Genomic DNA, 54,953 nt, shown 5'->3' with positions numbered 1-54,953 from the left:
TGCTGCGCGTCTTCGTGCGCCGCAGCCAGGCCTATGCCTCCAACACCCACATCTTCCTGATCTGGATGGTCGGCACCTCGCTGGTGCTCCTGATGATCGCCATTCCCTTCCTGCGCAACCAGATCCGGCCGATCCTGATGCTCGCCGAAGCCGCCGAAAGTTTCGGCAAGGGCCGGCCGATGCCGCGCGACTTCCGGCCGCGCGGCGCCGAGGAGGTTCGCCGCGCCGGCTTTGCCTTCATGCAGATGCGCGAGCGCATCGAGCGCCAGATCGAGCAGCGCACCGCCATGCTGACCGGCGTCAGCCATGACCTGCGAACCATCCTCACCCGCTTCAAGCTGCAGTTGGCGCTTTCCGGCGGCAAGGCCGAGACCAAGGCCGCGCTCGACCAGGACATCGACGACATGCAGTCGATGCTCGAAGGCTATCTCGCCTTTGCCCGTGGCGAGGCTTCGGAAGACGCCGGACGGTTCGATCTCGAGGCCTATTTCGAGAAGCTCGACGAGGAGGCCAGGCTGCGCAAGCGCAAGCTGTCGACGACGCTTGCCGGAGACCCCGATGTGCATGTGCGGCCGAACGCCTTTGCCCGGCTGATGTCCAACGTGATCGGCAACGCCTTCCGCTATGCCAAGACGGTGGAAGTCAACGCCACCCATGGCCGCGGCTCGCTGCTGGTCACCATCGACGACGATGGTCCGGGCATCCCCGCTGACCGGCGCGAGGACGTGTTCAAACCCTTCGTGCGGCTCGACGAGGCCCGCAACCTCGATGCCAGCGGCACCGGGCTCGGCCTGTCGATCGCCCGCGACATCGCCCGCTCTCATGGCGGCGACATCACTCTTGAAGACAGCCCGCTCGGCGGACTGCGCGCTGTCATCAAGGTTCCCGCATAACCGGGCACGATTCCGAAAAGTGGAAACCGGCTTCATCGGCCCGTCATGAAACCATGATCAAGAGCGTGCATGAAGCGCGCGACCTCAATTGATTCGGGCCTACCGTCTATCTTCGACCCCGTGCCCGTCCGGGTGCGCTGGAGCGAAGCGAGAGCAGCGGGCTGGTCGCCGTTCCGGCATCGTCTCAAGGCAACCGTCGACCTTTCCTGCAAAGGGCCGCCATGCGCATATTGATGGTCACCGATGCCTGGCGGCCGCAGGTTAACGGCGTTGTCCACACGCTGGAGCGGCTCACCGAGACGCTGAAATCCTTCGATGTCGCCGTGGATTTCCTGACGCCGAACATCTTTCGCACCCTGCCCTTGCCGACCTATCCCGACATCAGGCTGGCGCTGACCACGCCCGGCCATGTCGCGCGGCTGATTGACGCCGGCAGAGCCGACCACATCCACATCGTCACCGAAGGACCGCTCGGCATCATGGCGCGGCGCTATTGCCGCAATGCCGGCCGGCCGTTCACCACCAGCTATCACACGCGCTTCCCCGAATATCTCAGCGCACGGCTGCCGGTGCCGGAGAGCTGGGCCTATCGCTGGCTGCGCGATTTCCACAATTCCGGCCAAGGCACGCTGGTCGCCACCCAGTCGCTCGCAGACGACCTCTCAGCGCGCGGCTTCACCAAGCTGCGGCCGTGGACGCGCGGCGTCGACACCGACCATTTCCGGCCCGACAAGAAGAAGGATCTCGGCTTCCCCGGCCCTGTCTTCCTCTGCGTCGGCCGCGTCGCCATCGAAAAAAACCTCTCCGCCTTTCTCGACCTCGACCTGCCGGGCAGCAAGGTGATCGTCGGTGAAGGCCCCGAGCTTGCCAGGCTCAAGGCAAAATATCCGCAAGCGCATTTCCTCGGCCATCGCCCCAACGACGAACTGGCCGAGATCTATGCCTCGGCCGATGTCTTCGTCTTCCCGAGCCGCACCGACACGTTCGGCAACGTCATCATCGAGGCATTGGCCAGCGGCACGCCGGTTGCCGCCTATCCGGTGACAGGGCCGATCGACATCGTCGGCGACGGCTTTGGCGGCGCGGTCTCCAACGATCTGCGCGAGGCCTCGCTTGCGGCGCTCAATGTAGACCGTGCCGAAGCCCGCGAACGTGCCATGCGCTATAGCTGGAAAGCCTGTGCGGAGATGTTTCTCGATACGGTCGAGGAAGCACTGGGCACAACGCGCAAGCTGGCGGCCTGACCAAAGGCTGGCGGCACCGTACTGTTCGACATCAGCAACACGGAGGAAGCGCGAAGGAACGCGACGGTCGTTCCTCTAGCCTAAAACAACCGCCCGCCATCCTGCACCTTGCGCTCAATCGCGCCGAGCACCACAGCGCCCTCTTCGTCGGGAAAGCCGAGCGTCAGCACTTCCGACATGAATGGACCGATCTGGCGCGGCGGGAAATTGACCACCGCGAACACCTGCCGGCCGATCAGCGTCTCCGGTGTATAATATTTGGTGATCTGCGCCGACGATTTCTTGATGCCGATGCCGGGGCCGAAATCGATCTTCAGCTTGAATGCGGGCTTGCGCGCCTCGGGAAACGGTTCGGCCTCGACGATCGTGCCGGCGCGGATGTCGACACGATCGAAATCGGCAAAACTGATCTCGGGCTTGCGCTCGCTGTTCGAACTCATCTTGGTCTTGTCTGCCTTACGGGGACTCAGGCGTTGCCGTAGGTCTCGAACAGCACGCCGGCCAGGGCGTCCTTGGCCGAGGTTCCCGACCAGACGACGAACTGGAACGCCTGGAAATAGCATTCGCAGGCTTCCAGCGCCGACGACAGCAGCACTTCGACCTGCTGGCTCGACGGCTCGACCCCGCCGGCCAGCAGCAGCGACTGGCGGAACATAATCGCGCCCTCCTGCTCCCAAAGGTCGAAATGGCCAAACAGCATCTGCTCATTGATCAACGACAAGAGCCGCATCACTTCCAGCGCGCGGGTCTCCGGCACCTTGATGTCGAAGGCACAGGCCAGGTGCAGCGCTTCGAAATCCTCCATCCACGAAAAGGAGACGTGATAGTCGGTCCAGCTTCCGGCAACCGAGATCGAAATCTCGTCGTCGCCTGCCCGCTCAAAGGACCAGTCGTTGTTGTGGGCCACCTGCTCGATAACATCCACCGGATGGATTTCGCGGGAGAATTCGAGTTCGAGAAGTTCCATGGAATGCTTCCTGTCGTTCTGTACGAGCGCCGCCACACGCTCCGCGGGAGGGCACACACAACGAACAATCTTGTCTAGAACTCGGACGGCCAGGACTTTCCTGCGCAAAAGACTACTTCTCGACGCAAAGACCCCAGACCGGACCCCACCGCCCGGTCGCATGACCCTGCTCCGAATCATGCAACAAATTCAGTCTATTGATCGGGAGTCGCGTGAACAGCCCAATTTTTCGCACTGCGTCATTCGCATGTGGAAAGCCGCTGTCACAAAGATTCATGCAATGCCGTTAAGCGATTCACGGCAAAGCGCTTTTCAGGATCGGGCTATGTGGAAAAGTTTAACGATTATTTTTTTTTGCGCGGGGCTTGGCCGCCGCCGCCGGTGCGGCGTCACCGGCCAGTTCCGCAAGCTTCGCCTCGAGCACCTCGATACGGGCGGCAAGGCGGGTGTTTTCTTCTCGGGCCTTGGCGGCCATCTCGCGCGCGGCCTCGAACTCTTCGCGCTGCACCACGTCCATGGTGTTGAGGATGCGTTCGGCCTGGCCTTTGAAGGCGGTCTCCACCTCCCGGCGCACGCCCTGGGCAGCGCCGGCGGCATCGGTCATCAGCTTGGCGAATTCATCGAGAATGCGGTTCGGTCCGGTCGACATGGCAAATCCTCGCTTGCTCGAAATGAGGTAATGGCGCCGCGCGTCGAATGCAAGCATGTTGCGCCGCGCTGCGGCATCAAGTCGAGGGCGCCCACCTTGCCTTGACCCTGCCAAAACCCTGCCGCATGGTCCGCGCGCAAACGCGTTTCGCAATGAGAGTTCCCCGTTGAACGAATATTTCCTGCTGCCGCTGGCCTCCCTACCCTTCCCCAACATCAACCCGATCCTCATCCAGATCGGGCCGCTGGCGGTGCATTGGTATGGCGTCGGCTATATCGTCGGCATCCTGTTCGCCTGGTGGTATGCCAAGCGGCTCGCCTCTAATGCCAAGCTATGGCCGAACGGCGTCCTGCCGATGAAGCCGGAGGATCTCGACGACTTCATCGTCTGGGCGGCCATCGGCGTCGTGCTGGGCGGCCGCACCGGCTATGTGCTGTTCTATGATCTGCCACGCTACATCGCCCACCCGCTCGACATCTTGGCGGTCTGGCAAGGCGGTATGTCGTTCCATGGCGGCCTGCTTGGCGTCATCCTCGCCATGACGCTGTTTTCCATCAAGCGCGGCATCCGCATCTGGTCGCTGTTTGACGTCGTGGCGGCCGGCGTGCCGGTCGGCCTTGGCCTGGTGCGCGTCGCCAACTTCATCAACTCCGAGCTATGGGGGCGCCCGACCGACGTGCCCTGGGCTTTCGAATTCCCCAATGGCGGGCCGTTTGCCCGTCACCCGAGCCAGCTCTACGAGGCGCTTCTCGAAGGCGTGGTGCTGTTCCTCGTGCTGCGCATCCTCACCCATTCGCGCCTCAAGCTGAAGACGCCGCGCTTCGTCGGCGGCGCCTTCATCTGCGGCTACGGCCTGTCGCGCATTTTCGTCGAGTTCTTCCGCGAGCCCGACCAGCAGCTCGGCTACCTCCTCGGCACCAACTGGCTGACCATGGGCATGATCCTGTCGACGCCGATGGTGCTGGCCGGTATCTGGGCGATGCTGACCGCCAGGCCGGTGGCGCAGCCGCAGCCGGCATGACACGGCTGAAAACCCGCATCGTCGACCTGATCGAGGCATTGGGGCCACTTCCGATCAACGAATACATGGCGCTGTGCCTGTTCGACCCGGCGGACGGCTACTACACGACGCGCGAGCCTTTTGGTGCGGGCGGCGACTTCATCACCGCGCCGGAAATCAGCCAGATGTTCGGCGAACTGGTCGCCGTGTGGATGTACCAGGCGTGGCAGGCGAGCGGCCGGCCGCTGCCGGCCACCATCGCCGAGATCGGCCCCGGCCGCGGCACGCTGATGAAGGACATGTTGCGTACGCTGTCGCGGCTCGATCCTGATCTGGCCAGCGGCGCCACCTTCGCCATGATCGAGACCAGCCCGCGCCTGACCGAGGTGCAGAAGCAGACGCTTGGCGCCACACCCTTCGCGGTTGGCTGGCATGAAACCATCGAGACCTTGCCGCAGCAACCGCTGTTCATCGTCGGCAACGAACTGTTCGACGCCGTGCCCATCCGCCAGTTCGTCCGAGCCGGCACCGGCTGGCGCGAGCGCATGGTCGGCCTCGACGAGACCAACGACCTTTGCTTCTTCGCCGGCGCCGGTTCGGTCGACCCGACGCTGCTGCCCGCCGATGCCACTCAAGCGCCGCAAGGTGCGATTGCCGAAGTGGCGCCTGCCCGCACCGCGCTCATGGCAACGATCGCCGAGCGCATATCCAGGCATGGCGGCGTTGGCCTGTTTCTCGACTACGGCCATTTCCAGCCGGGTGTCGGGGACACGCTTCAGGCCTTGCGCAGCCACGATCACGAAGATGTGCTGGCCAATCCCGGTGAGGCCGACCTCACCTCCCATGTCGATTTCGCCGCCCTTGCCGCGATCGTGCGTGCACATGGCCTCGAAGCCCATCTGACGACACAGGGCGACTTCCTCCTCGGCATGGGTATCCTCGAGCGCGCCGGCCGGCTTGGCGCCGATGCCGGCCAGGCGGCGCGCGAAAGGATCGCCGGGGACGTCGAGCGCCTCGCAGGGCCGCAAGCCATGGGCGAGCTGTTCAAGGTGCTTGCGGTGCTACCCCGCGGCGTGGAGGTTCGGCCTTTCGCCGGGGCGGATTGACTTTTTACCGCCACCCCTCCCAATCTCCCGTCCGCGCTTTGCAGCGCCTGTTCTCGACCAAGCACCTTCTTCTTGACGAAACCGCCCACACGGACAACAACGCCCGCATGCTGAATCAGACCAAACCGGATCCCGTTCGGTCGCCGCTGCTGGACAAGGCGCGGGCACAAGGCATCCGCCACGGCTATTTCACCCGCGTCGGCGGTGTCTCCGGCGGCATCTACCAGGGCCTCAACATCGGCACCGGATCGAATGACGACCCGATGCTTGTGGCGCAGAACCGCGGCCGCGTCGCGGCATGGATGGGCGTGCCGGCGAGCCATCTGTTGACCGCCTGGCAGGTCCATTCGCCCGACGTCATCATCGCCAGGGAGCCCTTTGCCGGCGAGCGGCCCAAGGCAGACGCCATCGTCACCGACCGGCCGGGCATCGCCATCGGCGCTTCTACCGCCGATTGCGGTCCCGTGCTGTTCGCCGATGCGCAGGCGCGCATCATCGGCGCCGCGCACGCCGGCTGGAAAGGCGCGTTCACCGGCGTGCTCGAAAACACCATCCTGGCGATGGAAAGCCTCGGCGCCCGGCGCCAAAACATCGTCGCCGTGCTAGGCCCCTCCATCGGCCCGAAAAACTACGAGGTCGGCCCGGAATTCGTCGCCCGCTTTGTCGAAGTCGCCGCCGAAAACATCCTCTATTTCGCGCCGTCCGCCAATGCCGGCCATGCGATGTTCGATCTCAACCGCTACACGGTTGACCGGTTGGCCAAGGCCGGCGTGACGGCTGAGGGCCTTGACCGCTGCACTTACGCCGAGGAAGGCCTGTTCTACTCCTACCGGCGCACCACGCATCGCAAGGAGCCCGATTACGGCCGGCAGGTTTCGGCAATTGTCTTGGAGAGGGAATAATGGCGCTGCATTTTGAACGATCTGAATTTGACGCGCGGCGCGACCGGCTGATCATCGAGATGGCCGAAAAGAAGCTCGACGCCATCCTGCTGTTCGCGCAGGAAAGCATGTACTGGCTGACCGGCTACGACACGTTCGGCTTCTGCTTCTTCCAGTGCCTGGTAGTGAAGGCCGACGGTTCGATGGTGCTTCTGACCCGCTCGGCCGACCTGCGCCAGGCGCGTCAGACCTCGATTATCGACAATATCGTCTTGTGGACGGACCGCAACGGCGCCAATCCGGCGGTCGACCTGCGCAATCTGCTCAACGAACTCGACCTGCTCGGCGCCCGCATCGGTGTCGAATACGACACCCATGGCCTGACCGCGTTCAATGGCCGACGGCTCGACGAACAGTTGCAGACCTTCGGCCAGATCGCCGATGCGTCCGGCATTGTCGGCCGTCTGCGCCTGTTCAAGAGCCCGGCCGAGGTCGCCAAGGCCGAGAAGGCCGCCAATCTTTCCGATGATGCGCTCGACGCGGCGCTGCCGCTGATCAAGCAGGGCGGCGACGAAGCCCTGATCCTGGCCGCCATGCAGGGTGCGATCTTTGCCGGCGGCGGCGACTATCCGGCCAACGAATTCATCATCGGCTCCGGCGTCGATGCGCTGCTGTGCCGCTACAAGGCCGGCCGCCGCAAGCTCACCAAAAATGACCAGCTGACGCTCGAATGGGCCGGCGTCTTCAACCACTACCATGCGCCGATGATGCGCACGGTGCTGACCGGCAAGGTGTCGAAGCGCCATCAGGAACTGTTCGACGCCGCCCGCGCAGCACTCCTGGCTGTCGAGAAGGCGATGATGCCGGGCAACAGCTTCGGCGACGTCTTCGATGCTCATGCCCGCACCATGGAGGCGCACGGCCTGACCAAGCACCGGCTGAACGCCTGCGGCTATTCAGTCGGCGCCCGCTTCACCCCGTCCTGGATGGACATGCCGATGTTCTACCAGGGCAATCCCGAACCGATCGCGCCCAACATGACGCTGTTCGCCCATATGATCATCATGGACTCCGATACCGAGACGGCGATGACGCTTGGCCGCACCTACCTGACCACCGAATCCCAGCCCAAGCCGCTGTCCCGCCATGATCTCGACTTGATCGTACAGTGAATCCACAATGGGAGGCGTTCTTCGCCAAGGAGTTAGAAGGCAAATGAGACGATCGCATGTGACGACCGTGTCATTGCTTGTGGCATTGGCTCTTGCCGCCTGCACCAACGCAAAGGACGTGCTCGAACCGTCGGCGATCACGCCGCCGGCGACGTCGACCCAGACGCTGCCCGCAACGTCAGGCAGCACGGTTCCGGCCGGGCCCGCCACCAGCACGGCGGGCGCTTTCGCAACTACCGCCGCACCGGTCACATCAGCCCAAAGCGCTGCCATCCTGTCGAAGACCCGCCTGCAGATCGCGCCGATCGTCGGCGCTTCGGTAGAAGCCGCGACACCTCTGACGGCGGAGTTGCAGACCCGCGCCAGGCAGCGCGGTATCACGCTCGCCGGCAGCGCCGACCAGACCGTGACACATGTGCTGAAGGGCTATTTCTCGACGATGTCGGAAGGCGCCGACACCACCGTCATCTATGTCTGGGATGTCTATGACCCCGCCGGCAACCGGCTGCACCGCATCAATGGTCAGCAGAAGGCCCCGTCGGTCAATTCCGGCGCCAGCGTGGGCGGCGACAGCTGGAAGGGGGTCTCGCCGGCCACCATGCAGACGATCGCCGACCAGACCATCGACCAATTCGCGGCCTGGCTCGGCGGCAAGGCCGGCTAGAGGCATCGGACCCAAAAGTGGAGACAGTTTTGGGAAAATCCGATGCCCAACGAGAAGAAGGAGCAGCGCAAGTCCGCTGCTCCCTGTGGCAGCCCGGCGATGGCGCGGAGCTTTCTTGAGTTTAGCCGGCGGATTCCCGATCTCGGCGCTTGCAATACCGGCGCGGGCCGCTAAAAGCCCGGTTAAAGGGCGCAAGCGAGTCCGTCAGGTCTCATCATCCTCCACCAGGAACCGTGCATGAAACTCTTCGCGGGCAATTCCAACAGGGTGCTGGCCGAAGCGGTCGCCCGGTACCTCAACGTCCCGCTGGGCAAAGCCACGGTCAGGCGCTTCGCCGACCAGGAAATCTTCGTCGAAATCCAGGAAAACGTGCGCGGCGAGGATGTCTTCATCCTGCAATCGACCTCGTTCCCAACCAACGATCATTTGATGGAATTGCTCATCATGATCGATGCCTTCATGCGTTCCTCGGCCAAGCGCATCACGGCGGTCATCCCCTATTTCGGCTACGCCAGGCAGGACCGCCGCGCCTCCGGCCGCACGCCGATCTCGGCCAAGCTGGTCGCCAACATGATCACCCGCGCCGGTGTCGACCGCGTTCTGACGCTTGACCTGCATGCCGGCCAGATCCAGGGCTTCTTCGACATTCCGACCGACAATCTGTTTTCCGTGCCGGTGATGGCCCGCGACGTGAAGGCCAAATACAAGCAGCTCGGCAACGTCGTGGTGGTCTCGCCCGACATTGGCGGCGTGGTCCGCGCCCGTGCGCTGGCCAAGCGCTTCGATGCGCAACTGGCCATCGTCGACAAGCGCCGCGAGCGTCCCGGCGAATCGGAAGTCATGAACATCATCGGCGCGGTCGCCGGCAAGGATTGCCTGCTTATCGACGACATCGTCGATTCCGGCGGCACGCTGTGCAACGCCGCCGATGCGCTGCTGGCCAACGGCGCCACCAGCGTCACCGCCTATATCACGCACGGCGTGCTGTCGGGCGGCGCGGTTGCCCGCATCAGCGGTTCGAAGCTCCAGGAACTGGTGATCACCGATTCCATCCAGCCGACGCAGGGCGTGCTCGATGCTCCCAACATCCGCGTCATCTCGATCGCCGACCTGATGGGCGAAGCCATTTCGCGCACCGCGACCGAAGAATCGGTGTCGAGCCTGTTCGACTAGAGCAATTCCAGGAAAAGTGTGAAGCGGTTTTCCGTCTAGAACTGCGACAAAGAGTTAGAGCAGATCGCCGTTTCCGTGAAACGGTGAGATGCTTCTAGAACAGCACCTGCCGTTACGGCGCAGAGCTTTCCAACCGAACCGGCCCGATCAGGCGACGAGCGACCTCGACGCTCTCTCGTGCGCCGCGCATATAGCCGCGCGGCGAGGTCCCCAGCATGCGCTTGAACATGGTGATGAAGGCCGGCACGCTGTCATAGCCGAGATCGAGCGCCACCCTGGTGATCGGCTCGCCGTCCGCCAGCCTGGGCAGCGCCGCGAACAGGCAGGCCTGCTGGCGCCATGTTGACAGCGACAGGCCGGTCTGGCGCTGGAAGGCGCGCGTGAACGAACGCCGGCTCATGCCGGCTGCATCGGCCCACTCGTCGATCGTCGCGTGCGGCGACGGTGCCGCGACGAAGCGCCGGCACAGCGCCGACAGCCTTGGATCGGACGGGAATGGCAGCCCGAGAGGCCGTTCCGGCAAGGTCGGGATTTCGTGCAGCAAAAGGTTCATGATCAGCCCACCGCGTCCTTCCAGAACGCCGCCTTGCGGCAGCTTTTCCGATTCCACGATCAGGCTGTGCATCAGGTCGGTGACGCCGACGACGCGCAAGCCTTCAGGCAGCCCGGGGATCGCCTGAGGCATGACATAAACCGAACGCATCGAGACATCGCCCAGCATCTCGACGGAATGCTCGGTGCCGGCTGGAATCCACATCGCGTGGTCGGGCGGCACCATCCAGCGCCCGTACCGCGTCGTCACCAGCACCACGCCGACAAGCGCATGCAAGAGCTGGCTGCGGCTGTGGCGGTGCTGCGGCACGCGGTAGCCGTCCGGATATTCGGTCGGCAGTGCCACCGCCGGCCCGGCCACTTGCTCAAGCCATTGCCAACGGCTCTCGTGCAACTGGCCGAGATTGACATTGCCGACGTGAAAGACTTCTTTGCCGTGCGGCATCCGATATGGCCCACTTGCGAAACTATTGGACCAAACCACGAAAGAAGTCGTGTCGCAAGCGGCTTATAAGGCACCGTCCCCAGGCGCCCCACAGGAGCGTCCGACAAGGCGGCCGCAGGAGCGTCCGTCAACTGCCTGCGGGTGTGCCCGCCAAAAAGACCACGGAGCCTACCTTGACCGATACGACAGCCGCCAGCGTCGCCCCACCGGCGACCACCAGTCACGCTTCAGCCCAGGCGACGGCCTTCACCGTCATCCTGGCGGTGAGCTTCTGCCATTGCATCAACGATATCATGCAGTCGCTGCTGTCGGCCATTTACCCGCTCCTGAAAGAGAATTATGGCCTCGATTTCTGGCAGATCGGCTTGTTGACCTTCACCTTTCAGGTGACGGCATCGCTGCTGCAGCCTGTGATCGGCATGATCACCGACAAGCGGCCGATGCCCTATTCGCTGCCCTACGGCATGGCGGCATCGCTGATCGGCCTGATCGTGCTCGCCTATGCCGGGCATTATTCGCTGCTGCTGATCGGCGCCTCGCTGATCGGCATCGGCTCGGCGATCTTCCATCCGGAATCCTCGCGCATCGCCCGCTTCGCCTCCGGCGGCCGCTTCGGCTTGGCGCAGTCGCTGTTCCAGGTTGGCGGCAATTTCGGCCAGTCCATGGGGCCGCTGCTGGCGGCCTTCATCGTCGTGCCGTTCGGCCAGACCAGCATTTCCTGGTTCGCCGTCGGCTCGCTGATCGGCATCATCGTTTTGTGGCAGGTCGGCGGCTGGTACAGCCGGCTGCGTGCCGCGCAGGGCACCCGCAAGGCGGCGAGCTTCGTTTCGCCTTTCCCGCGCCGCAAGGTGACGAATGCATTGATCGTGCTGACATTGCTGGTGCTGAGCAAGAATGCCTACATCGCCAGCCTCGCCAGCTACTACACCTTCTATTCCATGCATAAGTTCGGCGTTTCGGTGCAGATGTCGCAGGTCATGCTGTTCCTGTTCCTCGGTGCCTCGGCGCTGGGCATCCTGCTCGGCGGCCCGTTCGGCGACCGCTATGGGCAAAAGGCGATGATCTGGTTCTCCATCGTCGGCGTGCTGCCTTTCACGCTCGCCCTGCCCTACGCCAATCTGGAATGGACAATGGTGCTGACGGTGCTGATCGGCCTGATCCTGTCCTCGGCCTTCTCGAACATCGTCGTCTTTGCGCAGGAGCTCGTGCCGGGCCGCGTCGGCATGATCGCCGGCATCTTCTTCGGCTTCGCCTTCGGCATGGGCGGCATCGCGGCGGCCGTGCTCGGTATCGTCGCCGATATGAAGGGCATCGATTTCGTCTTCCAGATCTGCTCGTATTTGCCGTTTCTTGGATTGCTCACCGTGTTCCTGCCGAACATGAAGGAAGCGCGCAAGGCGCAGGCGGCCGCCTAGATCAGGCGGATCTGAACCCACAAACTGCACCCGCCTGAGGGCGGGTGCTTTGTAGTCTCTTCGGAAGCGCCTTACGCCTTGAAGAAGGCCAGCAGGTCGGCGTTGATGACGTCCGCATGGGTCGTGGCCATGCCGTGCGGGAAGCCCTTGTAGACCTTGAGTTCGCCCTTCTTGAGCAGCTTGATCGTCAGCAGCGCCGAGTCGGCGATGGGAACGATCTGGTCGTCGTCGCCGTGCATGACCAGCACAGGCACGTCGATCGCCTTCAGATCCTCGGTGAAGTCGGTTTCCGAGAAGGCCTTGATGCAATCATAATGCGCCTTGGTGCCGCCCATCATGCCCTGGCGCCACCAATTGTCGATGACGCCCTGCGATACCTCCGCACCCGGACGATTGAAGCCGTAGAACGGACCTGATGGAATGTCGCGGAAGAACTGGGCGCGATTGGCTGCCTGGGCGGAGCGGAAGCCATCGAAAACCTCGATCGGCAAGCCGTCGGGATTGGCCGCGGTCTTGAGCATGATTGGCGGTACCGCGCCGATCAGCACTGCCTTGGCGACACGGCCGCCGGCGCCATATTGAGCGACATAACGTGCCACTTCGCCGCCGCCGGTCGAATGGCCGACATGAATGGCGTTCTTGAGACCCAGATGGGCGGCAAGTTCCGCCACATCGGCGGCATAGGTATCCATCTCGTTGCCGATATCCGTCTGGGTCGAGCGGCCGTGACCTCGGCGATCATAGGCAATGACACGGTAGCCCTGTGACAGGAAGAACAGCATCTGGGCGTCCCAATCGTCGCTGCTCAACGGCCAGCCGTGATGAAAGACGACAGGCTGCCCGGTCCCCCAGTCCTTGTAGTAAATCTGCGTTCCGTCCTTGGTGGTGATCGTGCCGCTACCGGAGCTGGGCTTGGTTTGCGAGGTCATCTCAATCTCCTTCTGGTTATTTCCGCGATAAACAATATCGCGATAACGATATAGCTAACGGAGCCCAAAACCCTTGTCTACAAAAATATGTATCGCGATATCATTTTTCGTGGTATCGAATTGATGCCCATATTGGCAAAAGGAATGCGCCGTGCCTCTCCCGTTGGACAATCAGCTCTGTTTCACGCTCTATGCCACCAGCATGGCGATCAACCGCACCTACAAGCCGATGCTGGACGAGATGGGCATCACCTATCCGCAGTACCTGGTGCTGAACGCACTTGGAGAGGCCTATGGGATGTCGGTCGGCACCATCGCCAACCGGTTGGCTTTGGAATCGAGCACCGTCACGCCGCTGGTGAAGCGAATGGAGCAAGCCGGGCTGGTGACCCGCCAGCGCAGCCAGACCGACGAACGCCAGGTGCAGGTCGACCTGACATCAGCCGGGCGCGCGCTGCTGGTCCAGTGCAACTGTCTGAACGAGACCTTGGTCGAACGCTCGGGCATGACGCTGGCCGAGCTCGATGCCTTGAACCGGCAGATCCAGGCGCTACGCGCCGCGTTGATCGGCGACCGGTAGCCGGCCCGGCCTTCTCGACGGTCGGACCTCACCCGCCGGCCTCTGCCCGCGAGATGCATCCTCGAAGACATTCGCGGATCGAACGCGACGACTGCGTCAGGGCGCGTCGCCCAGATAGATGCGGTGGAGATCGTCACGCGCTGCAAGGTCGGCCGCCGGCCCTTCGAGCGCCACGCGGCCGGTGTCAAGAACATAGCCGCGCTGTGCGTAGGCAAGCGAGAGAGCCGCATTCTGCTCCGCCAGCAGAAAGGCCGTCCCTTTCTCCCGGTTAAGGCGCGCGATGATCGCGAAGATTTCCTGAACGATGCGCGGTGCGAGCCCCATGGAGGGCTCGTCGAGCAGGACGAGCCTTGGTTGCGTCAACAACGCCCGGCCGATGGCCAGCATCTGCTGTTCGCCGCCGGACGCAAGCCCGGCATGCGTGCGCCGCTTGTCGCGCAGGCGTGGAAACCAGCCGTAGACGTCGTCGAGCTGACGCTGCAGCTCCTTGCGGCTTGGCCGGTGCAGAAATGCGCCGGTCAAGAGGTTCTCCTCGACCGTCAGATGCGAGAAGACATGGCGCCCTTCCATGACGTGGACGATGCCCCGCGTTGCCAGTCTGTTGGCCGCAAGCCCGAGAATATCCTCACCGTCGAGGCGAATATGCCCCCGGCCCACCTTGGCCCGATCGGCGCTGGCCAGGCCCGAAATCGCCTTGAGCACAGTACTCTTGCCGGCACCGTTCGCTCCAAGCAAAGCAACGATTTCGCCGTTGCCGATCGTCAGCGACACATCGGCGACGGCCAGAATGGCGCCCCCATAGACGACTTCGATGCCCGACACTTCGAGAAGGGTGTCCTGATCAGCCGCCGGGGCGACGGGCTTCGATGTCGTGGTCATGGCGTTTCTCCTTATCGTGGGAAACCGTCAAAGCGGCCGCCGCGTCCTGTCAGTTGCTGCCGATATCGCGGGGCGTAATTCCATGCTCCTTGGCATAGGCCTCGGATTTCGCGTCGATCAACGGACGCAGCGTTGTGCGATCGGCCTGCACCCAGTCGCTGACGAGAGACCATTTGGACCCGTTCCATTGCTGCACGCGCACCGCGCCGCCGCCCTCATGGTCCGCGGGCGTCAGTTGGAGGTTCTGCACCAGGCCTCGGAAACCTGCCCTTTCAAGGGCTGCGTCATCAAGCTTCAGGTGCTCCAGCGCCCACTGGCCTTCTTCTCCGGTGATCGGGCGGTTGCCGAACTTGGCCTGGGCCTGCCGAACGATCTCCACAGAGAGCAGGGCGCCGACGAGACCTGAATTGTAATAGACGCTGCCGAAGGCCTTGGTATCGCGCAGGTCGGACTTGCCGGCGTCGATGATGTCCTTCTTCAAACGCTCGTGGATCTTGAAGTCGGCGCCGGCCGGATAAGGCGTCAGCGCCAGATATCCCTTCGCCGCTTCGCCGGCCGGGATCACGTCTTCCTCGGACGAAGCCCAGACATCGCCGATGATGTGGTCGGCGGGAAAGCCGAAACGCACCGCGGTCTTGATGGCTACCGGCGTCGAAACCCCCCAGGTTCTCAGGAACACCCAGTCCGGCTTTGCTTCGCGGACCTGCCGCCACTGCGAGGATTGTTCGCTGCCCGGATCGGCAACGGGAATCTGGATATTCTCGAAACCGTATTTCTTTGCCAGAAGGGCGAGCGGATCAAGCGTCTCGCGGCCATAGGCGCTGTCATGGTAGACGGTGGCGATCTTCTTTCCCTTGAGCTTGTCGAAGCCGCCTTCGCGCTCGGCAACATAGTTCACGACCGCCGACGCCTCGCTGTAGAAGGTCACCATGACCGGAAAGATATAGGGGAACACACGCCCGTCGGTGGCCTCGGTGCGACCGTAGGCAAGTGTTACCAGCGGTATCTTGTCCGTGGCCGCGCGGTCGGAAAGCGCATAGGCGGCCGGCGCGCCGTTCGGGAAATAGGCGGCGACCGGAGCGCCGTTCAACCCGTGCTTGAAGCGCTCATAGCATTCGATGCCCTTTTCGGCCGTCCATTCGGTCTCGCATTCCTGCCAGACAATCTTGACGCCGTTTATGCCGCCTTCGACTTCGTTGATATAGCGGTAATAATCGATCTGCCCGGCCCAGATGGAAGCGCCCGACGCCGCATAGGGGCCGACGCGATAGCTGGCGATCGGGAAAAACTGTTTGTCGCTGTCGGGACCCGGCTGGGTTTCAACGGCCTTGGCTGCACTGGCAAGCAGCAGCAACGAAGTGGCAGCCGCCAGGGCAGCGCGCAAGAGCTTTTGGTGCATGGCGAGCTTTTGGTGCATGGTGAACTCCTGTTTCAGGCAAGGAGGGGCACGACGCCCCTCCCCCGGTGGGACTATCAAGTGGAATATCAATTGGTTTCGGTATCTGGCGTACGCGGTGCGATGCCGTGTTCCTTGGCATAGGCGGCGGCTTGCTGCTCGATCAGCGGCCGTAGCGCTTCGTGGTCGGCCTTGATCCAGTCGGTCTGGAGAACCCACTTCTTGCTATCCCAGCTCTGGATGCGGGCAGCGCCGCCGCCTTCATGGTCAAGCGGCGTGATCTGGATCGGCTGCAGCAGGCCGACAAAGCCGATCTCCTTGAGACGGTTTTCGTCGATGGTCAGATGCTCGAAGGCCCACCGGCCTTCATCGCCATTCAGGGGACGAGCGCCAAACTTCTTGTAGCCGGTGCGGAGCGCCTCCACGGCGAGCGCGGCATTGACCAGACCGACATTGTAATTGACGGCGCCGAAATACTTCTGATCGCGCAGGTCGGACTTGCCGGCGTCGAGAATGAATTTCTTGAGCCGCTGATGGATCTCGAAATCGGCCCCCGCCGGATAAGGCGCAAGGGCGGAATAGCCGATCGCCGCCTTCCCGGCCGGGATGACGTCGGATTCGGAGCCGGCCCAGACGTCGCCGATGATATGATCGGCCGGAAAGCCGAAGCGGGCTGCCGTCTTGATGCCCACCACGGTGGAGACACCCCAGGTGCGCAAGAACACCCAGTCCGGCTTCAGCTCATGGACCTGGCGCCATTGCGGCGACTGTTCATTGCCTGGATCGGCGACGGGGATCTGGATGTTCTCGAAGCCGTATTTCTTGGCGAGCAGGTCGACAGCGGGCTGGGTGGCACGCCCATAGGCGCTGTCGTGATAGACGGTTGCTATCTTCAAGCCCTTGAGCTTATCGAACCCACCGACCTTGGACGCGATATAGTTGATGCCGGTCGAGGCCTGGCTGTAATAGCTGAACAGCAGCGGGAAGGCATACGGGAACACCCTGCCGTCGATGGATTCGGTGCGCCCACCGGCCGGATCGATCAGCGGGATCTTGTCGGCGGCAGCCTTCTCGAGCAGCGCATAGGTCGCGGGCGTGCCGTGCGTGAAGAAGAAAGCGATCGGCGAACCATCCTTGCCGCCCTTGACCCGCTCGTAGACCTCGACAGTCCGGTCCGGGCTCCACTCGGTCTCGAACTCTTCGTAGTTGAGTTTTATCCCGTCGATGCCGCCCTCGACCTCATTGATATAGCGGAAATAGTCCCTTTCGCCTGCCCACCAGAGTTCGCCCGAAGAGGCGTAGGCACCGACACGATAGGTCGGCAGCGGGATATATTGCGACACGTCCGCGGCGTTGAGCGTGGCGGGGCTCGCCACGAAGGCGCCACCCGCCAAAAGCGCGGCAATGATCAGTTTCTTCACGTCTGTCTCCTGATTTTGAGCCGCGCAAGGCGGCGATTGCCTAAATCTCCACGCTGTCTTTGCAGCAAGCGGGCTAGTCCCTCCGGTTCCTTGATGAGAAACCAGAGGATGAGGACCCCGAAGATCACCTTCTGGATGTTTTGAAGCAGTCCGGCGTCGACATGGCCGCCGAGCAGCCGCTGGAACAGCCAGTCGAGCGCCAGCGGCAACAGGCTGACGAAGGCGGCTCCGAAATAAGCGCCGCGAATGGTGCCCATGCCGCCAATGATGATGATGCAGAGTATCTGGTAGGATCGCGTCAGGCCGAAGCTCTGCACGCTGGCCGATCCGAGATACGCAAATGCCCAGAGTGCGCCCGCAATGCCCAAGATGAAGCTCGATACGGCGAAGGCCTGGAGTTTCGCGCGCAGGATCGGCACGCCGATCACGGCCGCTGCCGTATCCATGTCGCGGATGGCCATCCAGTTGCGACCGGTCTGGCTGCGCACGAGATTGTAGGAAAGCCAGGTCAGCACGGCGACGCTGGCGAGCGTCAGGTAATAGCGTCCGTGCGGGCTGTTGAGATCGATGCCGAAGACGGACAGACCCGCTGGAAGCGAGATCGTGGCGGACGGATCACCGTTGTAGAACCACGGAAATTTGAGAAACAGCCATTCGAAGAAGAACTGCGCGGCAAGCGTGCTGACGATCAGATAGAAACCCTTGATGCGGGTCGAGGGAAAGCCGAAGGCGAACCCGACCGCGCCGGCGACGATGCCGGAAGCTATCAGCGCGAATGGCAGCGGCAGTTCGGGCAGCCGCAGCTGGAAGGCAAATGCCGCATAGGCGCCCACCATCATGAACGCACCGGCGCCGAGCGATATCTGGCCGGCATAACCCGTCAAAAGGTTAAGGCCGAGACCTGCCAGCGACAGAATAAGGAACGGCACGGCGATAGCATTGATCCAGTATTCCGTGGCGAGGAAAGGTAGGGCAACAATGAGGGCAGCTGCGGCTATGCCGGCCAGTGTCCGGGTGCTTGCGCCCTCGCCTATGCCGCCGGTAAGCCGGAGTTCAATATCGGACATGATTCAGACTCTTTCGATTTTCTGTTCGCCAAACAGACCGGCGGGGCGGATGAAGAGGAAGGCGAGCGCCAGCGCATAGGCAAACCAGGGCGTGATGCCGCCGCCGAGGAAGGGGCCGATATAGGTTTCGGCTAGGCTTTCCGTTGCACCGACAACGAGCCCGCCGACGATGGCGCCGGCAATAGAGGTGAAGCCGCCGATGATGAGCACCGGCAGGGCCTTCAGCACCACCAGCGACAATGAGAACTGCACGCCCTGGCGGGCGCCCCAGAGCAGACCGGCCACAAGCCCGACGAGCCCCGCAATGGTCCAGACGATCTGCCAGATGCGGTTGACATCGATGCCGATGGAGAGAGCGGCGCGAGTATCGTCGGCCACGCCCCTGAGCTCAACTCCGAGGCGGGTCTTGTTGAACAGCAGCGACAGGGCCACCACCAGGACGAGCGCGACTGCGGCGGCGGTGAGATCAAACTGGCTGATCATGATGTCACCGAGGAAGATCGGCAGATCCTCGATGCCGAGATCGAGCGCCCTGACCTGCGACCCCATGAGCCCTTGGGCTGTCCCTTCGACGATGTAGGCCAGCCCGAGCGTCGCCATGAACAGCGTCATCGGGCTGCGGTTGACGAGCGGGCGCAGGATCAGCCTCTCGATCCCGACTGCCATCAGCGCAAGCACGACCACCGTGATCGCCAGCGCCACCAGCACCGGCACACCCTGATCGGTCAGCGACACGAAGGTCAGGGCTGCAAACAGCAGGATGGACCCCTGCGCGTAGTTGAAGACGCCGGAGGCCTTGTAGATAAGCACGAAGCCGATGGCGACGAGCGAGTACATCGTGCCCGCCAGCAGGCCGCCGATGAGGGTTTCGAGAAACATGTTCATGCGGCGATCTCAACCTTGTCGTGGCCCAGATACGCGGCGATGACCTCGGGATTGTCGCGAATGGTATCCGGCGCGCCATCGGCCAGCTTGCGCCCGTAATCGAGCACGACGACATGGTGAGCGAGCTTCAGCACGATGCCGATATCGTGCTCGATCAGCACGATCGTCAGCTTCAGGTCGCGGTTCAGCCTGGCAATGATCTGCGCGATTTCCTGTTTCTCGGCGCTGTTCATGCCTGCCAGCGGTTCATCGAGAAGCAGCAGGCGGGGAGCCGCGACAATGGCGCGCGCTAGTTCGACCTTCTTCTGCACGCCGTAGGGCAGCAAGGCCACGGTGGTCTCGGCATGCCGCTCCAGATCGAAGAGGCGCAGGACTTCATGGGCGCGCTCGCGGAAACGGCGCGCCTCGGCGCGTGCGCGCGGCAAAAGCAGTGCTTCTTCCAGGAGCGTTGCGCGAGCATGCCTGGACAGGCCGGCAATGACATTGTCGGCGACACTCATTCCCGAAAACAGCGCGTTGTTCTGGAACCCGCGGCCGATGCCGCGGCGCGCGGCCTCCAGCGGCTGCATCCGATGGAAATGTTCGCCCTCGAAGATGATCTCGCCTGAATCGGGAACATAGACGCCGTTCAGTATGTTCAGCAGCGAGCTTTTTCCCGCCCCATTCGGGCCGATCAGGGCGCAGATTTCCTGAGGCGCCACCTCGAAACTTAGATCGGAGATCGCCTTCACGCCTTTGAATGCGAGGGAGATGTTCTTGACTTCCAATGCGGGTGCGGATGGCGTTGTCATGAATTCAGCGCTCCATGGTGGCTAACAGAGGCAAAGTCCGACGGTCCGGCGGCGCGGGCCGCTTTCCCTTCGGCGCCGTGCAGGGATGATGTCAGGCCGGTTCGGATTGGCGGGCGTGCCCTTCGGTCAAGGTTGATTGCGCCGCGGCCTCGTCGCGCTTGACGCGTTCGATGTCGCGGAAGCGATGGGCCGGATGGTTTGCCGGCAGATAGGGGCCTTCGCCGAACAGCTTTTCGCGCAGTGTGCCCTCGCGATACTGCGTCGCGTAGACCCCGCGCTTCTGCAGTTCCGGCACGACGTATCCGATGACGTCGGCAAAGCTGTCATGCGCCAGCGCATAAGCCAGGTTGAAGCCGTCGATGTCGGTTTCCTCGACCCACTCCTGCAGAAGATCGGCGATCGTCGATGGCGATCCCACGAAAAGCGGCCCGAGACCGCCAATGCCGCCCCATTTTGCAAGCTCTTCGATGGACCAGACCTTGTCGCCTCCGGCCAGATGCTCGACGGCGGAGATGATCGCGTTTGTCTTGACCTTCTTGACCGTATCCGTCGGTTTGTAGTGTCCGAAATCGATGCCGGTCCAGCCAGACATCAGGACCAGGGCGCCGTCATAGGAGGCGTGGTTCGCGTAATCCTGATATTTAGCCCGTGCCTTTTCGTCGGTTTCATCGACGATGATGGTTGCCATCGCGTAGATCAGCACCTTTTTCGGATCGCGACCCTGCTCGGCGGCGCGCTTGCGGATTTCCGCGACATAGGCGCGGGTGGCATCCTTCAGAGGCGTCGAGATGAACACGCATTCGGCGTGGCCGGCGGCGAACTGCTTGCCGGCACCCGAGGCGCCGGCCTGGAAGAGAACGGGCGTACGCTGTGGCGAAGGTTCGCATAGGTGAAAGCCCGGCACATCAAAATATTTTCCCTTGTGGCCGATCTCGTGGATTTTTGTCGGATCGGCAAATATCCCGCGCTCCTTGTCGCGCAGCACGGCTCCCTCTTCCCAACTGCCCTCGAACAGCTTGTAGAGGACTTCGACATATTCGGTTGCAACGTCATAACGATTGTCGTGGCTGCGCAGCCCGCCCTGGCCGATGTTCTTGGCCCCGCTCTCCAGATAGGACGTGACGATGTTCCAGCCGATACGGCCCTTGGTATGGTGGTCCGCCGTCGAGAGGCGGCGTGCGAAGGTGTAGGGATGCTCAAAGCTCGTCGAAGCCGTGATGCCGATGCCGAGATGTTTGGTGGCCAAGGCGATCGGGTTGGCGAGCTGCAACGGATCGTTCACCGGGATTTGCACGCCTTGCAGCAACGCATTGTCGAGGTTGCCCTTGTAGACATCATAATAGCCGATCACATCGGCGATGAAGACGGAGTCGAAGAATCCGGTCTCCAAAAGCCTGGCGAGATCTGTCCAATACTCCAGATCCTTGTAGTCCCAGGACCGGTCACGCGGGTGGCGCCAGAGGCCAGGCGACTGGTGACCGACGCAGTTCATTTCGAAGGCATTGAAGCGGATGGTCTTGCTCATTGTCGGTTCCGGAATCCTGCAAGCAATCGTGGTTGAGCTGGCAGGGTAGGGCCGGGAGCCAAATATCAAAGTAAATATATGGTTTTAATAGACTAATCTAGGGAATAGCATTCCTCGATCGAGCCGTTTCGCGGAAGCAAGGTGTTTGCGCGAGATCCCCATCAGGAAAAAGTAGACGCAATCACCTTGCCGCCGGTGGCGATCTTGACCCGGTCCGCCAAGCGGATGGTGCGATGATCCTGACGGCGATGGTCGGGCTGATCTGGCGCCGGCCTTCTCCACGTGGTCGTCTTTGGTGCCGGGCCGCGTCTCGACATCCGCCGCGGCTCAGCCCGCTGACGGTGTTCCTGCCGAATATGAAGCAGGCCAGAAACTGGAAGCCGGCGCGGCGCTCAGGTGAAGTCAGCTAGACTTCGGCTTTTGGCCCGTCGCGGCCAAATAGCGGCCTAAGCTCTAAGCCAAATGCCACCGCCCACACGTATCATGCGGACTTAAGCACGGCAAATGACCGTTTGCGCATGGCCCGCTTTGCCTGGAAACTGACGGCGGGAGCGGGGCGGCCGACATGGAAGCCCTGGATCTTGTCTATGCCGAATTCGCGCATCAAGACCATCTGCTCGTCGGTTTCCACCCCTTCGACCAGGATCTTGTGGCCGCGATTTCGGACCAGGGTGATAATGTCCTGCAGCATTGCCTTGCCGCTCGGGGAACTGCAGTCGTGAAGAAACGAGCGGTCGATCTTCACCGTATCGAAATCGATCAGGCGAAGCCACGAAAGGCCCGCGAAGCCCGTCCCGAAATCATCGAGCCATATCTTGATCCCGAGCAGCTTCAGGTCGCTGATGCAGCGCAGGATGTCCGAATGCATCTCCATCTCCAGCCCTTCGGTGATCTCGAAGGCCAGTCTGCTGCCGGCGACGCGGGTCTCGCCCAGAATGGTCGCAACAGACGTTGCGAAGCCCGGTGTCTTAAGCTGGATCGGGGAGACGTTGACACTGACGACATGGACGTGATCGTCTGCCAGGAGCTCGGCGCACACTGTCCTTATCGCCCAGCGCCCGAGTTCCAGGATCGCGCCGGTTCGTTCGGCGACGGGAATGAACAGGCTGGGCGGAACCGATGTGCCGTCCAGCATCTTGAGGCGCATCAGAGCCTCTACCGCTTCAACCCGGTCCGATTTGACATCCTGGATGGGCTGGTAAACGAGTGAAACGAGATTCTGGCCGATCGCTATCTTCAGCAAGGCCGCAATGTTCTCACTCTCGTCGCTGCTTTGCGGATCGGTTGGATCGAACAGCCGGGCACAATTTCGGCCGCCGGCTTTTGCCAGATAGAGAGCGCGATCGGCCTCGTGGATGATCTTCTCCAGCTTGGCCCCGGTCTGCGTCCTGGTGAATGCGGCGCCAACGCTCACCGTTACGATCGAGACGCCGTCGCGCCGGAGCTCGTGGGTAAGCGCCAGGTTCTCCACCGTGCTGCAAATGGCTTCGGCGATGTTCAGGATCTGCTCTTTTGTCTCCATGCGCGCCAGGACGATGAACTCTTCGCCGCCGTAGCGGCCTATGGAACCATTATACTGTTTGATCATCTCGCTCAGGGCATTGGCGACATGGATCAGGCAGCGGTCGCCTTCCTGATGGCCGTAGCAGTCGTTGAATTTCTTGAAGAAGTCCACGTCGATGAGGATCGCCCCGAAGCTGGTGCCGACCTTTTGCCAATCGCTCCAGTAGTCCCGCAGCTTCTCGTCGATCGCGCGCCGGTTCTCCAGACCTGTAAGCGGATCGGTCCGCGACAATCTCAGCAGGGCCTTGCCGCGTTCGGTCGCCTCATTGTGCTGGATCTTGGCTTCCAGGGCATTCAGAAAGACGTTGTAGCGTTCCTCATTTAGTTTCCAGTTAACATACGAGGTGAACGTAAAACAAGAAACATAGAAAGCCCCAAAAACCATTTTGTATGTGAGGGTTGAAGGAACAAAGTAGTTTACAATGTAAAGTATACATAAAATTATTGCGGAAGTTACGATAGAAAGCTTGAAATTGAACGTAAAGAAAAGATTGGCGCTCATCATGAATATGGTCCCAAAGACCATATAGTAAGAGACACTTTCCTTGTCCGCGCCCATAATCGCCGGACACAGCCAACCAACATAGCCAAAGATAATGGCCCCGGCGCAGGTCACGTCGAGCCATTCCGTCCCGACGCCATGGCGAAGCTGCGCTTCCAGGATCAAAAGCGCGCTCAATCCGACCGTGAAGCGCGCCGTGATCGTATAGGCGGCCACATCCGGGATCAGCAGCAGATCGGTTGCCGAAAACAAGAGATAGATCGCAACCGCGATCCAAAGCCCTGGCCTGGCTTCCCCTCTTCGCGTCGCCTGCGCTTCCGTGCGGTAAAGGGTGCGAAGCTCGTCGGCCCCCAGTTCGTAGCGCGGCTCGTACGGCTCCGCATCAACCGCATCGACCAATACGGATGACAGGTGTTCGTTCATCACAATAGACCCCGTTTGAAAGGGATTTTGTTTCCCGAACTCATTTCCAGCTTCTGCCCCCACGCGGGCCGGCTCCTTGGACGCGACGGCGATTGCGACGCCGGGCAAACAAATGCAATCGCGCAAGACAAGTTTCCGTTAACTCGAACCCGGAATTAGGGCCGAAAGCCGTCTAAAGAGGAACATGGTTGGCGGGAAATTAATCATAACGATAAAATGCCGTCGGCTCGACATTGGCAAAGGGAGCATTCTACGCAATAAGTTAACCGACTGTTAACTATGGAGTGATGGCGTGCAGACCGTTCTTGATGGCAAAAGCTTGATTACTGCCGAGATGCTCGCCGGCACGCTGCCTCGGGGAAAGCTCGAGCATCATGGCGAAGCGTTCGAAACCGCTCGCGCGGAGCTGGCCCTCATTCTCCACGCGACACAGCAGCAGGTCGAACAGGACAAGAACCCGGCCGAGATCGTCGGTCGCTTGCTGTCCTTCCTCAATGGCCTGCATTCCAAAGTTCATCCCGACGTCTGGCATGCGTTGATACCGGTTGCGCAGAACCATCCGATCCTGAAGTATTTTCTCGAGGATCCGCTGACGCACTGGTCCTTCACCAAGCCCAGGGGCTATTCCGGCGACGCGCAGTTGCTTGATTACATTTATTGCGATCCGCATGTGGCAGAGAGCGTGGCCAGCGCCTCGGAGGTCGGCAAGGCCCTGTACAGCCATACCCAGAACGTACCGTCATGCGTCGCCGCACGGGAGCGGCGCGATCTCTTGACCCGATACGTCGATCAGATCGCAACCAAGAACGGACCGGAAACCGAGGTCCTGGCGATCGCGGCCGGCCATTTGCGGGAAGCCAATCGTTCGGTCGCCTTGGCGGAGGGCCGGCTCAAGCGTTGGGTAGCGCTCGATCAGGACCCCCAGAGCGTTGGGCTGATCGCGCGCGATTTCCAGGGCACCGCGGTCGAAGCCATCGACGGCTCGGTGCGGACCGTGCTCACGCGGGGTCACAAGCTTGGCAAGTTCGATTTCGTCTATGCCTCCGGCCTTTATGACTACCTCGCCCACAACGTCGCGGTGAAACTCACGAAGACCTGCCTGCAGATGTTGAAGCCGAACGGGACGTTCCTGTTTGCCAACTACGCCGAGGGCACGCCTGACGCCGGCTACCGGGAGACATTCATGGACTGGGTGTTGCTGCTGCGGTCGGAGGTCGATATGTGGAACATCGTCAATGCCAGCGTCGACCGCAACGCCGTCGAGGCGCAGGTGTTCTTCGGCGAGAACCGCAACGTGCTTTATGCCGTCATCGAAAAGCGCGGATAGCGACCGCCTGGACTGCACCAGGCCGGGCGTGCCTTTGGCTTGCACCTCCGGCCGCCTTCCGCTATAGAGCCGCCACCCGCGTAGACACCCTTGGAGGCAACGCGGCGGAAGGCCGCCTTCCCGCATGATCCCGAAAAGTGGATTCCGGTTTTCGGACCAGATCATGCATGGGCATGTCGGCTTTCGACGTTTACGGTCCAGGCACTCTGCCCACCGTGAGCGCTCCAGAACAAACCGAAAGGAAATGCCATGAGCCACGACACTTACGAGCTCAAGGCCGAAGCACGCGAACAGGTCGGTAAGGGGTCCGCCCGTGCAGTTCGCCGCAACGGTAAAGTGCCTGCAGTAATCTATGGTGACAAGCAGCCTCCCCTGGCTATCGCGCTCACCTACAAGGACATCTACTACAAGATCCATGGCGGCGGGTTTCTGACCACGATCGCCACGATCGATGTCGACGGCAAGAAGATCCAGGTCCTGCCGAAGGACTTCCAGCTCGACCCGGTCAAGGATTTCCCTGTCCATGTCGACTTCCTGCGCATCGGCAAGGACACCCAGGTCAATGTCGACGTGCCTGTCCACTTCATCAATGAAGACAAGTCGCCCGGCATCAAGCGCGGCGGCGTGCTCAACATCGTGCGTCACGAAGTCGAGTTCCACTGCCCGGCCAATGCGATCCCGGAGTTCATCACCGTCGATCTCACCGGCGCCAACATCGGCGACTCGATCCACATCTCGGCGGTCAAGCTGCCGGCTGGCGTCAAGCCTGTGATCTCCGACCGCGACTTCACCATCGCGACCATTGCCGGTTCGTCGGCGATGAAGCCGGAGACGGAAGAGACGGCTGAAGCGGCTGCACCTGAAGCGGCTCCTGCCGCCGAAGAGAAGTAACTCTTTCCCGCCCGGAGCAGACGATGCTTGTCTTTGCAGGCCTCGGCAATCCGGGCGCGAAATACGCCAGCAACCGCCACAATGTCGGTTTCATGGCGGCGGACGCAATCGCCCGCCGCCATTCCTTTTCGCCCTGGACGAAGAAATTCCAGGGCCTGATTTCTGAAGGCACGCTCGGCGGCGAAAAAATCGTCCTGATCAAGCCGCAGACCTTCATGAACCTGTCCGGCCAGTCGGTCGGCGAAGCACTGCGCTTCTACAAGCTCGAGCTTTCCGCGCTCACCGTCTTCTATGACGAGATCGACCTTGCCGAAGGCAAGCTGCGCATAAAGACTGGCGGCGGTGCCGGCGGCCATAACGGCATTCGCTCGATCGACGGCCATGTCGGCAACGCCTATCGCCGCGTACGCATCGGCGTCGGCCATCCCGGCGTCAAGGAAATGGTCCAGCACCATGTGCTCGGCGATTTCGACAAGGCCGACCGCGAATGGCTCGAACCGCTGCTCGACGCGATCGCCGACAACGCCGCCATGATCGCCAAGGGCGACGAGTCCGGCTTCATGAACAAGACCAGCCTCGCCGTCCAGGGCAAGGCCGGCTCGCAACCGGAAAAGCCGGCACCGAAGCAGCCGGCGCAGAAGCAGCAAAGTCACGTCCGCCAGGCACGGCCGCAGCAGGTGCCAGCCAAGCTGCCGGAAAGCGGTCCAATGGCCGCCATGCTGAAGAAGCTGTTCGGCGGCAAGGACTGAGCATCAAGGGGACCGAAGGGCTTGACGTTGATCACCCCTATCGCCCATAGCCCTGATCAAATTTCTATTTTCCCGATAGGACCGAACAAAAATGGGTTTCAAATGCGGCATCGTTGGCTTGCCCAACGTCGGCAAGTCGACGCTTTTCAACGCGTTGACCAGAACGGCTGCGGCGCAAGCCGCCAACTATCCATTCTGCACCATCGAACCGAACACCGGCGAGGTGGCGGTGCCAGATCCGCGCCTGCAGAAGATCGCCGCGATCGCCAAGTCGAAGGAGATCATCCCGACCCGCATATCCTTCGTCGACATTGCCGGTCTGGTGCGCGGTGCCTCGAAGGGCGAAGGGCTGGGCAACCAGTTTCTCGCCAACATCCGTGAGGTCGACGCCATCGTGCATGTGCTGCGCTGCTTCGAGGATGACGACATCACCCATGTCGAGGGCCGCATCGACCCCGTCGCCGATGCCGAGACGGTCGAGACCGAGCTGATGCTCGCCGACCTCGACAGCCTCGAACGCCGCATCGTGCAATTCCGCAAGCGCGCCGGCAGCAAGGACAAGGAAGCGACGACCGTGCTGCCGCTGATGGAGGCAGCGCTCGAACTGCTGCAGGCCGGCAAGCCGACCCGCATTCTGCTCAAGGGTATTTCGCCCGAAGATTTGCGCATCCTGCAGGGCTTGAACCTTCTGACCTCGCATCCCGTGCTCTATGTCTGCAATGTCGCCGAGGCCGACGCCGCCACCGGCAACGAGCACACCAGTGCCGTGGAAAACATGGCCACCGCCCAAGGCGCCGGCACCGTGGTGATCTCGGCGGCGATCGAGGCGGAAGTCGCCCAGCTCTCCGACGAGGAAGAAATGGAATTCCTGTCGTCGCTGGGCCTCGACGAACCCGGCCTGAACAAGGTCATCCGCGCCGGCTACGACCTGTTGCATCTCATCACCTATTTCACCGCCGGGCCGAAGGAGACGCGCGCCTGGACCATCCATAAGGGCGACAAGGCGCCACAGGCCGCCGGTGTCATCCACACCGATTTCGAGCGCGGCTTCATCCGCGCCCAGACCATCTCCTACAACGACTTCGTCACACTGGGCGGCGAAGTGGCGGCCAAAGAAGCCGGCAAGGCGCGCGACGAAGGCAAGGAATATGTCGTCCAGGACGGGGACGTGCTGTTGTTCAAGTTCAACACCTGATGTGACGGATGTCACGCCGCCGTGGCGGCGTGATCAGCGCCCTCTCCGGCTAGCCCGGGAAAACCAGCTATTGCCCAACTACCCTCCGGCCACTCACCCAGACCGTGGCGATGTTGGCCCGCGCTGCGTTGAGCACGATCTTCTGGAATATCTCCTCAAGCGTATCGTCGGCCATGCCGATGTGGATGTTCGATGCCCTGGCGCTGGTGTCGATCAGCAGCGCGTCAAACTCATAGCCGACGCGAAAATTGCCCGTCGGCAGATCAAGTGCTTCCGCACCGCCGGCGGTCGCCAGCCAGAACGCCTCCTGGTGCGTGATGGGTTCGCCGGGCGCACCGCGTTGCTCCGGCGGCAGGCCGGCATGCACACCGCTTTGCAGCGTCCTCGACGCTGACAATGCATGTCGGCAGCCATCGAACAGTGACGGGCTGTAGCCTCCGGAAATGTCGGTTCCGAGCCCGACGTGCATGTGCCGGTCAAGTGCTGCGCGCAGCGGAAATGCGGCATTGGCGAAATAGAAATTGGACAGCGGGCAATGGGCAACAGCCGCGCCCCTCTCCTCTATGAGGTCCATATCCTGCTCATCGATGAAATTCGAATGCGCCAGGATCGTATGCCGGGTGAGCAGGCCGAAACCATCAAGGCTTGCCGCATCGGTGCGGCCGAAGCGCGTCTCGACGAACTGCTTTGCCCAGTCGCTCTCCGAGCAATGCGTCTGCACGTGGCAGCCGAATTCGGTTGCCAGCTCGCCGAGTCCTTGCAGCGCCGCATCCGTGCAGCTTGGGATGAAGCGCGGTGTGATCGCCGGCTGGACGAGCGGCCTGTCGCGCGGATCCAGCGACTTGACCGCCTCGATGAACCGTCTGGTGTCCGATACCGCGCTTGCCGCATCGGCATCGCGGTAGAAAGGTGGACACTGCTCTGGATCGTCCATTACCACCTTGCCGACGAGCGCGCGTTGACCCTTCTCAAGACAGGTCTCGGCAAGCGCCAGGCTCGCGTCAACATGGACCGTGGCGAAATAGAGCGCCGTGGTGGTTCCGTTGGCCAGCAGGTTATCGACCAGATCGGCATAGACCTCGCGGGCATAATCGACATCCGCATAGCGGGCTTCGAGCGGAAAGGTGTATTTCTGCAGCCAGACTTCGAGCGGCACATCCAGCGCCTTGCCCATCTGCGGCCATTGCGGCGCATGGATATGCAGGTCGATGAGACCGGGCAGCAGGAATTGGCCATTGGCAAGCTCAACAAGCGTGCCCGCCAGGCGGGCAGCGTTCTGCCTGACCTCGTACTCGCGATGATCCGGCGCCAGCATTTCCGCGATGCGCCCCTGTGCATCGACGCTGAACAGATGGTCCTTCAGCACCTCCAGCCTGCCGCGTTGGGGCGTGTGGAAGGCGGTGCCGAGCAGCGTGAAGGGTTCTCTCGTCATTGCGGCTCCGGTTTGGCTAACGGTCTGCTTGGCCTACAAAAAAACAGTTGGCAAATGTTGTGGCCGCTGTCCTTCGGCACCGACTGATCCCATGATCGAGCGGGAATTTCCAGAGGGGTCAGAAGGGGAACGGTACATGGAACGCGTTGCGTCAGAGATCACATTGATTGCCCAACCGGACGATCCGCTGCCATGGGGCAAGGCAGCGCTGCTCGGCCTCCAGCATGTACTGGCGATGGACGTCTACATCGTGCCGTTTATCATCGCATCGGTGCTCGCCTTCAGCGTCGGCGATGCCGGCGCCTTTATCCAGTCCGCATTCGTGGCCGCAGGCATTGCCACACTGATCCAGTCGCAGCTTTTGATGCGGCTGCCGGTCGTCCAGGGGCCGTCCTTCGTCCCGATCGGCGCGGTGCTGGCCATCGCCTTCGGAGCAGGCGGCGGCGTTGGCGGTCTCTCCGCCGTGGTCGGAGCGCTCATTCCGGGCGCCATACTGGTCATCCTGCTCGGTTCGCCGACAAGAATCTTCCATCGCCTCGTCAACCGCTTCGTACCGCCCATCGTCGGCGGTGCGATCATCATCGTCGTCGGCGTCGCCTTGATGCCGGTGGCGCTCAAGGAGAGCGTGTTCGCGGTCCACGGCACCGCCACGGTCGGCGGCAACATCGTCCTCGCTTTTATCGCCGCTGCCTTCCTCGTCGGCTGCATGCTGACCGGCATGGCACTTGGCGCGAAGGGCGCCTGGCTGCGCCTGCTGTCCGTGATCATCGCCCTGGTGGCAGGCAGCGTGGCCGCCGCCTTCATGGGCCAGTTGAACATGGCGGGCGTTGCGGACGCGACATGGTTTTCCATGCCGCGAATCGCCTTCCTCAATCTCGACGTGACGTTCTCGCTGTCGGCGACACTGACGATGCTGATCGTCTATATCGTCGTTCTCGCCGAAACCACCGGCACCTGGTTCGCCGTCGGCGCCGTCATCGACAAGCCGCTGTCGGACGAGCAGCTCGACAAGGGCGCGACAGGTGAAGGCCTCGGCTGCCTGGTCAGCGCGCTGCTGTGCAGCACCCCGGTGACCGGCTATTCGTCCAATGCCGGCATCATTGCCATCACCGGCATTGCCAGCCGCGCCGCCTTTGCCGCCGCCGGCATCTTCCTGGTGCTGTTCGGGCTGATCGGCAAGCTTTCGGCGGTCATCGCCTCGATACCGGGGCCTGTCATCGGCGGCGTTTTCGGCGTCCTCTGCGTCGTCATCGCCATGAACGGTTTCCGCGTCGTGCGCGGTACACCCCTGACCGAGCGCAACATGCTGGTCATCGGTCTGCCGATCCTGATGGCGCTGTTTGCCACGCTGGCGCCGCCGGATTTCGTCAAGACGCTCCCCGACCTCGTGCAGTACATCCTCGGCTCATCGATCGCCTTCGGCGCCGTCTGGGCCATCGTGCTGCACCAGATCCTGCCAAACTCCCGGTAGACGTATCCTAAGATGGCGGGCGGCAATGTGCCGTCCGCTATCTCTCTGCATCGTTGACAGCACTTGCCGTTGACCTGTTTTGCGGGCGGCATGGCCTGCCTTGACCTTGTCACATCACGGGTCTAATCGGCTGGGGCACGCGGTCGGCGCTTTCGGCGAAAGTGTCCGTCTCGTGCAATCCAACACGACGCGTCAATCCGAACGCACCCTTTGGCCCCAGCAAGGGATATCAGGCGATGATCAAGGCCTTCGTCGTGGACAATGACCGCCTGCGCGTCGTCGACGATCTCCTGGCAAACAGCGAGACCATCGTCTGGGCGGACCTGTTCAACCCGACAAAGGAAGAGGAAGCGACGATCGAGAGCTGGCTCGGCGTTGCCATTCCGACGCGCGAGGAGATGGAGGAGATCGAGATTTCGAGCCGCCTCTATGTCGAGGACGGCGCCTACTTCATGACCGCCACCCTGCCCGCCCAGACCGAGGTCGACGATCCCTTGATGTCGCCGGTCACCTTCGTGCTCGCCGGCACAAGGCTGATCACGGTGCGCTACCACGAGCCGAAGGCCTTCAAGACCTTTCCGCAGCGCGCCGAGAAGGTGGCGACCGGCTGCACCAGCGGCGACACCATCCTGATCGGCTTGCTGGAGGCGATCGTCGACCGTCTCGCCGACATTCTGGAACGCGCCGGCCGCGACATCGAGGCGATCTCGCGCGATATCTTCGAGGCGCGGTCGACCAAGGTTTCCAAGCGCAACCGTGATTTCCAGGAGTTGCTGAAAGCCATCGGCCGCAAGGAGGACATTGCCTCCTCGATCCGCGACAGCCTGATCTCGCCGCCGCGGCTGGCTCTGAGTGGCCCTGTCGATCGGCGGCCACAGGCTGGCGCAGTAAAAATCGCTTGACCAAATGAACGCCGGCCTGCATCCGGAAACCCCGATCCTGGGGATCTTGGGTCGACAAGCCGGATTCCAGACCATGACTGCAGAGATAAAAACATGGGCCTATGAGGACTTCGTCGAGGGCGCATCGATCGACCTCGGCTCGAAGCTCGTGAGTGCCGCCGAGATCGTCGAATTCGCCGGAGAATTCGACCCGCAGCCGATGCATCTCGACGAGGAAGCCGGCAAGGCCAGCATCCTCGGCGGGCTGGCAGCGTCGGGCTGGCACACCTGCGCAATGTTCATGCGCATGCTGTGCGATGCCTTCCTGCTGGACTCGACCTGCCAGGGCGCGCCCGGAGTCGATCAGGTCAAATGGAAGAAGCCGGTCCTGGCCGGCGACCAACTGACCGGCACCCTGATGGTTATTGCCAAGCGCCTGTCGAAATCGAAGCCGCAACTCGGCTTCGTCACCATGCGCAGCGAACTGTTCAACCAGCGTGGCGAAAGCGTCTTCGAGCTCGAGAACTCCGTCATGTTCCTCACGCGCGATGCCGCGGGGAGCCAAGCATGACACTGGACGAGTTCTTCCGTATCGGCACCACCGTCACGCTCGGCTCGCACTCATTCGAGCCCGAGGCGATCAAGGCCTTCGCCCGTAAGTACGACCCGCAAATCTTCCATATCGACGAGGAGGCCGCGAAGAAAAGTGTGCTCGGCGGCCTCTGCGCGTCCGGCTGGCACACGGCCGCGACCTGGATGAAACTCAATCTGGAAAACCGTATGGACGCCGAGATCGCTGCGTGGAGCGGTCCCGGTCCAGTGCCGGAATTCGGTCCCTCGCCCGGCTTCAAGAACCTGAAATGGCTGAAGCCGGTCTATGCCGGGCAAACCATCACCTTCACGCGCACCGCGCTGTCGCACCGCCCAATCGCCTCACGCCCCGGCTGGCGGCTGCTGGCGCTGCGTTCGGAAGCTTTCGATTCCACCGGCGACAAGGTGCTCGAGTTCGAAAGCGCCGTTCTGGTGAAGGCCGAGTAACGCCACTTTCCCTCTCCCTTCTTGTAGGAGAAGGGAGAGCACTCCTCAATGTCCTTCGAACCCTATCAGCGTTCTGACCGGCACACCGAGGGCTTCGAGCTTGGCGCGGCCGCCGAGGTCCGGCAGGTCGATGACAAAACAGGCAGCGAGGATGTCGGCGCCGATCTGGCGCAGAAGTTTGACCGCCGCCTCCGCGGTGCCGCCGGTGGCGATCAGATCGTCGACAAGGATCACCTTCTCGCCCGGAGCAACGCCGTCCTTGTGCATCTCCATCTCGTCCAGCCCATATTCCAGGCTATAGGCGACGCGCACCGTCTCGTAGGGCAGCTTGCCTTTCTTGCGGATCGGCACGAAGCCGGCCGAGAGCTGATGGGCGACGGCGCCGCCAAGGATGAACCCGCGTGCCTCGATGCCGGCGATCTTGTCGATCTTCTGGCCGGCATAGGGATGCACCAGTTCGTCGATGGCGCGGCGGAAGGCGCGCGCATTGCCGAGCAGCGTGGTGATGTCGCGAAACAGGATGCCGGGCTTGGGATAATCCGGAATGGTGCGGATCGCGGCGAGCAATGTGTCTTCGAGGGAGGATTTCATGGGTCGAGATTACCTGAAACGGAGGTTCTTGCGCGACAATTGTTCGATCGAACTGCAGCCCATCAGCTTCATGCCGCGTTCGATCTCGACCCGCATCTGCTCAAGCGCCCGTTCGACGCCGGGCTGGCCCGCCGCCGCGAGCGGGAACAGATAGTAGCGTCCGACGCCGACGGCCTTGGCACCCAGCGACAGCGCTTTCAGCACATGCGTGCCGCGCTGCACGCCGCCATCCATGATGACGTCGATCCTGTCGCCAACGGCGTCGACGATCTCGGCAAGCTGATCGAACGCCGCCCGCGAGCCATCCAGCTGCCGCCCGCCATGGTTCGACAGCACGATGCCGCTGCAGCCGATGTCGACGGCGCGTCTTGCATCCTCCACCGACATGACGCCCTTGAGGCAGAACGGACCCGACCAAAGCTTGACCATCTCGGCCACGTCGTCCCACGTCATCGACGGGTCTAGCATCTCGGTGAAGTAGCGGCTGATCGACATCGTGCCGCCGCCCATGTCGACATGCTCGTCGAGCTGCGGCAGCTTGAACCCCTCATGGGTGAAATAGTTGATCGCCCAGGCCGGCTTGAGCGCGAACTGTGCCATTCCGGCGAGATTGAGCTTGAAGGGAATGGCAAAGCCGGTGCGTTTGTCGCGCTCGCGGTTTCCCCCGGTGATGCTGTCGACGGTCAGCATCATCACCTCGACGCCGACCGCCTTTGCGCGCTGCATCATCGCCCGGTTGAGGCCGCGATCCCGGTGGAAATAGAACTGGTAGACCTGTGGGCTGCTGCTGATGCCGCGCGCCTCCTCGAGGCTGACGGTGCCAAGCGAGGAGACGCCGAACATGGTGCCGTATTTGGCGGCGGCCCTGGCGACCGCGCGCTCACCCTGATGGTGGAACAGGCGCTGCAAGGCGGTCGGCGAGCAATAGAACGGCATCGCCAGCTTCTGGCCCATGACCGTCACCGACATGTCGACCTCGCTCACTCCGCGCAGCACGTTGGGAACAAGGTCGCAGGTCTCGAAGCTTTCGGTGTTGCGGCGATAAGTGACCTCATCGTCGGCCGCGCCGTCGATGTAATTGAAGATCGGCCCGGGCAGCCGCTGCTGTGCCATCCGCCGGAAATCGGAAAAGTTGTGACAGTCGCTGAGCCGCATCATCGAATTCCAAAGGCCATGGCGGGACGAGCTTCTCGCCACCGTTCGATGCGTCGAATATCAACCTGATGCCGCCATGCCAACGGACTAATTGCCGAACTTTCGCTTGAGCACTGGTGCAGACGGAAAAGGAGCGCCTGAAGCGCCCCTTCCCGTCTGACCCGGCCGACAAAGATTACATGCCGAGATCGGAACGAAGCTCGGCTCTGGCCACTTCATATTCAGCCTTGAAGTCGTCCCGGTTGAGCAGGACCGCGGCAATAACGCTGCCGGAAATCTTGCCCATCTCGACGTCGGACGCATAGTGGATGCCGCCGACCTCGCGGTTGTGGGCGTATTCGGCCGCACGCGCCATGATCTCGGCGCGCTTTTCCGGGACCATGTCGGACAGGATGATGCCCATCATCGTGCCGACGGTGGCATGGCCGGACGGCCAGGAACCGGAGCTCGACAGCTTGACCGCCGGCTTGACGAGATCGCTGAGCTGATGCGGGCGCGGGCGCTTCCAGACATCCTTGGCCGGGTCGACGACAGCCCCTTCGGTAGCCACCACGCGATCGAAGAAAGCGCTGAATTTCGGCAGCGTTTCCTTGTTGAATTTCGGCCCCATGACGTCGGCAAAGCGCCAGACATTCTCCTCGGCATCGGCCACCGCGCTGGCGACCATCTCCGGGGTGCGCGTCACCTGCAGCGTCAGCACCTCGCCGAGTTCGGCCTTGGTCTGCGCCGAATCGTTTGCCGGCGGCGGCGGCAGGATCATCGTCAGGTCGACGTCCTTGTTGGTGACGAAGGGCTGGGCGTCTTCCGCTTGCGCTGCCGAGCCGAGGATGAGCAGCAACAGGCCTGCCGCGAGCGATGCGTATCTTTTCATAAATGCGATCCTTTGATGAGAGCAGCACAGGATCGCCGGATGCGATGACGGCCATGTGACATGACCAGCCTCCGGAAATGCAAAAGGGCGCCTCTCGGCGCCCTTCGCGATCACTTGATTGTGTGGCCTAGTGGGCCACGCCTTCCCACACCTTGCGCTTGGTGAGATAGACCAGCGCGCCGAACAAAAGCAGGAACACCAGAACGCGAAAACCGGTCTTCTTGCGGTCTTCCATATGCGGCTCGGCCGCCCACGCCAGGAAGGCGGAGACGTCGCGGGAATACTGGTCGACGGTCTGCGGCGCACCGTCATCATAGGTCACCTGGCCGTCGGAGAGCGGCTTGGGCATTTTCAGCGACACGCCGGACATGAAGTACGGATTGTAGTGGGTGCCTTCCGGGATCACCATGCCGGCCGGCGGCGTCTGGTCGTAGCCGGTCAGCAGCGAGTGGATATAGTCGGGACCGCCGGCATCGTATTGTGTGAAGATGTCGAAGACGAATTGCGGAAAGCCGCGCTCGACGCCGCGCGCCTTGGCCAGCAGCGACATGTCGGGCGGGGCAGCGCCGCCATTGGAAGCAGCAGCCGCTTCCTCATTGGCGAAGGGCGGCGGGAAATGGTCGGACGGCTTGCCGGGACGGTCGAACATGTCGCCGGCATCGTTGGGGCCGTCATGGATTGTGTACTCGGCCGACAGCGTCTTGATCTGCGCATCGGAATAGCCGAGGTCCGACAGCGTGCGGAACGCCACCAGGTTCATCGAATGGCAGGCCGAGCAGACTTCCTTGTAGACCTTGAGGCCGCGCTGCAACTGCGCCTTGTCGTAAGTGCCGAATGGGCCGGTGAAACTCCAGTCCATTTCCTTTGGCTCGTCGATCGGGAAATGCGTCGGATTGGCCACATTGTGTGCCTCTTCGGCGGCGATCGCCCGAGTGCCCGCGGCCCCAGCGGCGACCGCCACGAGGCCGATCAGCGCCAGCGAGGTGAGAATCTTTTTCATGCCAAATCCCCTTAGATTCTCTACCCGCTCAGCCTTTGGTTTCCGGAGCCGCCGTAGCGCCCGCCGGATGTCCGCTGCCGCCCTTGTTCTTCTCGAGCACCGCCTCGGTGATCGAGTTCGGCAGCCGTCGCGGCGTCTCGATCAGGCCGAGCACCGGCAGCGCGATCAGGAAGAAGGCGAAGTAGAACAATGTCGCCATCTGCGCCATGAACACATAGCTGCCTTCGGCCGGCTGCGAGCCCAGCCAGCCAAGCAGGATGGCATCGGCCACGAACAACCAGAAGAACAGCTTGTACCAGGGCCGGTAAACGGCCGAGCGTACCTTCGAAGTGTCGAGCCACGGCACCAGGAACAACATGACGATGGCGCCGAACATGCACAGCACGCCGCCGAGCTTGGAGTTGATCGGCCCGACATTGAAGGTGATGGCGCGCAGGATCGCGTAGAACGGCAGGAAGTACCATTCGGGCACGATGTGGGCCGGCGTCTTCAGCGGGTTGGCGACGATGTAGTTGTCGGGATGGCCGAGATAGTTCGGCAGGTAGAAGACGAAATAAGCGAAGAAGAACAGGAACACGATCATGCCGAACGCGTCCTTGATGGTCGCGTAGGGGGTGAAGGCGACAGTGTCGGTCTTCGACTTGACCTCGATACCCGTCGGGTTCGACTGGCCCACGACATGCAGCGCCCAGATGTGCAAAACGACGACGCCGGCAATCATGAACGGCAACAGATAGTGCAGCGCAAAGAAACGGTTCAGCGTCGGGTTGTCGACGGCAAAGCCGCCGAGCAGCAGCTGCTGAATCCAGTCGCCGACCAGCGGAATGGCGCTGAAGAAGCCGGTGATGACGGTGGCGCCCCAGAAGCTCATCTGGCCCCATGGCAGCACGTAGCCCATGAAACCGGTCGCCATCATCAGGAGATAGATGATGCAGCCGAGGATCCAGAGCAGTTCGCGCGGCGCCTTGTAGGAGCCGTAATAGAGGCCACGGAAGATGTGGATGTAGACGGCGACGAAGAAGAACGAGGCGCCGTTCGAATGCATGTAGCGCAGCAGCCAGCCGGAATTCACGTCGCGCATGATCTTCTCGACCGAGCCGAAGGCCAGATTGGTGTCAGCCGTGTAATGCATGGCCAGCACGATGCCGGTCAGGATCTGCGCCACCAGCATGATCGAAAGGATGCCGCCAAAGGTCCACGCATAGTTGAGGTTGCGCGGCACCGGATAGGCAACGAAGCTGTCATAGACCAGCCGCGGCAGCGGCATGCGGGCGTCGAACCAGCGTCCGAGACCGGTTTTGGGCGTATAGGTCGAGTGTCCCTCGCTCATCGAAATATCCCCTGCCTCAACCGATAAGGATCTTGGTATCGGAAATGAACTTGAATACCGGAACCGCCATGTTCTCAGGCGCCGGGCCTTTGCGGATGCGGCCGGCCGTATCGTATTGCGAACCGTGGCACGGGCAGAACCAGCCGCCGAAATCGCCTTCCTGGCCAAGCGGAATGCAGCCGAGATGCGTGCAGACCTGAACCATCACCATCCAGGCCTCCTTGCCGGGCGTGGTGCGATTGGCGTCGGTCGCCGGCGCATCGGACGGCAGATTGGCGTTGCGGGCGATCGGATCCTTGAGATCGGCGAGATTGACAGCCTCGCCGTCCTTCATTTCCTGTTCGGTGCGGTTGCGGACCACGACCGGCTTGCCGCGCCACTTGACGATCAGCGACATGCCCGGCGTCAGTGAGGCGACGTCGACTTCGACGGAAGCGAGCGCCAGCGTCGAGGCATCGGGGCGCATCTGGTCGATGAACGGCCACGCGAAAGCACCCGCGCCGACCACTGCGGCCATGCCGGTGGCGACGTAGAGAAAATCACGACGGTTGGGATCCTGGGTGTCGGTTGCGCTCACGGGTGCCTGATCCTTTCGCCTCTTCCGTGCCGGTGGCTGAGCCTTGTTCCCCGCTCAATTACGCCAACCCGACAGCGCATGGCGAACAGGCTTGCGAATTCCTCCGGCATTTGGACTTCGGTTTATGCGTGAAGCCCGTTTTTGTCCAGACGGGTGAAGGCACAAGGGCAGATTGTCGCGGGCGTTCCGCACAGCGATGAATTTGACGTGCTTGGCTAAATGTAGCAATATGTCTACATCTACTCGACGGAGGTGCTGAAATGAACATCTCAACGAAGACGATCACCATCATGTCGAGCCGTGAATTCAACCAGGACACGGCGCTTGCGAAGCGGGCTGCCAGGAACGGACCGGTTATCATCACCGATCGCGGCAAGCCTTCCCATGTGCTGATTTCGATGGAGGAATACGAGCGGTTGGAGAAGAAGCCGAGAAGCCTCGCGGACGCGATTGCCGACGATCGCCCCGAAGCAGACTTCGACTGGGAACCACCTCGCCTGGAAGGACCGTTTTTCAAGATTCCCGATCTCGACTGATGTTTATTCTCGACACCAATGTCGTTTCGAATCTGCGTCGTCGGGACAAGGCCGATCGCAACGTTTTAGCCTGGTCTGAGACCCACGACGTCGCCAGCTTTTTCATGTCGGTGATTTCGATCCTGGAACTCGAAATCGGAACACTGTTGTTGTCGAGGAAGGACACCCGCCAGGCCGCCATGTACCGTGAGTGGTTGGATCAAATACTAATTCCACAGTTCGACGACCGGATACTGAGCATAGACACGGCCGTTGTCGTGCGTTGCGCAAACCTCCACGTTCCTGACCCTAAGCCGGAACGCGATGCTCTCATTGCCGCCAGCGCGCTTGTCAATAATTTGACAGTCGTGACACGCAATACCAAGGATTTTGAGGGCACCGGGGTGAAGCTTTTCAATCCCTGGATACCCGCGAAGGGCTAGATAGCCAGGGCACAAATCATAGACCGCGACACCTGGTCTGTTCGTTCCGACCATTGGAAGGGCGAATTGCAATGTGGCGCCTACGGCTCTCCTGCCTGATCTTCAACTATCTGCCTGGCGTCGGAGGCGGCCCCGCCTGCATACACATCCCTACGCTGAGATCTTCATCATTCGCCAGGGCACCGGCCTGTTCACCGTCGGCGACCAGGAGATCGAGGCATCCGCCGGCCAGATCCTGATCGTGCCGCCCAATACGCCGCACAAATTCACCAATCTCGGCCCAGGCCCGCTGGAGACGACCGACATCCACGAGAATGGCAGCTTCATCACCGAATGGCTTGAGTAGACCATGATCCCGAAAAGTGGGAACCGGTTTTCGGAATAAGATCATGGTCCAACAAAAGAGAGTTATTTCGCGCCGAGCCTGGCCAGCACCGCTTTCGGGATGTTGTATTCACGAATGACGGTATCGTGCTTGCGCAAGCCGCACAGCTCGCGCTGGATGAAATAGCCATGCACCGCCTCGGCGGCATCCTTGAGCAGCCGGGGGCGCAGTTGCTCGTCGGCATTGTCGCGCAGCCTGGCCAACGTTTCCTCTACCCGCTGGCCGGCGCGGCCAAGTGCTGCCGCCTTTTCCGCCAATATTTCATGGCCGAGCGCGTCGAAGGCGGCTTCCGCGGACGAGGCGCCGGCTAGATGAGATGGCGGACGCAAGGACATTTCAGCTTCCTTTCCCGAAGACCATGCGGTGTGTGACGAATTCTTCGCCTTCCACGCGCTGAAAGCCAAGCCGTTCGTAGAAACCGAAGGCTTCTTGCGGCGCGCGGGTGTTCAGCACGGCGAAATGGTGACGTGCCCTGTCGATAACGGTCTCGACCAGCATCCGGCCAAGGCCGGCGCGACGGTGCCGCGCACTGACGAACAGGTGCCGGACCCGGCCGTGGTCCCTGGCCTCGAAATAGGGATCTATGTTCAACCCGCACACGCCGGCGAGTTCCCTTCCATCCCAGGCTCCGTACAGCGCCTCGCCCCGTTTCAGGAACTTGTTGCGGCCACTTGCCCAGCCATCCGCCAGGCGCACCAGCATCCAGTAGCCTTCCAGCCGGCTCTCTTCCTTCAGCGTGTCGAAGGCCGGCATGGTCGGCCGGAGCCGCTTGAGCACGTAGCCGACCTCTGAGATGGCGCCTGTTGATCCAGCCATGGAGCTACTCCGCAGGCCGCGTCTCTTCGAGCACGCTGTCCTCGTGATAGAGAAAGCCGCCGGACTGCCGCTTCCACAGCCGCGCATAGAGCCCGTCGAGCGCCACCAGCTGGTCATGCGTGCCTTGCTCGACGATGCGGCCGCCATCGAGCACCACCAGCCGATCGAGTGCCGCGATCGTCGACAGACGGTGGGCGATGGCGATGACCGTCTTGTTCTCCATCAGCCGCGTCAGATTCTCCTGGATTGCCGCCTCGATATCCGAGTCGAGCGCCGAGGTCGCCTCGTCGAGGATCAGGATCGGCGCGTCCTTCAGGAAGACACGGGCGATCGCCACGCGCTGGCGCTGGCCGCCCGACAGTTTGACGCCGCGCTCGCCGACAAAGGCCTCGTAGCCGGCGCGGTCCCTGTTGTCGCGCAAGGTCAGGATGAACTCGTGCGCCTCGGCCTTTTTCGCCGCCGCGATCACCTCCGCATCGGTCGCGTCAGGCATGCCGAGCTTGATGTTGTCGCGCAGCGAACGGTGGAACAGCGCCGTGTCCTGGCTGACGACGCCGATATTGGCGCGCAGCGAATTTTGCGTGACTTTGGCGACATCCTGGCCATCGATGGTGATCGACCCGCTCTCCAGATCGTAGAGCCGCAGGATCAGATTGGCGAGGGTCGTCTTGCCCGCGCCAGACGGTCCGACCAGCCCGACCTTCTCGCCCGGCTTGACGACAAGGTCGATGCCGTTCAGCACGCCGAAACCTTTGCCGTAATGGAACTCGACGTTCCTCACCTCGATACGCCCGCCTGCCACCACGAGTTCCTTGGCGTGGGGCGCATCCGTGAGGCCGAGCGGCTGCGAAATCAGCGCCTTGGAGTTCTCCAGCACGCCGAGGTTTCGCAAGATGCTGTTGAGCTGCATCATCAGCCGGCCAAGCAGCATGTTGAGCCGCAGCACCAGCGACAGGGTGAAGGCGACAGCGCCGACGGTGATCGAGCCCTCGACCCAGAGATAGACGGCAAAACAGCCGATCGCCGTGATCATGATGCCCGACAGCGTCGTCAGCGCCATGCGCACGCCGGTCAGCCGGCGGGTGAACGGGCGCAATGCGTCGAGGTAGATGTCGAAACCGTTCCTGATGTAGCGGTCGTCGCCATCGGCCGAGAACAGTTTCAGCGTCTGCACGTTGGAATAGGAATCGACAATGCGGCCGGTGATCATCGAGCCGGCCTCGGCTGTTTCCTCGGCATGCTTGCGGATTGCCGGCAGATAGAGCTTGGCCAGCCAAGCGAAAGCGGAAATCCAGATCACCACCAGCACCGCCAGCCTGAGATCGAGGCCTGCGACCAGCGCCAGCGTCGTCACCGTATAGACGATCATGAACCAGACGACCTCGATGAAGCTTTCCATCAGGTCGCCGGTGGCCTGGCCCGCCTGCCAGACCTTTGTTGCGATGCGGCCGGCGAAATCGTTCTGGAAGAAGGCGTCGGACTGGCGCGAGACATGCCGGTGCGCCTGCCAGCGCACCAGATTGTAGAAGCCGGGCGTGATCGTCTGTTCGTCGACCAGCGCCGAAAGGCCGACGACGACGGTGCGGATGACCAGCACCACCACGGCCATGAAAACCAGTTCAGGGCCTGCGGCGGCCCACAGTGCGTGCCAACTGCGCTCGGCGGGAAGCTGGTCGAGAATATCGACCAGCCGCCCGACGAAGTAGAACAGGCCGGCCTCGACCAGCGGCGCGATGCCGCCGATGACCAGCATGGCGAAGAAGGCGAACTTCGCCTGGCCGACATAGTGCCAGAGAAAGCCGCCGACGCTGGTCGGTGGCCGAAGATTCGCTGGCTCCCTGAACGGATAGACCCAGTTCTCGAACCAGCGATAGACGGCTGTCATCATGCGGCGGCCATCATTCTGCGGCTTGCCCCTTTGCAAGTGCGTCGTTGGCGGCGTCGGCGGGACCGTCCTCAAGCAGGAACCCGCCCGACTGGCGCTGCCAGAGCTGCGCGTAGAGCCCGCCCTTGGCGACGAGTTCCTCGTGCGAACCTTCCTCGATGACACGACCCTTGTCCATCACCACCAGCCTGTCCATCGCCGCGATGGTCGACAGCCGGTGCGCTATGGCGATGACGGTTTTGCCTTGCATGAGCTTGTAGAGATTCTCTTGGATCGCCGCCTCGGCTTCGGAATCAAGCGCCGAAGTCGCTTCGTCAAGGATAAGTATAGGTGCGTCCTTCAACATAACGCGAGCAATGGCGACGCGTTGCCGCTGGCCGCCGGACAATTTGACGCCGCGGTCACCGACATGGGCATCGAAGCCCTTGCGGCCGCTGGCATCCGAAAGCCCGCCGATGAAATCCAGCGCCTCGGCGCGGCGCGCCGCCTCGACAAGCATCTCGTCGGTGGCATCGGGCCGGCCATAAAGGATGTTCTCGCGCACCGAACGATGCAGCAGCGAGGTGTCCTGCGTGACCATGCCGATCTGCGCACGCAGCGAATCCTGCTTCACACCGGCGATCTCCTGGCCGTCGATCAATATCTGCCCGGCTTCGAGGTCGTAGAAGCGCAGCAACAGGTTGACCAGCGTCGACTTGCCGGCGCCGGAACGGCCGACGATGCCGACCTTCTCGCCCGGTTTCACCGCCAGCGACAGGCCTTCAATCACACCCTTCTGCTTGCCGTAGTGGAAGCGAATGTCCTCAAAGCGGATCTCACCCCTGGAAACGCTGATCTCCTTCGCGTCCGGCCTGTCCTCGACAAGGCGCGGCAGCGAGATTGAGGCGATGCCGTCCTGCACCGTGCCGATGTTCTCGAACAGGCCCGACATTTCCCACATGATCCATTGCGACATCCCCCACATCCTGAGCACAAGGCCGATGACCACGGCGACCGCGCCGATCGTCACTGCTTGCCCCAGCCACAGCCACAACGCCATCGCGGTGACAGAGAACAAGAGCAATGCATTTAGGATGTAAAGCGAGCCAAAAAGCACTGTCACCAGCCGCATCGACCGGTAGACCGTTTCGAGAAAGCCGGACATGCCGTCTTTGGCGAATGACGCTTCGCGGCGTGCATGGCTGAACAGCTTGACCGTCTGGATGTTGGAGTAGCTGTCGACGACACGGCCCGTCATGATCGAGCGCGCATTGGCCTGTTCCTCGCCAACCTTGCCCAGCCGGGGAATGAAAAACCGCAGCAAAAGGATATAGCCGACCAGCCAGACGCCGAGCGGCGCCGCCAGCCGCCAGTCGGCCGAGCCGACGATGAGCAGCATGCCGAGGAAATAGACGATAACGTAGTTCAGGACGTCGATCACCTTGATGACGCATTCGCGCACGGCGAGAGCCGTCTGCATCAGCTTTGTCGCGATGCGGCCGGCGAACTCGTCCTGGTAGAAACTCATCGACTGCTTGAGCAGATAGCGGTGCACCTGCCAGCGGATGCGCATGGGATAATTGCCCATCAGCGTCTGCTGGTTGAGAAACGAATGCAGCCATACCGTGCCCGGCAGCGCGAACAGCACGATGAAGGCCATGCCGGCGAGCTTCCAGGCTTCCGTCTGCAGGAAGGTTTCGCGATTCTGCCCCGACAGCCAGTCGACGATGCGGCCGAGGAAGCCGAACATCCATACTTCGGCGATCGCGATGGCCGTCACCAGCACCGCGTCGAAAAGGATATAAGGCCATGCGCCGCGCGTATAATGCAGGCAGAAGGCAACCAGCGTCTTGGGCGGCTCGGCCGGTTCCGCTGCGGGGAACGGATCGAGCCTTTTTTCAAACCAGCTAAACAACAACATAGGTTATGCCTGTGAAATGTGTTTGCCGCTTACGCGGCACGTGAGCGTACGAAATCCCCGGTACCCATGGCATCAAGGGCCGACGGTCTGGAATCACCCGGACCGTCGGCCATGCCTCGTGCAATATAGGGGCTCGCGGGCTTTTCGCCGACAGCTGCGCCAGCCGATCCTGACGACACGGTGCCGCCAGCCCGGTTTTTCGCGCCCGGCCTGACCAGCCGGATGATCCGGCGCACCAGCGACGGGCGGCTCGGATCGGGAACCGCGCGCGAAAAATCGACATCCGGCAGCATGCCGCGATGCGGCCGGCGGCGAACCTCGGCGTGAACCGCAGACGAATAGGTGTCGCCGATCAGCAGCGCCCAGGTCGGCAGTCGGTGGATATGCAGGCTCCTCGAGCCAGGTATTCTATAGGGATCGAACATCGGTCCGTCCTCCGTGTGAAAATCGAGATAAAAAGGCGAAGCAATATCGTCCGCCGGCATTCGGCCGGAGGCGCGCTTTGCGTCGGTCTGGACACGATAAGCATCGGTCCGGACACGACAAGCATCGGTCCGGACAGCTTCAGTTGGGGCGTTTAGCCCTTTTGACTTTTTGAAAAACATCGCAGGATTCCTTCGAGAGCCGAAAAATCGTTTCGGCGGGAATCGGTGCGATCAAGTCTTAGAGAGTCAGGAGAATCGTCGTACCGAAACCGCCGGCAGGCAGGTAAGCCCATAAGAGGGGCGCTGGATGTGCATGGTCATCATGAATTACCCCTCCATCGGTTCGGGTTGACAATGGAGCTGACATACCCGACTTCGCAGAAAATGGCCACCCGCAGGTCCAGCAATTTCCAAAACCGCGAGCCCGCTGTGGCCGATTTGCCACTTATTAGAAAGACGCGGAAATGAACTGTCGTCTCCGCATCGCGCTCTACCAGCCGGATATCGCCGGCAACACCGGGACAATCCTGCGCTTCGCCGCTTGCCTCGGGCTCGGCGTAGATATCATTGAACCGGCCGGCTTTCCGCTCTCCGACAAAGCGCTCAAGCGAGCCGGCATGGACTACCTCGAAATGGCTGCTTTGATCCGGCATGTCGACTGGCACGCCTTCGAGGACTGGCGCAAAGCCGGCGCGCACCGGCTGGTGCTGCTGTCGACCAAAGCCACGACCGCTTACACCAGCTTCACCTTCGCCGATGGCGACATCCTCCTGTTCGGCCGCGAATCCGCAGGCGTTCCGGATCCTGTTCATCAGGCGGCGGATGCGCGGCTGACCATCCCCATGCAGGGCGCGGCGCGCAGCATCAATGTCGCGCTTTCCGTCGCCATGGTGGCGGGCGAAGCCATCCGGCAACTGGGATAGGGGTTCGCCGGCAAGCCCGTCTCCCGTCATCTTGACCCAGGCGCACATCGCCTTCTCCTTCGTTTGCAGATCCTGGGTTTCTTCGCTACAAGCTCAACTTAACTTGAGGTCAAGCGGAAAAATCGGGACGAAAAACAGAGATGGCACCGATAACGGAATTAACGGTCGGCCAGGTCGCCATGCGCAGCGGTGTGGCGGTGTCGGCATTGCATTTCTATGAGGCCCGCGGCCTGATCCGCAGCCACCGCACGGCGGGAAATCAGCGCCGCTACGGCCGTGACGTGCTGCGGCGCGTGGCGATCATCAAGGTGGCGCAGGAGGTCGGCATTTCGCTGGCCGAGATCGGTGAAGCCCTGGCATCGCTGCCAGAAGGCCGCACGCCGACGCGCGATGACTGGAACCTTTTGTCGACCGCCTGGCGCGACGGGCTCGATCACAAGATCGCCCAGTTGAAGAAACTGCGCGACGGGCTGACCGACTGCATCGGCTGCGGCTGCATGTCGATCGACAAATGCCCGCTGCGTAACAAGGGCGACCGGCTGGCGCGCGAGGGGACAGGGGCAAGAAGGCTGGTTGCTCCGCCTCTCTCGAGGACATCCTAGTCAGCCGCAGGCAAGCGCCTGATGGTGAACTCAATCAAGTCGCCCGGCCGCTCGAACCAGCTTTCGATCTCGGTCCAGTAGGCCTGCTTGGGAAAGCGCTCGAACCATTCCTTGGCCTTGAGCCGCGCATCGGAGCGCGGCAGCACGAAGGTCTCGCGCAGGAAACCGTCGCGCGGCATACGAACACGCTCGGCACGGCTTTGGTCGAGCCTTTTCTTCAGGCCATCCAGCGGCGGTCTTGCCGGGGTGCGCACGAAACAACTCCTTGCACCTGGCGCATGACCCCGAAATCGGAATCGAGTTTCGGAAAGGATCATGCGCAAAACCAAAGTGACTTGACCCTTGCCCTTAAGAGATTAGGGATCGCGCCGGCAAAAGACGAGTCATTTGTGGGACTCGCCGCCCCAACCGGAGACGGCACTTGGAACGACCAGAAATACCGGCAGGCCTGCCCGCCGACATCGAACAGAAGAAGATGAAGGCAAGGCTGTGGTTCGAGGCGCTGCGCGAACGCATCTGCGCCACCTTCGAGCAGATCGAGCAGGATCTTGGCGGGCCGCTGGCCTCGTGGTCGCCCGGCCGCTTCGAAAAGACGCCATGGGAACGTGACGAGGGGCGCGGCGGCGGCGGCACCATGTCGATGATGCACGGCCGCGTCTTCGAAAAGGTCGGCGTCCACACTTCGACCGTCCACGGCGAGTTCTCACCCGAATTCAGGAAGCAGATGCCGGGCGCCGAGGAAGACCCGCGCTTTTGGGCATCTGGCATTTCGCTGATCGCGCATCCCTGGAACCCAAACGTTCCGGCCGTGCACATGAACACGCGCATGGTGGTCACATCTCGCCAATGGTTCGGCGGCGGCGCCGATCTAACGCCGGTGCTCGACAGCCGCCGCACGCAGGACGACCCCGACACGGTCGCCTTCCACCGCGCCATGCAATTCGCTTGCGAGAAGAACGCCGACGTCGCCGATTACCCGAAATACAAGGCCTGGTGCGACGAGTATTTCTATCTGTCGCACCGCAACGAGCCGCGCGGCACCGGCGGCATCTTCTTCGACTGGCTGCATTCGGGCGAGGACAAAGGCGGCTGGAATGCCGATTTCAACTTCGTCCAGGATGTCGGCCGCTCTTTTCTCGTCGTCTACGGCCACCTCGTGCGCGCCAACTTCAACGAGAACTGGACCGATGGCGACCGCGACGAACAGCTCATCCGCCGCGGCCGCTATGTCGAATTCAATCTGCTTCACGATCGCGGCACCATCTTCGGACTGAAGACCGGCGGCAATGTCGCGTCCATCCTTTCCAGCCTGCCACCCGAGGTCCGCTGGCCGTAACAAAATGGTGAGCCCGGCGTGAGCCGCATTGATGTCCCATTCGCTCGAAATGGGCATGGAATGTGGCACACGGTGCGGCGAAAAATTTCTTTTTCGTCTAATAGGCTGTTGAAAAGACTAGTCTATTTGTGGCGCCGGGTCGGGAAGCGCCGGCGGCTCGCCTGCGCGCAATTCCAGGAAAGTGCGAAACGGCTTTCCGACGGGAATTGCGTCAAGACAAAGCGAGCCGCGACCCGACGCGACCGGACGGCCCAAGACGATGCGGGACATCTTCGTCAAAAAGATACCCGCCTTTCCAGGAGTACTTCGCAATGCGCAAGATCATTGTTTCGGCTGCCGCCGCTGCCCTTCTCGCTTCCGGTTCAGTGGCATTCGCCGCCGTCAAGCACACCACCGGAACGATCAAGACCTTTGACACGACGGCCATGAGCCTGGTCCTCGATGATGGATCGTCTTTTACGCTTCCCAAACCTTCAAGGATCCTGGCCTGACGGTCGGTGAAAAGGTCCGCGTCTCATGGGATATGAAGGGCAAGAACAAGGTCGCCGAGGCCGTCAAGGTCGCAAAATGATGGCTTGCCCGCCAGAGCAGGATGAGACGATATCCGGTCCTGTTTGGGGGTAGCGTAAGAGGGCGGAGCAGCGCCTGCTCCGCCTTTTCGCCGTTGACTGCAACCAATGCCACCCCATCTGTGTTATGCTTCTCCCGCTCGCGGCCCCAGGATCCGATCTCGGATTTGGACCGTCAGCCAAAAAAGTGCCGGAGCCTCGGGCTCCACGGAGGAAAAGGAGAAAATCCCATGAAGGAATTTCACTGCGGGTCGCTCGTGCCCGGCTGTGACTGGCACACGCGTGCCGACGAGGAGGCCGAGGTCATGCGCCGTGCCGTCGAGCACATGCGCGAGACGCATGGCGAGACGGTGATCCGCGAGACGATGATCGAGGCGATCCGCTCGCGCATCGAAAAGACCCGCGACGCGGCCTGATCTACCCGGCCTTCAAGGCTTCGGCGGCGCGCTTGAGGAGCGCGTCGCGATCAGGGGCAAACCCGGCTTCGACCCATTCCGCCTCGAGATTCCTGAGGATTTCGCCGAGTTTCGGCCCCGGAGTTGCGCCGAGCGCCGTGAGATCGGCACCTTTCAGTGGAAACAACGGCTTTTCCCATTTGATGGCGAAGGCGAGCAGGCGCGAAAAACCACCGGCTTCGAGCAGCGCCTCATTGTCCTCGACGGCGCGCACCCTGGCTGCCGCAAGCGACAGCCGCAGACGGTCGACAAACCCCTGCCGGTCACCGCGATAGAGCCTTTTCGCCAGTTCGCCCTCGGTCGTCTTCGGCTCGACGGCGCTGGCAAGCGCCCAGTGACGCAGGCGATCCGCTTCGGCGGTCGAGAGTTTGAGCCGCTCGGCGAGCGTCTTCATGCGAGCGGCATCGGGCGGCACGATCGCTTCCAGTCTGAGCAGCGGGTCGGGTGCCCAGCCCAGATCCTTCCCGGCCTTGGCCAACCCATGGATGGCATCGATGCCCCATTTCTCGCTTTCCGGCAGCGCTGCGGTCAAGACACCTGCCTGCCGCATCCAGAGCAGCGCCCGTGACGGATCGGGCGCCGACAAAAGTTTCTTCAGTTCCGACCAGATTCGCTCGGACGAAAGCTGGGCCAGCCCTTCCTTAAGCCGGGCACAGGCTTTCAGCCCTTCGGCGTCCGGCCGCCCGTCGCCGTACCAGGCGAAGAAGCGGAAGAAGCGCAGGATGCGCAGGTAGTCTTCGCGAATGCGCGCTTCCGGGTCGCCGATGAATCGCAGCCGGCGCGCCTCGATGTCGGCAATGCCGCCGACCAGGTCGACCACCTTGCCATCGGCCCCGGCATAGAGCGCGTTGATGGTGAAGTCGCGCCGCTCAGCATCGAGCTTCCAGTCGCGCCCGAACGACACTTTCGCGCGCCGCCCGTCGGTCTCGATATCAGCGCGCAAGGTGGTGATTTCATAAGGTTTTCCGCCGGCAACCACGGTGATTGTCCCATGCTCGATGCCGGTTGGCACCGCCTTGAACCCTTCCGCTTCGGCGCGGCGGAGGGTTTCCTCCGGCAGGCAGGTGGTGGCGATGTCGATGTCGGCGACCGGCTGGCCCATCAGCGTGTTGCGCACCGCGCCGCCTGCGACTCGCGCCTCTTCACCGCCTTCGGCCAGTGCGAACAGCAGGCGCTGCAGATGCTTGTCGCCGAGCCAGTCGGCCCTGTCCGCGATCGAGACACTCACGCATAAAGCCTTTCATAGAGGGTACGGATGATGCCGGCGGTGACGCCCCAGATGCGCCGTTCGCCGTAAGGCATGTCGTAGAAGAACCATTCGAGATCGTTCCACATACGGCTGTCGCGCTTGTGGTTGGCCGGGTCCATCAAGAAGCGCAGGGGCACTTCGAAAGCGGCGTCGACCTCGTCGGCGTTGAGCGTCAGTTGGAAACCGGGCAGCACGATGCCCAGCACCGGCGCGATGCGGTAGCCGCTGCCGGCCACATAGTCGGGCATGCGGCCGATGATCTCGATGCGGTCTCGGCCAAGCCCGATCTCCTCGAAGGTCTCGCGCAGCGCCGCAGCCTCAGGGCTCGGATCGGTCGGATCGATTGTGCCGCCGGGAAATGCCACCTGCCCCGAATGGCTGCGCAGCTTTTCGGCCCGTTTGGTCAGGAGAACCGTCGCATCGCCCTCATGATCGACCACCGGGATCAGCACCGCGGCATTGCGCAGCGCCATGCCCTGATTGAGGCGCGGATGGCCGGGGTTAAAGCGATGATCGCCATAATCGTCGCCTGCATGCGCATCGGGCTGCACGGCAAAACGCGCGCGAAAATCCGCGGATGAAAACGGCGCCGGCGTCACCTGGTCCATCACGCGCTCAGCCGCTTCAACTGGTCCGCCGGCATGATCGGGAACACGGCGCCCTTGGAGCGCACCGCGAACATCGTCTCGCCGCCGATCTCGACCTCCTCGCAATGCCCGACCAGTTCATACATCACCGGCCGCGCCACCAGCGCCTCCAGACGGCCACGCACCAGCACATAGGGCTTCAATCCGCCGGTCTCGTTCTCGTCGACAAAGCGCAGCGGCCGTTCCGGCCCGGCCTCGACGACATCGCCGACATTGGTGCGGAAGGTGATGGTCTGCGCTTCGCCGCTACCCGAAACGTCCATTTCGACGGCGATGAACGGCGCATCGGCGACGCGGATGCCGACCTTTTCCACCGGTGTCACCAGATAGGTCCTGCCATCGGCGTCCTTGCGCAGCACCGAGGAGAAAAGCTGCACCAGCGGCATGCGCCCGATCGGCGTGCCCAGATAGAGCCAGGTGCCGTCGGACTTGATCTCCATGTCCAGATCGCCGCAGAAGTCGGGATTCCAGCGTTCGACGGGTGCCGCGCCCTTGCCGGCACGGGCGGCGCGCGAGATGAGTGCCTCGAGGCCACGCGCCTCGGTGGCACCAGTCAGGCTTTCTTCACGATGTCCCAAGGGTCCCGTCATGGTCACGAAATAGTCACTGTTGTTCCGCTTGTCAGCCTAAGTCTGTGATTTAAGTTTCGACATAGGCGCCACGCGAGGCCGAATCGCGGCAACTTATGGTATGGTGCAGCCGTTGTTCCAGCCATGGTATTCCAACCACAAGGATCGATGCGGCATGAGCGTGATGGTCAAGGAAAGCCCGATCAGCGAAAAGGACATGATCGCCGAGGCCGAAAAGGCGCTTGCCGACATCTCCCGGATCCGCGACGGGGTCGGCCGGGTCATCTTCGGACAGGAAAGCGTCGTCGAGCGTACGCTGGTGGCGCTGCTGGCCGGTGGACATGCGCTTTTGGTCGGCGTGCCGGGCCTCGCCAAGACCAAGCTGGTCGAAACACTTGGCATCGTGCTCGGCCTCGATTCGCGTCGCATCCAGTTCACGCCGGACCTGATGCCGTCCGATATCCTCGGCTCCGAAGTGATGGAGCAGGACGAGACCGGCAAACGCTCCTTCCGCTTCATTCCCGGGCCGATCTTCGCCCAGTTGCTGATGGCCGACGAGATCAACCGCGCCTCGCCGCGCACCCAGTCGGCGCTGCTGCAGGCCATGCAGGAATACCACGTCACCATTGCCGGCGCCCGCCATGACCTGCCGGCCCCCTTCCATGTGCTGGCAACCCAGAACCCGCTGGAGCAGGAAGGCACCTATCCGTTGCCCGAGGCCCAGCTTGACCGCTTCCTGATGCAGGTGGATATCCTCTATCCCGAAATCGAGGCAGAGCGCCGCATCCTTCTGGAAACCACCGGCATCGAGGACGCGAAAGCGCAAAACGTGCTGCAGCCGGTGCGGCTGAAGGAGATCCAGACGCTGATCCGCCGCATGCCGGTGCCGGAAAGCGTCGTCGAAGCGATCCTGACGCTGGTGCGCTCGGCGCGTCCCGGCCAAGGCAACGCCGAAACCGACAAGAACGTCGCGTGGGGCCCCGGCCCTCGCGCCAGCCAGGCGCTGATGCTGTGCACAAGGGCGCGCGCGCTTTACGACGGACGGCTGGCGCCCTCGGTCGACGACGTGCGTGCGCTGGCCGAGCCGGTGCTGCAGCATCGCATGGCGCTGACCTTCGCCGCCCGCGCCGAAGGCACCAGCGTGCGTGACGTGGTGGCGAAACTCGTGAAAGGGATTTGATGCCGCGCATCGGCGAGGTCCAGGCTCCGGCAGCGACGCGTGACGCGCTCGCCCGTGGCCGGTTGCGGGCCTCGCTTGTGCCAGACCTGCTGGTTGAGGCGCGGCGCATCGTCAACACCGTGATCGCCGGCTGGCATGGCCGCCGCAAACGCGGCATCGGTGAGAATTTCTGGCAGTTCCGGCCCTATGTCGAGGGCGATTCCTCGCGCATCGACTGGCGCCGCTCGGCCCGCGACGACCACACCTATGTGCGCGACCGCGAATGGGAAGCCGCCCATACCGTTTGGCTGTGGGCCGACCCCTCGCCGTCGATGCTCTACAAATCGACCGGCGCCAGCGTTTCCAAGCAATCGCGCGCGCTGGTGCTGGCGCTGGCCATGGCCGAGCTGTTGTCGCGCAGCGGCGAGCGCATCGCCTGGCCGGGCCTCACCGATCCGTTCACCGCCCGCAACGGCGCCGAACGCATCGCCGCCCAGTTGATGCATGCCGGCGATTTGCCGGCAAAACCCGATTTGTCCGATATCAGGCGCTTCTGCGACATCGTCATCGTCAGCGATTTCCTCGATCCCGTCGAAGAGACGATGGCCTGGCTCGACGTGCTGGCCCGCCACGGCGTACGTGCCCACCTGATCGAGGTCGCCGACCCGGCCGAGGAGACCTTCCCCTATGCTGGCCGAACCGAGTTCACCGATCCCGAGACCGGCGACAAGCTGACCGCCGGCCGCGCCGAAATGCTGGGGGATGAGTATCGCCTGCTCTACGCCGCCCGACGCCACGAACTGGCAGCCTGGTGCAAACGGCTTGGCTGGAGCTTTACCGTCAACCACACCGATCGGCTGGCTTCCGACGCGCTGGTGCGGCTGCACATGGCGATGACCACTGATGGCCCCTCGGTCAGGCCGACCGCTGACGGTCGTGCCGGCACGATCGCCGGTGGCGATCGGCCAGGAAAGGCTGTCGCATGAGTTGGCTGCCGCTTTCCTTTGGCGCCCCCATGGTGCTGTGGGGCCTCCTGGCACTGCCGGTGATCTGGTGGCTGCTCAGGCTGACGCCGCCCAAGCCGCAGACCGAAATCTTCCCGCCGCTGAAGATCCTGGCCCGCGTGCTGAAGCGCGAGGAGACGCCGCAGCAGAGTCCGTGGTGGCTGACGCTGCTCAGGCTCTTGATGGCGGCCCTCATCGTCGCCGCATTGGCCGACCCGGTCTTCAATCCGCGCGAAAAGCTGCCGGCCGAGGGTGCAGCGCTTGCCCTGGTCATCGACAATGACTGGGCAAGTGCCGCCGACTGGGGCAAACGCGTCGCCACCGCCGAGCGGCTGATCAACGACGCCGGCTCCAACGGCGTGCCGGTCGTCATCGCCTTCACCGCCGAAAAGGCCAATGCCGAGATCGGGCCGTTCGATGCCGCCACCGCCCTTGACCGGCTGCGTGCCGCCAAGCCGCGGCCGATCCCGACCGACCGGCCCGCCGTCTATGCCCGCGTCGCCGGCGTGCTGGAGACCTTGCCCGGGGCCAGTGTCGCCGTGCTTGCCGACGGCCTGGCGGCAAAAGGCGATGAAGCCGCCTTCAACACACTTTTGTCGAAAAATGCCACCCGTGTCGTCTGGGCAACCGCAGACAGGCTGTCGCTGACCGGCCTGACCACCGCCGACAACCAGGTCGACGGCTTTGCACTGACCGCCATCCGCGCGCCGGGCGACCCTGCCCCGGCTCAGGTCACCGCCGGCGCCTTCGATGACAAGGGCCGCCGCATCGCCGATGCTACGCTGACCTTTTCGCCTGGCGAAACCACCGCCACCGGCACCATGGCGGTGCCGTTCGAGCTGCGCAACGACTTCGCATCCATCGCGCTCGACGGCGAGCGGCAGGCCGGTGCGGTCCGCGTGCTCGACGAAAGCTCCAAGCGGCGGCGCGTCGGTCTATTGTCGCAGGCCGAGGCCGACCAGGCACAGCCGCTTTTGTCGCCGCTCTACTACATCAGGCGGGCGCTGCAGCCATTCGCCGATCTGGTCGAACCCTCCAGCGCCGATCTTGCCGACGCCATCCCGCAGATCCTCGACCAGAAGCCCGCGATGATCGTCATGGCAGATATCGGCACCATTCCCGGACAAGTCCGGCAGAGGCTTGTCGATTGGGTCGACAATGGCGGCACGCTGGTGCGTTTCGCCGGTTCGCGGCTGGCTACTGCGGGCGATGACGACGATCTGCTGCCGGTCCGCCTTCGCACCGGCGAGCGTTCGCTCGGCGGCGCGCTATCATGGACGTCGCCGCAGCCTGTCACCGAATTCCCCAAGGCCGGCCCGTTCGCCGATCTGGCGCCCCCGACCGAGGTCACCGTCAGCAGGCAGGTGCTGGCCGAGCCGACACCCGATATCGTCGAGCGCACCTGGGCGGCCCTTGCCGACGGCACGCCGTTGGTCACCGG

Annotated in this window: 58 protein-coding genes and 2 pseudogenes (2 of these 60 only partly in view); 31 read left to right on the top strand and 29 right to left on the bottom strand. The window is 62.5% G+C overall.

Translation table 11 applies throughout. From position 1 onward, the window contains the following. Window positions 1–893 carry the 3' portion of an ATP-binding protein gene (locus NKJ11_RS06885; RefSeq protein ID WP_023809807.1) on the top strand. It extends 523 nt beyond the left edge of the window, so 893 of the gene's 1,416 nt are visible here — the last part of the coding sequence; its start codon lies off the left edge, out of view; the stop codon is at window positions 891–893. Window positions 894–1,114: 221 nt separating this feature from the next. Next, window positions 1,115–2,137, top strand: a complete 1,023-nt coding sequence (locus NKJ11_RS06880; protein WP_128303772.1) for a glycosyltransferase family 4 protein — start codon at window positions 1,115–1,117, stop codon at window positions 2,135–2,137. Between the two features lie 80 nt (window positions 2,138–2,217). Here the strand turns inward: NKJ11_RS06880 and NKJ11_RS06875 are convergent, their stop codons facing one another. From NKJ11_RS06875 to NKJ11_RS06865, 3 genes are all read right to left on the bottom strand, one after another. Continuing rightward, the gene (locus NKJ11_RS06875; RefSeq protein WP_128303771.1) at window positions 2,218–2,577 is read right to left on the bottom strand and encodes a tRNA-binding protein; all 360 of its coding nucleotides are present in this window, start codon (window positions 2,575–2,577) and stop codon (window positions 2,218–2,220) included. Between the two features lie 26 nt (window positions 2,578–2,603). Then, window positions 2,604–3,104: a type III secretion system chaperone family protein gene (locus NKJ11_RS06870; RefSeq protein WP_013893499.1), complete on the bottom strand. Its 501-nt coding sequence runs from the start codon at window positions 3,102–3,104 to the stop codon at window positions 2,604–2,606. 337 nt (window positions 3,105–3,441) lie between these two features. Next, window positions 3,442–3,753, bottom strand: a complete 312-nt coding sequence (locus NKJ11_RS06865) for an accessory factor UbiK family protein (RefSeq protein ID WP_128303770.1) — start codon at window positions 3,751–3,753, stop codon at window positions 3,442–3,444. Window positions 3,754–3,919: 166 nt separating this feature from the next. Between NKJ11_RS06865 and lgt the strand changes: the two genes are divergently transcribed. The 7 genes from lgt to NKJ11_RS06830 all read left to right on the top strand — a co-directional run bounded on the left by lgt (window position 3,920) and on the right by NKJ11_RS06830 (window position 9,749). Continuing rightward, a complete protein-coding gene (gene lgt, locus NKJ11_RS06860) occupies window positions 3,920–4,774 on the top strand; it encodes a prolipoprotein diacylglyceryl transferase (protein WP_128303769.1) in 855 nt (284 codons plus the stop codon). Beyond that, window positions 4,771–5,859, top strand: coding sequence for a class I SAM-dependent methyltransferase (locus tag NKJ11_RS06855; protein ID WP_128303768.1), 1,089 nt, complete (start codon window positions 4,771–4,773; stop codon window positions 5,857–5,859). The genes lgt and NKJ11_RS06855 overlap by 4 nt, the downstream gene beginning before the upstream one ends. A gap of 107 nt (window positions 5,860–5,966) precedes the next feature. Further along, on the top strand, window positions 5,967–6,761 hold the full coding sequence (gene pgeF / locus NKJ11_RS06850) for a peptidoglycan editing factor PgeF (RefSeq protein ID WP_128303767.1): 795 nt from the start codon (window positions 5,967–5,969) through the stop codon (window positions 6,759–6,761). After that, window positions 6,761–7,912 (top strand): M24 family metallopeptidase, encoded by a 1,152-nt coding sequence (locus NKJ11_RS06845; RefSeq protein WP_128303766.1) that lies wholly within the window; start codon window positions 6,761–6,763, stop codon window positions 7,910–7,912. The genes pgeF and NKJ11_RS06845 overlap by 1 nt, the downstream gene beginning before the upstream one ends. A 43-nt stretch (window positions 7,913–7,955) precedes the next feature. Continuing rightward, on the top strand, window positions 7,956–8,576 hold the full coding sequence (locus NKJ11_RS06840) for a hypothetical protein (protein WP_352610477.1): 621 nt from the start codon (window positions 7,956–7,958) through the stop codon (window positions 8,574–8,576). A 42-nt stretch (window positions 8,577–8,618) separates the two neighbouring features. Next, window positions 8,619–8,750 (top strand): hypothetical protein, encoded by a 132-nt coding sequence (locus tag NKJ11_RS06835; protein WP_281040476.1) that lies wholly within the window; start codon window positions 8,619–8,621, stop codon window positions 8,748–8,750. A gap of 63 nt (window positions 8,751–8,813) precedes the next feature. Further along, on the top strand, window positions 8,814–9,749 hold the full coding sequence (locus tag NKJ11_RS06830) for a ribose-phosphate pyrophosphokinase (protein ID WP_013530002.1): 936 nt from the start codon (window positions 8,814–8,816) through the stop codon (window positions 9,747–9,749). A gap of 112 nt (window positions 9,750–9,861) precedes the next feature. On the opposite strand, the gene NKJ11_RS06825 is transcribed toward NKJ11_RS06830, so the two are convergent. Next, window positions 9,862–10,746, bottom strand: coding sequence for an AraC family transcriptional regulator (locus NKJ11_RS06825; protein WP_352792945.1), 885 nt, complete (start codon window positions 10,744–10,746; stop codon window positions 9,862–9,864). A 173-nt stretch (window positions 10,747–10,919) separates the two neighbouring features. Here NKJ11_RS06825 and NKJ11_RS06820 point away from each other — a divergent pair, with 173 nt between their 5' ends. Further along, a complete protein-coding gene (locus NKJ11_RS06820) occupies window positions 10,920–12,161 on the top strand; it encodes an MFS transporter (protein ID WP_352610480.1) in 1,242 nt (413 codons plus the stop codon). Window positions 12,162–12,232: 71 nt separating this feature from the next. On the opposite strand, the gene NKJ11_RS06815 is transcribed toward NKJ11_RS06820, so the two are convergent. Continuing rightward, on the bottom strand, window positions 12,233–13,090 hold the full coding sequence (locus NKJ11_RS06815) for an alpha/beta fold hydrolase (RefSeq protein WP_352610481.1): 858 nt from the start codon (window positions 13,088–13,090) through the stop codon (window positions 12,233–12,235). A 151-nt stretch (window positions 13,091–13,241) separates the two neighbouring features. Between NKJ11_RS06815 and NKJ11_RS06810 the strand changes: the two genes are divergently transcribed. After that, window positions 13,242–13,670, top strand: a complete 429-nt coding sequence (locus NKJ11_RS06810) for a MarR family winged helix-turn-helix transcriptional regulator (RefSeq protein WP_352610482.1) — start codon at window positions 13,242–13,244, stop codon at window positions 13,668–13,670. A gap of 96 nt (window positions 13,671–13,766) precedes the next feature. Here the strand turns inward: NKJ11_RS06810 and NKJ11_RS06805 are convergent, their stop codons facing one another. From NKJ11_RS06805 to NKJ11_RS06775, 7 genes are all read right to left on the bottom strand, one after another. After that, a complete protein-coding gene (locus NKJ11_RS06805) occupies window positions 13,767–14,549 on the bottom strand; it encodes an ABC transporter ATP-binding protein (RefSeq protein WP_352610483.1) in 783 nt (260 codons plus the stop codon). 49 nt (window positions 14,550–14,598) lie between these two features. Beyond that, the gene (locus tag NKJ11_RS06800) at window positions 14,599–15,948 is read right to left on the bottom strand and encodes an ABC transporter substrate-binding protein (RefSeq protein WP_352553499.1); all 1,350 of its coding nucleotides are present in this window, start codon (window positions 15,946–15,948) and stop codon (window positions 14,599–14,601) included. Between the two features lie 86 nt (window positions 15,949–16,034). Further along, window positions 16,035–17,366, bottom strand: coding sequence for an ABC transporter substrate-binding protein (locus NKJ11_RS06795; RefSeq protein WP_502905787.1), 1,332 nt, complete (start codon window positions 17,364–17,366; stop codon window positions 16,035–16,037). Next, window positions 17,363–18,433, bottom strand: coding sequence for a branched-chain amino acid ABC transporter permease (locus NKJ11_RS06790; protein ID WP_352792944.1), 1,071 nt, complete (start codon window positions 18,431–18,433; stop codon window positions 17,363–17,365). Before NKJ11_RS06790 ends, NKJ11_RS06795 begins: the two co-directional genes overlap by 4 nt. Before the next feature lie 3 nt (window positions 18,434–18,436). Next, window positions 18,437–19,318, bottom strand: coding sequence for a branched-chain amino acid ABC transporter permease (locus NKJ11_RS06785; protein ID WP_023809823.1), 882 nt, complete (start codon window positions 19,316–19,318; stop codon window positions 18,437–18,439). Then, window positions 19,315–20,109 (bottom strand): ABC transporter ATP-binding protein, encoded by a 795-nt coding sequence (locus NKJ11_RS06780; RefSeq protein ID WP_031212725.1) that lies wholly within the window; start codon window positions 20,107–20,109, stop codon window positions 19,315–19,317. Before NKJ11_RS06780 ends, NKJ11_RS06785 begins: the two co-directional genes overlap by 4 nt. Window positions 20,110–20,200: 91 nt before the next feature. Then, complete coding sequence (locus tag NKJ11_RS06775) at window positions 20,201–21,634, bottom strand: LLM class flavin-dependent oxidoreductase (protein WP_352759565.1); 1,434 nt, start codon at window positions 21,632–21,634, stop codon at window positions 20,201–20,203. A gap of 233 nt (window positions 21,635–21,867) precedes the next feature. On the opposite strand from NKJ11_RS06775, the gene NKJ11_RS06770 reads away from it, so the two are divergent. Further along, entirely contained in the window at window positions 21,868–22,044 is a 177-nt protein-coding gene (locus NKJ11_RS06770) for a hypothetical protein (RefSeq protein WP_352674774.1), read from the top strand. Between the two features lie 71 nt (window positions 22,045–22,115). Here NKJ11_RS06770 and NKJ11_RS06765 read toward each other — a convergent pair whose 3' ends face one another. Continuing rightward, a complete protein-coding gene (locus NKJ11_RS06765; RefSeq protein WP_128303836.1) occupies window positions 22,116–24,122 on the bottom strand; it encodes a putative bifunctional diguanylate cyclase/phosphodiesterase in 2,007 nt (668 codons plus the stop codon). 292 nt (window positions 24,123–24,414) lie between these two features. On the opposite strand from NKJ11_RS06765, the gene NKJ11_RS06760 reads away from it, so the two are divergent. The 4 genes from NKJ11_RS06760 to ychF all read left to right on the top strand — a co-directional run bounded on the left by NKJ11_RS06760 (window position 24,415) and on the right by ychF (window position 28,284). After that, window positions 24,415–25,449, top strand: a complete 1,035-nt coding sequence (locus NKJ11_RS06760; protein WP_352674771.1) for a class I SAM-dependent methyltransferase — start codon at window positions 24,415–24,417, stop codon at window positions 25,447–25,449. A gap of 249 nt (window positions 25,450–25,698) precedes the next feature. Further along, on the top strand, window positions 25,699–26,340 hold the full coding sequence (locus tag NKJ11_RS06755) for a 50S ribosomal protein L25/general stress protein Ctc (protein ID WP_023809827.1): 642 nt from the start codon (window positions 25,699–25,701) through the stop codon (window positions 26,338–26,340). Between the two features lie 23 nt (window positions 26,341–26,363). Then, window positions 26,364–27,089 (top strand): aminoacyl-tRNA hydrolase, encoded by a 726-nt coding sequence (pth, locus tag NKJ11_RS06750; protein ID WP_352553450.1) that lies wholly within the window; start codon window positions 26,364–26,366, stop codon window positions 27,087–27,089. Window positions 27,090–27,180: 91 nt separating this feature from the next. Beyond that, a complete protein-coding gene (ychF, locus tag NKJ11_RS06745; protein WP_023809829.1) occupies window positions 27,181–28,284 on the top strand; it encodes a redox-regulated ATPase YchF in 1,104 nt (367 codons plus the stop codon). 67 nt (window positions 28,285–28,351) lie between these two features. Here the strand turns inward: ychF and guaD are convergent, their stop codons facing one another. Continuing rightward, window positions 28,352–29,716, bottom strand: coding sequence for a guanine deaminase (gene guaD / locus NKJ11_RS06740; RefSeq protein WP_023809830.1), 1,365 nt, complete (start codon window positions 29,714–29,716; stop codon window positions 28,352–28,354). Window positions 29,717–29,852: 136 nt separating this feature from the next. Between guaD and NKJ11_RS06735 the strand changes: the two genes are divergently transcribed. The 4 genes and pseudogenes from NKJ11_RS06735 to NKJ11_RS06720 all read left to right on the top strand — a co-directional run bounded on the left by NKJ11_RS06735 (window position 29,853) and on the right by NKJ11_RS06720 (window position 33,106). Next, window positions 29,853–31,187, top strand: coding sequence for a uracil-xanthine permease family protein (locus tag NKJ11_RS06735; protein WP_023809831.1), 1,335 nt, complete (start codon window positions 29,853–29,855; stop codon window positions 31,185–31,187). Window positions 31,188–31,423: 236 nt separating this feature from the next. Then, window positions 31,424–32,035 (top strand): annotated as a pseudogene (locus NKJ11_RS06730) (CorA family divalent cation transporter); the annotation flags it as partial. A gap of 127 nt (window positions 32,036–32,162) precedes the next feature. Next, window positions 32,163–32,639, top strand: a complete 477-nt coding sequence (locus tag NKJ11_RS06725; protein ID WP_352610485.1) for a MaoC family dehydratase — start codon at window positions 32,163–32,165, stop codon at window positions 32,637–32,639. Further along, complete coding sequence (locus NKJ11_RS06720; protein WP_023809834.1) at window positions 32,636–33,106, top strand: MaoC family dehydratase; 471 nt, start codon at window positions 32,636–32,638, stop codon at window positions 33,104–33,106. Before NKJ11_RS06725 ends, NKJ11_RS06720 begins: the two co-directional genes overlap by 4 nt. A 45-nt stretch (window positions 33,107–33,151) precedes the next feature. On the opposite strand, the gene NKJ11_RS06715 is transcribed toward NKJ11_RS06720, so the two are convergent. The 6 genes from NKJ11_RS06715 to petA form a co-directional block, all read right to left on the bottom strand. After that, a complete protein-coding gene (locus NKJ11_RS06715) occupies window positions 33,152–33,697 on the bottom strand; it encodes an adenine phosphoribosyltransferase (RefSeq protein WP_013529989.1) in 546 nt (181 codons plus the stop codon). A 9-nt stretch (window positions 33,698–33,706) separates the two neighbouring features. Further along, window positions 33,707–34,852: an alpha-hydroxy acid oxidase gene (locus NKJ11_RS06710; RefSeq protein WP_128303835.1), complete on the bottom strand. Its 1,146-nt coding sequence runs from the start codon at window positions 34,850–34,852 to the stop codon at window positions 33,707–33,709. A 175-nt stretch (window positions 34,853–35,027) separates the two neighbouring features. Further along, on the bottom strand, window positions 35,028–35,723 hold the full coding sequence (locus tag NKJ11_RS06705) for an acid phosphatase (protein ID WP_023809836.1): 696 nt from the start codon (window positions 35,721–35,723) through the stop codon (window positions 35,028–35,030). Window positions 35,724–35,850: 127 nt separating this feature from the next. Further along, window positions 35,851–36,723 (bottom strand): cytochrome c1, encoded by an 873-nt coding sequence (locus NKJ11_RS06700; RefSeq protein WP_023809837.1) that lies wholly within the window; start codon window positions 36,721–36,723, stop codon window positions 35,851–35,853. Window positions 36,724–36,751: 28 nt separating this feature from the next. Beyond that, window positions 36,752–38,053, bottom strand: coding sequence for a cytochrome b (locus NKJ11_RS06695; protein WP_013529985.1), 1,302 nt, complete (start codon window positions 38,051–38,053; stop codon window positions 36,752–36,754). Between the two features lie 16 nt (window positions 38,054–38,069). Next, window positions 38,070–38,630, bottom strand: a complete 561-nt coding sequence (gene petA / locus NKJ11_RS06690; protein WP_023809838.1) for a ubiquinol-cytochrome c reductase iron-sulfur subunit — start codon at window positions 38,628–38,630, stop codon at window positions 38,070–38,072. A 260-nt stretch (window positions 38,631–38,890) separates the two neighbouring features. Between petA and NKJ11_RS06685 the strand changes: the two genes are divergently transcribed. The 3 genes and pseudogenes from NKJ11_RS06685 to NKJ11_RS06675 all read left to right on the top strand — a co-directional run bounded on the left by NKJ11_RS06685 (window position 38,891) and on the right by NKJ11_RS06675 (window position 39,934). Then, complete coding sequence (locus tag NKJ11_RS06685; RefSeq protein WP_031212730.1) at window positions 38,891–39,166, top strand: type II toxin-antitoxin system Phd/YefM family antitoxin; 276 nt, start codon at window positions 38,891–38,893, stop codon at window positions 39,164–39,166. Beyond that, window positions 39,166–39,588 (top strand): type II toxin-antitoxin system VapC family toxin, encoded by a 423-nt coding sequence (locus NKJ11_RS06680; RefSeq protein WP_023809840.1) that lies wholly within the window; start codon window positions 39,166–39,168, stop codon window positions 39,586–39,588. The genes NKJ11_RS06685 and NKJ11_RS06680 overlap by 1 nt, the downstream gene beginning before the upstream one ends. Next, window positions 39,589–39,934, top strand: a pseudogene (locus tag NKJ11_RS06675) (cupin domain-containing protein). A 62-nt stretch (window positions 39,935–39,996) separates the two neighbouring features. Here NKJ11_RS06675 and NKJ11_RS06670 read toward each other — a convergent pair. The 5 genes from NKJ11_RS06670 to NKJ11_RS06650 are packed head-to-tail and all read right to left on the bottom strand — an operon-like array spanning window position 39,997 to window position 44,999. After that, window positions 39,997–40,308, bottom strand: coding sequence for a DUF6665 family protein (locus tag NKJ11_RS06670; RefSeq protein ID WP_023809841.1), 312 nt, complete (start codon window positions 40,306–40,308; stop codon window positions 39,997–39,999). Window position 40,309: 1 nt separating this feature from the next. Continuing rightward, window positions 40,310–40,789, bottom strand: a complete 480-nt coding sequence (locus NKJ11_RS06665) for a GNAT family N-acetyltransferase (RefSeq protein ID WP_352610486.1) — start codon at window positions 40,787–40,789, stop codon at window positions 40,310–40,312. 4 nt (window positions 40,790–40,793) lie between these two features. After that, window positions 40,794–42,677, bottom strand: coding sequence for an ABC transporter ATP-binding protein (locus NKJ11_RS06660; protein WP_352610487.1), 1,884 nt, complete (start codon window positions 42,675–42,677; stop codon window positions 40,794–40,796). A 10-nt stretch (window positions 42,678–42,687) separates the two neighbouring features. After that, on the bottom strand, window positions 42,688–44,574 hold the full coding sequence (locus NKJ11_RS06655; protein ID WP_352630051.1) for an ABC transporter ATP-binding protein: 1,887 nt from the start codon (window positions 44,572–44,574) through the stop codon (window positions 42,688–42,690). Between the two features lie 29 nt (window positions 44,575–44,603). Continuing rightward, window positions 44,604–44,999: a hypothetical protein gene (locus tag NKJ11_RS06650; protein WP_023809845.1), complete on the bottom strand. Its 396-nt coding sequence runs from the start codon at window positions 44,997–44,999 to the stop codon at window positions 44,604–44,606. Between the two features lie 464 nt (window positions 45,000–45,463). Between NKJ11_RS06650 and NKJ11_RS06645 the strand changes: the two genes are divergently transcribed. Both NKJ11_RS06645 and soxR read left to right on the top strand, forming a co-directional pair. Next, window positions 45,464–45,922: a tRNA (cytidine(34)-2'-O)-methyltransferase gene (locus NKJ11_RS06645; protein ID WP_127290158.1), complete on the top strand. Its 459-nt coding sequence runs from the start codon at window positions 45,464–45,466 to the stop codon at window positions 45,920–45,922. Between the two features lie 140 nt (window positions 45,923–46,062). After that, entirely contained in the window at window positions 46,063–46,524 is a 462-nt protein-coding gene (gene soxR, locus NKJ11_RS06640) for a redox-sensitive transcriptional activator SoxR (RefSeq protein WP_023809847.1), read from the top strand. On the opposite strand, the gene NKJ11_RS06635 is transcribed toward soxR, so the two are convergent. Continuing rightward, window positions 46,521–46,778 carry a hypothetical protein gene (locus tag NKJ11_RS06635; RefSeq protein ID WP_013529975.1) on the bottom strand — a complete coding sequence of 86 codons (258 nt, stop codon included), beginning with the start codon at window positions 46,776–46,778 and terminating at the stop codon, window positions 46,521–46,523. The genes soxR and NKJ11_RS06635 overlap by 4 nt on opposite strands. A gap of 167 nt (window positions 46,779–46,945) precedes the next feature. Here NKJ11_RS06635 and hemF point away from each other — a divergent pair, with 167 nt between their 5' ends. From hemF to NKJ11_RS06620, 3 genes are all read left to right on the top strand, one after another. Further along, the gene (gene hemF / locus NKJ11_RS06630) at window positions 46,946–47,860 is read left to right on the top strand and encodes an oxygen-dependent coproporphyrinogen oxidase (protein WP_023809848.1); all 915 of its coding nucleotides are present in this window, start codon (window positions 46,946–46,948) and stop codon (window positions 47,858–47,860) included. A 311-nt stretch (window positions 47,861–48,171) separates the two neighbouring features. Continuing rightward, entirely contained in the window at window positions 48,172–48,351 is a 180-nt protein-coding gene (locus NKJ11_RS06625) for a hypothetical protein (protein WP_352792943.1), read from the top strand. Window positions 48,352–48,659: 308 nt separating this feature from the next. Further along, window positions 48,660–48,845: a DUF1059 domain-containing protein gene (locus tag NKJ11_RS06620; RefSeq protein WP_013529972.1), complete on the top strand. Its 186-nt coding sequence runs from the start codon at window positions 48,660–48,662 to the stop codon at window positions 48,843–48,845. A gap of 1 nt (window position 48,846) precedes the next feature. On the opposite strand, the gene NKJ11_RS06615 is transcribed toward NKJ11_RS06620, so the two are convergent. The 3 genes from NKJ11_RS06615 to NKJ11_RS06605 are packed head-to-tail and all read right to left on the bottom strand — an operon-like array spanning window position 48,847 to window position 51,370. Continuing rightward, window positions 48,847–50,112 carry a CCA tRNA nucleotidyltransferase gene (locus NKJ11_RS06615; protein ID WP_352792942.1) on the bottom strand — a complete coding sequence of 422 codons (1,266 nt, stop codon included), beginning with the start codon at window positions 50,110–50,112 and terminating at the stop codon, window positions 48,847–48,849. Then, window positions 50,109–50,741 (bottom strand): CoA pyrophosphatase, encoded by a 633-nt coding sequence (locus tag NKJ11_RS06610; RefSeq protein ID WP_023809851.1) that lies wholly within the window; start codon window positions 50,739–50,741, stop codon window positions 50,109–50,111. The genes NKJ11_RS06615 and NKJ11_RS06610 overlap by 4 nt, the downstream gene beginning before the upstream one ends. Beyond that, window positions 50,741–51,370 carry a DUF1285 domain-containing protein gene (locus NKJ11_RS06605; RefSeq protein ID WP_352792940.1) on the bottom strand — a complete coding sequence of 210 codons (630 nt, stop codon included), beginning with the start codon at window positions 51,368–51,370 and terminating at the stop codon, window positions 50,741–50,743. The genes NKJ11_RS06610 and NKJ11_RS06605 overlap by 1 nt, the downstream gene beginning before the upstream one ends. 154 nt (window positions 51,371–51,524) lie before the next feature. Between NKJ11_RS06605 and NKJ11_RS06600 the strand changes: the two genes are divergently transcribed. The 3 genes in view from NKJ11_RS06600 to NKJ11_RS06590 are tightly spaced (each overlapping or abutting the next) and all read left to right on the top strand, a layout consistent with a single transcriptional unit that may run on beyond the window. Then, the gene (locus NKJ11_RS06600) at window positions 51,525–52,529 is read left to right on the top strand and encodes an AAA family ATPase (protein WP_352440366.1); all 1,005 of its coding nucleotides are present in this window, start codon (window positions 51,525–51,527) and stop codon (window positions 52,527–52,529) included. Beyond that, complete coding sequence (locus tag NKJ11_RS06595; RefSeq protein WP_023809854.1) at window positions 52,529–53,494, top strand: DUF58 domain-containing protein; 966 nt, start codon at window positions 52,529–52,531, stop codon at window positions 53,492–53,494. Before NKJ11_RS06600 ends, NKJ11_RS06595 begins: the two co-directional genes overlap by 1 nt. Continuing rightward, window positions 53,491–54,953, top strand: the 5' portion of a protein-coding gene (locus tag NKJ11_RS06590) for a DUF4159 domain-containing protein (protein WP_352610493.1). 1,360 nt of this gene lie beyond the right edge of the window; 1,463 of the gene's 2,823 nt are visible here — the first part of the coding sequence; it begins with the start codon at window positions 53,491–53,493; its stop codon lies off the right edge, out of view. Before NKJ11_RS06595 ends, NKJ11_RS06590 begins: the two co-directional genes overlap by 4 nt.

The sequence above is a fragment of the Mesorhizobium sp. M0243 genome, assembly GCF_040321775.1.
In the GTDB taxonomy this organism is placed as follows: domain Bacteria; phylum Pseudomonadota; class Alphaproteobacteria; order Rhizobiales; family Rhizobiaceae; genus Mesorhizobium.
This window is presented reverse-complemented; position numbering and strand designations above follow the sequence as displayed.

Coding starts and splice junctions, on each gene's coding strand:
- NKJ11_RS06880 (WP_128303772.1), top strand. CDS start 1,115: ATGCGCATATTGATGGTCACCGATGCCTGGCGGCCGCAGGTTAACGGC.
- NKJ11_RS06875 (WP_128303771.1), bottom strand. CDS start 2,577: ATGAGTTCGAACAGCGAGCGCAAGCCCGAGATCAGTTTTGCCGATTTC.
- NKJ11_RS06870 (WP_013893499.1), bottom strand. CDS start 3,104: ATGGAACTTCTCGAACTCGAATTCTCCCGCGAAATCCATCCGGTGGAT.
- NKJ11_RS06865 (WP_128303770.1), bottom strand. CDS start 3,753: ATGTCGACCGGACCGAACCGCATTCTCGATGAATTCGCCAAGCTGATG.
- NKJ11_RS06855 (WP_128303768.1), top strand. CDS start 4,771: ATGACACGGCTGAAAACCCGCATCGTCGACCTGATCGAGGCATTGGGG.
- pgeF (WP_128303767.1), top strand. CDS start 5,967: ATGCTGAATCAGACCAAACCGGATCCCGTTCGGTCGCCGCTGCTGGAC.
- NKJ11_RS06845 (WP_128303766.1), top strand. CDS start 6,761: ATGGCGCTGCATTTTGAACGATCTGAATTTGACGCGCGGCGCGACCGG.
- NKJ11_RS06840 (WP_352610477.1), top strand. CDS start 7,956: ATGAGACGATCGCATGTGACGACCGTGTCATTGCTTGTGGCATTGGCT.
- NKJ11_RS06835 (WP_281040476.1), top strand. CDS start 8,619: ATGCCCAACGAGAAGAAGGAGCAGCGCAAGTCCGCTGCTCCCTGTGGC.
- NKJ11_RS06830 (WP_013530002.1), top strand. CDS start 8,814: ATGAAACTCTTCGCGGGCAATTCCAACAGGGTGCTGGCCGAAGCGGTC.
- NKJ11_RS06825 (WP_352792945.1), bottom strand. CDS start 10,746: ATGCCGCACGGCAAAGAAGTCTTTCACGTCGGCAATGTCAATCTCGGC.
- NKJ11_RS06815 (WP_352610481.1), bottom strand. CDS start 13,090: ATGACCTCGCAAACCAAGCCCAGCTCCGGTAGCGGCACGATCACCACC.
- NKJ11_RS06805 (WP_352610483.1), bottom strand. CDS start 14,549: ATGACCACGACATCGAAGCCCGTCGCCCCGGCGGCTGATCAGGACACC.
- NKJ11_RS06800 (WP_352553499.1), bottom strand. CDS start 15,948: ATGCACCAAAAGCTCTTGCGCGCTGCCCTGGCGGCTGCCACTTCGTTG.
- NKJ11_RS06790 (WP_352792944.1), bottom strand. CDS start 18,433: ATGTCCGATATTGAACTCCGGCTTACCGGCGGCATAGGCGAGGGCGCA.
- NKJ11_RS06785 (WP_023809823.1), bottom strand. CDS start 19,318: ATGAACATGTTTCTCGAAACCCTCATCGGCGGCCTGCTGGCGGGCACG.
- NKJ11_RS06780 (WP_031212725.1), bottom strand. CDS start 20,109: ATGACAACGCCATCCGCACCCGCATTGGAAGTCAAGAACATCTCCCTC.
- NKJ11_RS06775 (WP_352759565.1), bottom strand. CDS start 21,634: ATGAGCAAGACCATCCGCTTCAATGCCTTCGAAATGAACTGCGTCGGT.
- NKJ11_RS06770 (WP_352674774.1), top strand. CDS start 21,868: ATGATCCTGACGGCGATGGTCGGGCTGATCTGGCGCCGGCCTTCTCCA.
- NKJ11_RS06765 (WP_128303836.1), bottom strand. CDS start 24,122: ATGAACGAACACCTGTCATCCGTATTGGTCGATGCGGTTGATGCGGAG.
- NKJ11_RS06755 (WP_023809827.1), top strand. CDS start 25,699: ATGAGCCACGACACTTACGAGCTCAAGGCCGAAGCACGCGAACAGGTC.
- pth (WP_352553450.1), top strand. CDS start 26,364: ATGCTTGTCTTTGCAGGCCTCGGCAATCCGGGCGCGAAATACGCCAGC.
- ychF (WP_023809829.1), top strand. CDS start 27,181: ATGGGTTTCAAATGCGGCATCGTTGGCTTGCCCAACGTCGGCAAGTCG.
- guaD (WP_023809830.1), bottom strand. CDS start 29,716: ATGACGAGAGAACCCTTCACGCTGCTCGGCACCGCCTTCCACACGCCC.
- NKJ11_RS06735 (WP_023809831.1), top strand. CDS start 29,853: ATGGAACGCGTTGCGTCAGAGATCACATTGATTGCCCAACCGGACGAT.
- NKJ11_RS06725 (WP_352610485.1), top strand. CDS start 32,163: ATGACTGCAGAGATAAAAACATGGGCCTATGAGGACTTCGTCGAGGGC.
- NKJ11_RS06720 (WP_023809834.1), top strand. CDS start 32,636: ATGACACTGGACGAGTTCTTCCGTATCGGCACCACCGTCACGCTCGGC.
- NKJ11_RS06715 (WP_013529989.1), bottom strand. CDS start 33,697: ATGAAATCCTCCCTCGAAGACACATTGCTCGCCGCGATCCGCACCATT.
- NKJ11_RS06710 (WP_128303835.1), bottom strand. CDS start 34,852: ATGCGGCTCAGCGACTGTCACAACTTTTCCGATTTCCGGCGGATGGCA.
- NKJ11_RS06705 (WP_023809836.1), bottom strand. CDS start 35,723: ATGAAAAGATACGCATCGCTCGCGGCAGGCCTGTTGCTGCTCATCCTC.
- NKJ11_RS06700 (WP_023809837.1), bottom strand. CDS start 36,723: ATGAAAAAGATTCTCACCTCGCTGGCGCTGATCGGCCTCGTGGCGGTC.
- NKJ11_RS06695 (WP_013529985.1), bottom strand. CDS start 38,053: ATGAGCGAGGGACACTCGACCTATACGCCCAAAACCGGTCTCGGACGC.
- NKJ11_RS06685 (WP_031212730.1), top strand. CDS start 38,891: ATGAACATCTCAACGAAGACGATCACCATCATGTCGAGCCGTGAATTC.
- NKJ11_RS06680 (WP_023809840.1), top strand. CDS start 39,166: ATGTTTATTCTCGACACCAATGTCGTTTCGAATCTGCGTCGTCGGGAC.
- NKJ11_RS06670 (WP_023809841.1), bottom strand. CDS start 40,308: ATGTCCTTGCGTCCGCCATCTCATCTAGCCGGCGCCTCGTCCGCGGAA.
- NKJ11_RS06665 (WP_352610486.1), bottom strand. CDS start 40,789: ATGGCTGGATCAACAGGCGCCATCTCAGAGGTCGGCTACGTGCTCAAG.
- NKJ11_RS06660 (WP_352610487.1), bottom strand. CDS start 42,677: ATGATGACAGCCGTCTATCGCTGGTTCGAGAACTGGGTCTATCCGTTC.
- NKJ11_RS06655 (WP_352630051.1), bottom strand. CDS start 44,574: ATGTTGTTGTTTAGCTGGTTTGAAAAAAGGCTCGATCCGTTCCCCGCA.
- NKJ11_RS06650 (WP_023809845.1), bottom strand. CDS start 44,999: ATGTTCGATCCCTATAGAATACCTGGCTCGAGGAGCCTGCATATCCAC.
- NKJ11_RS06645 (WP_127290158.1), top strand. CDS start 45,464: ATGAACTGTCGTCTCCGCATCGCGCTCTACCAGCCGGATATCGCCGGC.
- soxR (WP_023809847.1), top strand. CDS start 46,063: ATGGCACCGATAACGGAATTAACGGTCGGCCAGGTCGCCATGCGCAGC.
- NKJ11_RS06625 (WP_352792943.1), top strand. CDS start 48,172: ATGCGCAAGATCATTGTTTCGGCTGCCGCCGCTGCCCTTCTCGCTTCC.
- NKJ11_RS06620 (WP_013529972.1), top strand. CDS start 48,660: ATGAAGGAATTTCACTGCGGGTCGCTCGTGCCCGGCTGTGACTGGCAC.
- NKJ11_RS06610 (WP_023809851.1), bottom strand. CDS start 50,741: ATGGACCAGGTGACGCCGGCGCCGTTTTCATCCGCGGATTTTCGCGCG.
- NKJ11_RS06605 (WP_352792940.1), bottom strand. CDS start 51,370: ATGACGGGACCCTTGGGACATCGTGAAGAAAGCCTGACTGGTGCCACC.
- NKJ11_RS06600 (WP_352440366.1), top strand. CDS start 51,525: ATGAGCGTGATGGTCAAGGAAAGCCCGATCAGCGAAAAGGACATGATC.
- NKJ11_RS06595 (WP_023809854.1), top strand. CDS start 52,529: ATGCCGCGCATCGGCGAGGTCCAGGCTCCGGCAGCGACGCGTGACGCG.